The sequence below is a fragment of the Sulfobacillus harzensis genome (assembly GCF_012933365.1).
GTDB lineage: Bacteria > Bacillota > Sulfobacillia > Sulfobacillales > Sulfobacillaceae > Sulfobacillus_B > Sulfobacillus_B harzensis.
On sequence record NZ_JABBVZ010000026.1, the window covers coordinates 1 to 44,102 of the forward strand.

The following is a 44,102-nucleotide window of genomic DNA, read 5'->3' on the forward strand; positions in this document are numbered from 1 at the left end:
CCCCCCCCCCCCCCCCCCCCCCCCCCCCCCACCCCCCCCCCCCCCCCCCCCCCCCCCCCCCCCCCCCCCCCCCCCCCACCCCCCCACCACCCCCCCCCCCCCCCCCCCCGGTGAATATTCTGATAAAATGTCGGTAGTCCAGTGCTCCCTCGGGGCGGGACGACCCAGCGCGTACCCCTGAACGGCGTCCACACCCTCGTCGGCCAATCCCGAGATCCACGCGGCGTCTTCGACGCCTTCGGCAATGACCAGCGCCCCAATCTCTTGGGCACATCGGACCCAGTGCCGCAGGGGTTCGGTCGTCCGCGCCGCCCACACCTGCACAATCGAGCGGTCCAGTTTCACAATGTCCGGTTGGACGCTGTACAACCGCTCCACGGTGGAGTGCCCCGTGCCCGCATCGTCCATGGCGATCCGGTATCCTTGCCGCTTTAATCGCTGGATTCCTTGCAGATCGGCTGCCGATAACGCCGTGCTCTCGGTCACTTCCCAAACCACCTGCGTGGGATTGGCCAAGTCCGACAAACTGCGGTACTCCCGAAAGTGCGCGCTACTCACGTTCAAAAATAATGCACCACCCAATGAGCCGGCGGCGACTTCCGCCGCTCTGATGGCAACCCGATCCAACGCCACGGCCAATTGCTTCTGTTGCGCATAGACCCACACACGATCCGGCGCGCTCCCATTCGGAAACCTCGACAAGGCCTCGAAGCCCCAACGTTCTCCCGTGACCGTCCAAATGGGCTGAAACACCGCCATAATCTCGCCAGATGCCAAAGCCGCGTGTAGCGCCTGATGAACCCCAGATAACGCATCGTTCATTTCCATTCCTCCTGGGCAAACGCGGATACCTTTTCTAAATTTCGCGCCCAATCGACAGAGTCCTTCTTTCACGTCCATACAAATTTCGACACGAGCCAGTAATAAGACCTATAATACAAATGAAGAGTAGATAAGGAGTCATCTGAATGGGTACCAAGCCGCCTCATCGCCGTCGGTCGGTAGCGGCCCCCCGGACCATGCTGTGGTTTGTGCTAGCCACTGCGGGATATACCGTGGGCACAACCGGCATCGGGTGGTGGGGTGCGACCACCGCTCACACCGTTCGTACGATCATAGCCGAAAGCATTCTTTGGGTCATTTTTCTTCTGACGATGCTCCGATTTCTGATGCATAGACTCGTACGTCCCTGGCAAGCCGCGGCCATTCACGACGACCTTACCGGCGTCTTGCGCGCCGGTGCCTTTTGGGAGCGGGCCGAACGCCAGATGACCGAGGCGATGATCGCCCGTCATCCAACTGCCTTCGTCTTCTTTGATCTCGATGATTTCAAGCAAATTAACGATCAGTACGGCCATGCGGTCGGCGACGCGGTGCTCCAGGCGTTGAGTACGATCTTGCGCCAATCCGTCCGTAGCGGGGATCTTCTCGGGCGCTTGGGTGGCGAAGAGTTCGGGTGGTTTATGACAGGCGTCGCGCCGGCGGACGCGGTGCTGGCTGCCCAACGTGTCCTCGCCCGGTGTCGAACGACGGCTGTGCTGCCTTTGCGTGGGTTTAGTCTCTCGGGCGGATTGGCCGTCGCCTCACCCGATCCTGCGGAACCCCTAACCGCCTGGGATTTGGGCCGTCGGGCCGATTACGCCCTCTATCAAGCCAAAGCACAGGGCAAAGGGCAAATTGTGCAATTCATGCCCTAACGCTCGTGGTTCGGAAAAATAGGCTACTGGCAACCAGCACTCGGTAGGGAGACATGTGGTCATCCAACCCGTTCACTCCGCTAATCCGTGCCGTCGAATCGTGTCGATCGATGGACAGGGGTTGAGTATTGGACCGGACGACATCCCATGGCACACTCGCATCGAGGTAACGAGCCATGCCGTTGGACCTTGGACCCGGATAGTGAGGAAATGGGGCTGTGGGTGGACCGGTGGCTGCAATCTCTGCGGAAGGCGGGGCTCAAGCCCCGTGCGTTGCAGCGGTACGCCGAACGGTTGGCGGATGCCCTGGCGGCCCGGATTGTGATTCGGACCTCGTGGCGGCGTTTTTTGCGTTTATCCATCAGGCGCCGTGATCCGCGCAAGCGTTGGGGCGCAACAAGATCGGGGATCGGGGTGCCTGTAGTGAGTAGGGTGCTCCTTGTCTGGCCCGTCGCCATAGCCTCCAACAACTCTAACGCCTCACCGCCACGCACTTCGCCCACGATGATGCGATCCGGGCGCATTCGCAACGCATTGATCACCAGTTGGCGGACAGTCGTTTGGCGATGCGCCTCCAAGCGAACGGTATTGCGGTGGGCAATGTTGAGCTCGCGTACGTCCTCAATAGTCACGAGCCGCTCCTGCTCGGGAATCTCTTCCGCCATAAGCCGAAGCAGTGAGGTTTTACCGCTGCTGGCGCCTCCGGCAATGATGATGTTGTGACGTTGCACCACCATCTGCCGCAAGTCCTCCCACAAGGCTTCACTAAATGACCCGCGGCTTAAGTAGTCATCAAGGCCCAGGGCACGTACCGGGTGACGGCGAATCGTAATGGACGGAACCTCCGAGACCGGCGGGATCACGCAATGAATACGGGAGCCATCACTGAGCTGGGCATCGCAGAGAGGCACCTCGGTGTTCAGTTCGCGGCCGGCCCGATTGGCAATGCGCCGTGCGAGGTCTCCCACTTCGTCGACATCGACGAAATCGACTGCCACGGGCTGGATGCGCCCCTCGCGTTCTACAAATGCATCCAGCCCGTTGACCATAATTTCCGTGACCGCCTCATCCTGCAACAGCGCGTCCAACGGTCCCAATCCCGTCAGTCGATGCACCAGCGAGCGGCGATAGAAGGCGGTCAGATGGGGCGGACACTGGAGATCCTCGGACACAATCTGACTTAAGGCTTCTTCCAGTCGCTCAACGCGCGTTCGATCCCATACTAAATGCTGGGCAACATCGGGATACCGTTCCATCAGAAGCTGACTCCACCGCGTCAAGGTTGGCTCCAGATCGCCCCGATCCTCTTCCGCATGGTTAGTTAACGCTTGAGCCGCCACGCTTTCCGGTTTCCAGCTAAACGTTGACATCAAATCCCTTCCCTTTCGTCTTCGCGCGCGCATGCGCCATCCATGCCCGCACACCCAACCGGGGCCGTCCAGAATCACACTCCGGTTCCGCCGGAGAGGCTCTGAGCGTATCCGGCGACAATACCGACACGTGTAGCTGCGGCTGGTATAAGCGGCAAAATTCGCGGGTATTCTGAAGCACGCGCTCACTGGTATCCTGGCTGGCCCAAACCATCATGTGCTCCACCCGGCTCACCACGTAGAGCGCTTCCCGCCGACCAATCCGGGACCCTAAATAGAGTCCCTGCCACGCCCACGGCAAATTGAGCATCCGATCCAGATCGGCGTTTTCCGGAACGGCGCTGCCCGGCCGCCAAGGCGGCGGGGCGGGAATCACCCAGAGTCCGTCGACGGCAAGTGCCCGCCAGCGCTCAAACAAATATTCGCCGCGTTCAAACACCCGTGGCGCAACATAGAGCGATGCGCCCGCGCCCGCCTCATCCAAGTCCACCCACCCGCCCCCAGGTCCCCACTGCTTTCGGGCCAATGCCCCAAGGCACTCCACTAGCGGCTTAAGCGGCGGATAAGGAAAGACCGACACCACCGTGAAACGCTGGGGCAGAACGAGCGAGGTCAAATCGCTCGAGGCCCACCAACGGCGCAGGCGGTCAGCATCAATCTCCCCACGCCATACTTCCGCTCGCCCCTGAAGCTCTTCCCATCGCGAGTGGCTGAATTTCTCGCCCACCCAGATGACGACTTCAGGTCCTCCGGCCCGATGAGGCCGGTCTAACAGCCACTCGAGCGCCATGTCGAAATCGGGAATTCGCTCTCCCACCAGTACCGCTTCAGCTTTGTCCATCGCCTGAACCGCCTCGCTCCAGGAACGCACCTGGATCACCGTCTTAGGCGCTTCCTGGGCAAGGAACTGGTCCACACCTTCGTGACCGCTTGCAACGATTTTCATCGTTCCATCCCCACTAGTTCAATGGTGCTTTCGAACGCCTGACGCTCATAAGCGATCGCCTGCGTGAGCGGCATAGCGACTTGCACACTTGCCCCGTGGCTCAGGCCTACCACCGTCACAGGGCCGGATTGCCAGGCCAGTTGCCCGTTTTTGAGAACCGCCAATATATCGACCTGGCGGCCAATGGCGGCCACAGTCACATCGGCGGAATCGGCGGGCGCCACCGCCACCACGACCGCCCCCGAAGGAGGCCTAGCCCCGACGTCCACGGGGGAGACAATCTCACCTGCAAAAAGTGGCGTCTTGGCATAGCCCACGAGCGATGCCGGCTCAACCCCATGGATACGGGTAGATTTCACCCAACGAATATCGGACGCGGAGAGCCGCGTCCCAGCAGCCACATCGTGCCGCAGCACCGGTACCAGCAGCGCCTGTGGCTGGCGGCGCGGCACCACGCTGAGCACCATGAACACCAGGGCTGCAGCCACGAATGCAGCCAATCCGGCCCGCTCTTGCAGGCGGCCGATTGCCCCTTTCATCCCAATCCCTCCCCTGTTGGCGCCAGCCATTGCTGCTCTTGGCGCGACGCAATCACCTTAAGCGGCAGATGGTCGTCATCAAGAATGAGAAGCCCTTCTCCTGTCCCCGCCGATCCAATCCAGTCCACTTCGCCGTCGTGAAGCCGCATCAGCTCGGCTACCTCCGCCAGACTTTCCGGGTGCTGGCGCAACAACAGCACCATGGGAGCGTTGCGAAAACAAACCTCGGCCGCCCGATTACGGGTAAAGTCTCCGATATCCTGCGACAACAGGCTGAGCGCCGTACCCCACTTGCGCGCCCGGCGAAATAGCTCCTCAAGATATGGCGCCGAACTGTGATCTGTCAGCAAGCGCCAGGCTTCATCAAAAATCACTAGCCGACGCCCCTCTTGACGTCCCATGCGCCGCATGACCCATTCGGTCAAGGCCAGATACACGGCTCCTTTGATGGACTCGCTGAGGCGACTCAAGTCAAACACCTCAAAGCGATCCGATGCAGCGTTGGGTGGCCCGGCGGCCGCCCGCCATCGCTCCCCGGCCAATCGTAGCCGAGACCCCGCTCTTCGGTCCGCTTTGTCCGTGGCCTCGATGAGTCGATCCAAGGTTACGGCAGTGACACTGTCTGGGGTAAAACGCCCCGGCGGGCCACTCATGAGGTGCCACAAGGCATCGTGGATGGATATTCCCCAAGTCTCCATAAGTTCAGGGGACAACCGCCGGAGTAGCCGCAGGATAAAGTCCCCTTGGCGTTCTCGTTCCTCGATGCCGCCCGTATCAACGGTGAATGGGTCATAGGGAAAGCCGCTGGCCTGGCCCAAAGTCCACAGGGTAGCGCCACGCTCTGCCAACCATCGGTACTCGCCCTCGGGATCGACGATGGTGACGCGGATGCCCCGATAACGGGAGCGAACGGCCTCAAGTTTTGCGGCAAAGCTCTTCCCCGCTCCCGACCACCCAATAGTAATGGAGTGGGGTGCAGCCATTTGAAACCGGTCCACGATAACCAAGGTTCGGCTGGCAGGATTGATGCCCATCACTTGGCCGTGCGGATGTACCACATCGCGCGAGGAAAAGGGAAACAGCGTTGCCCAGGCGCGCGAATCCATCTCGCGCAGCTTGTCGCTCCCCTCGCCCAATGGCCACAGTCGTCGGAGCCCTATTGCCTGCTGAAACCGGAGCCGGCGCAACACCACCATCATCCCCTGTGCCAGACTCTCCAAAAGCCGTGAGTTGTGCTCCAATTCCTCCAACGACCCACCCCAAACTGTGATGGTGAGACCGACTTCCAGCATCCGGGCATCGCCACGGGCCATCTGCCGGCGCACCGTTTCAGCATCCTCAAGCGCGACGCTGTCCTCGGCGCGTCCGATGCGTCCTTGCGCCCGATCCGCCGCAACCGATCCGCGATGCCAAACCATACGCCGGCCGATGCTTTTCACCGCCTCGCCCAAATCCACGGGGGCGCAAGATATGGCCAGTGTAATGGGGTCGGGAAACCCCATCAACGGTTCAAACCAACCCGGACTGACTTCCCGGGGATACCCAACCACGGTATAGCTGCGGGCATAAGTGTCTCCCACCTCGGCATAGTCCGGAAAGAGCGCCAAATGCGACGGCCACACCGCATCCAATGGATCGCGCCTCGGCTCCCAACGCCGTCTTAATCCCATGCCCAATTCACCCCCGCCGGCAAACGCCGACCGCCACCCAAGCTGGCAAACAGGAAGCGGAACAGATCATCCCGTTCCAAGCTCTTTACCCGGATGCCTAGCGGCTTAAGCCCGGCCGCAATCAAGTCGCGGCGCCGTTCCAATTCCCGTTCCGCCTCGTCCCACAGCACTTCGCCGTGCCGCCGGGGCCGAGTGCGTGTATCGAGTCCCTGCCATGAAAGAATGATGAAAAATCGCCGCCGTACCAGATGCTGGACCGTAGCTGTCTCTTGAATAAACTCGATGTAGTCGCCTAAAGATGGCCTCAAATGGGGTTCAATGTCCTCTTCGCCACTCTTCATTTCGCCAAGATAGTCATCCATTCTCAATACATCGGAGCGCACCAAGATCTCTACGGGAAAGCTTAAGCTGTTTAAAAAAGCCGTGTAGGCGTTGACTAGCCGTTCTTGATCCTTTACCGAACGGAGGCCGAAATTGATGGGAAACGCTTCTAACACTGCCGAGTAACGATCCCGCCCCACCAGACACAAACCGGGACCCACGGCACGAATGGGAAAGACTTGATTCATCCGAACAGCCATATTCTCGTCACCTCTTTAGACATGTCATGAGAAATCCATTCTCCCTTAGGGAAGGAAGAGTCGGGGTCGAAGCCAGAAGCCGGCGGCGCGGCATGCCCATTCGGGAAGGCTGGTGCCTTCCAACCGAACCAGGGCCATAGCCAATCCCAGCGTGGTCGTTGCCGCCATGATTGCAAGAGCGGCTGTGCGGTGCTGGTGCAGCATCCGCCACCAGACCAAGTCCAAAGCTGCTGCCGCCATGACCCATATCAGGTCCGCCAATGTCATTCCGAACAATATTTCCGGCTCGCGTTTTAAGGGCAGGAAGACCGTTCGTGTTACCGCCATAGTCGTGTCACTCCCCACCCGGCGCCGGCTAAGCGGCGGAATTGCGCGGGAACCCGGGTCATATACCAAAACAGGGCGACTTCCAGAAAGATGGTGGAGTTGCCCAAAGACCGGGATCCGACCAACTGCACTGCGAGCCAAAAGCACGCAGCATGCAGCGTTTGCACAAACACCACCACCACGAGTTCTCGAAGTAGATTGCCAATGGCCCGGTCATCTCCGAACGCGGCCCAAGCCATGGCGAACCAGGGAATGGCTGCTGTCAACAGATAGAGCTCAATCATGCGAGCGGCATAGAACACCGCCAGATATAGCACGATCCCAATCAGCGCCAGCGCCGTAAGGAGTACGGCTAACGGAGACAGACTGCCTTGAGGAGCAGCTCCTGAGGCCAGGGACCCGGCGCCGCCGATTATCGCCGCCACCGCCGCGTTATTGAGGGTTAGCATCATCCGCACCGCCCAGATCCCAGCCGTTGCCATGAGGGCCGCGGTGAGCAAGCGTTCCAGCACCACCGGAAGCGGCAGCCGAAGTCCCGGCAAGGCGAGTTCAGGCCACATCGAGCGGAGCACCGCCACCAACAACACCACCCCCACTGTACCCAGAGCGGCGTCACGGCTGATGCTGTAGAGATGCATGACCGCCGAGGGCCACGGCAACGGCGCGAACAGCGTGTGTTTCAGTCCTTTGCCGGCCAGCCTTACCATTTGCTGCCACGCCCAGCGGGATAAACTGTTGACTACCCAAACTACCGGGTCAAGCGTGGGGCGACTCATCACGAAACCACATACTGAATCAGTTGGCGAATGACATCCACCATCAACACCAACCCCAACCCCATGGCCGCACGTCCCATCAATTCCTTGCTGGCCTGCACGGCCCGCGGATTGTGCGACACCATGAAGCGGATGCCGCCATAGACCATCACCAAGGTAAAGATTCCGCCGGCCAGATCAGCCAAGAGACCCGTCAACCGGCTGATTGCTTGTATGACGGCGCCGTCCGGCATCGTATCGCCTCCCCAAAGAAAATGGTGAGGGCTTAACCCTCACCGCAAATGGTAGCGACAGATTGTTCCAGATTCTCTGTCTAAATTTTCGACCCACTTCGACACACGAATTATGATCCCCCCAAACAGCCGCGCAATTGGCTGAATTCCCTTTATTTCGTCACCACTCGACAAATTTACAGGATTTTCTTAGTCTAAAGACGACTAGCCTTTTGCTTCTTTTTGAGCCGTTCCTGCCGCCTGGCTTCCGCCGCGTGAAACCGCTCTTCTTCCTCGGGAGTGCGTAAAATCAAGGGGGGAACCTCGACGGGTTGGCCGGTTTGACTCAACGCCACGAAGGTGAGAAAAGCGGTCGACGTCTTCTTGCGTTCGCCTGTGTCCATATTTTCTCCATAGACATCCACGCCGACCTCCATCGAGGTGCGGCCCACCCAGTTTACCTGAGCGATGAGATGAACGACTTCACCGATGCGAATGGGATGCAAAAATTCTACGCTGTCAATGGATGCCGTGACCGCCACACGCCCGGCGTGACGATTGGCGGCCATGGCGGCGGCCATATCCACCCAATACATGATGCGACCGCCAAAAATATTGCCCAATTGATTGGAGTCCCCCGGCAAGACCAACTCGGTCATCTCGGTGCGGGACTCCGCCACGGTCTTCCCTTGCGCCACTGTCGATTCTCCTCTCATTGCATAGGGTCGCGTCGTCCAGACGATGCTAAACCCGCTGGTCTCTTACAGGGTTACCAGAATGCGATGGGGATTGCAAACGAGGAGGAGCGTTCAATGGGAATCAAGACCCCGAACGGCACAAAATCCCGCCACCCCCGGGTTGGACACGGCCACCGAGCCTTTCAAAAAGACCTGACATCATCTACCCTCACCCTGCTTACGATTGGCGGAATTATGGGGTCGGGTCTCTTCATGGCCAGCGGGTTGGCCATCCGTCACGCCGGGCCGCTGGTGTTGGCCATGTACGCTCTGGGAGCGCTGATGATGATTTTAGAGATAAACGCCTTGGCGGAGATGTCCGTGGCTACCCCGGCGCCGGGATCCTTCCTGGTGTACACGCAGAAAGTCCTTGGACCGGGATGGACCTTTGTCGCCGGTTGGATTTTTTGGTTTTCCAGCGTTCTCACCATGTCTAGTGAAGTGACTGCGGCCTCCCTTTTCTCCCGCTTGTTTTTCCCCGGGGTGCCGCTATGGGGCTGGTCCCTCGCCTATTCGGCGCTTATCATCGCCATTAACTTCATTAGTGTCCGCGGCTTTGGCACGATTGAAGGCTTTATGGCGGGGGTGAAAACGATTGCCGTCGTGCTGTTTATTGTTTTTGGTGTACTGATGCTCTTGCATGTCATTCCTACCCACCATCCCATGACACCTCTGGCCACTCTGACCGGACATGGAGGCCTTGTCCCAACCGGATGGTATCATGCCCTTCCGGCCATGATTCTCGTGCTTTTTGCCTACGCCGGGACTGGCGTTATTGGGCTGGCCGCCGCAGAAACGCGCCGGCCACGGGACACCATTGGCCGGTCTGTGCGCAACACCACCGTTTTAGTCACCGTAATGTTTTTGGGGTCCATCGCGATTATCCTGATGGTGAGCCCCTGGAATATCCAGTCTGATGCCATCAGCCCCTTCATTGTCACCTTGCGCCAAAGCCGATTGGCCTGGACAGCGCTCGTCATGAACCTCGTGTTGCTGTTTGCCGTGCTGTCCACCATGAACGCCGCCCTTTATTCCAATGTCCGGGTGCTCTATGGTTTAGCGCAACAGGGAGAGGCGCCAAGGGCTTTGGGTCGGCTCAACAAGCGCGGTCTGCCGACGCGGGCCATTTGGACCAGTGCCGGGCTTTTGGCCCTCACCATCCTATTGGCTTACGTGCTTCCAAAGAAAGCCTACAGCTATCTCGTCACAGCCACCGGATTTCAGGCCATGTTTATCTGGCTCATGGTTCTACTCACCGAGCGGCTGTATCGCCCATATCTGGAGGCCCACCATCCCAAGAAACTGAGCTATAAGCTTTGGGGATTTCCCTTCACGACCTATCTGGTCATGGCGGTCGTGCTGCTGAGTATGGCAGTCTCACCGTTTGCGAAGGGTGAGTTGGTCGGCGCCCTGGTGGGACTCGGCGGCATCGCCGCCGCCCTCGGTGTCTGGCTGATTTTGCGCCATCGACTACGAACTGCGCGCTAGCCAGGACGCCACCTCAACATGGTCCGTGCGAGGAAACATATCCACGGGTATGGCCTGCATCAATTGAAAATGCGGCGACAGACGCCCGACATCCCGCGCCCAGGTATCGGGATTGCAGCTAATATAGATGATTCGACCGGGTTTGAGGACGTTGAGCCGTTCCACCACCCGCCCATCCAATCCCGCTCGGGGCGGATCTACAATGACGGTCCCGGGCGGATCGGCCGCTCGTTTCACCCAGGCATCGATGACATCCTCCACCCGCCCTACCTCGACTCCCACATTGGTTAGATGGTTTAAGGCAAAGTTTTCCCGCGCATCGTGCACCGCTTCGGGATTGACTTCGAGCGCTCGGACCCATCGTGCCTCTCGGGCAGCCAACGCGGCAAGTGTCCCCACGCCGGAATAAAGGTCCCAGACCTCACTGGGTCCGCCTGGCAGAAAGTTCAGGGCAGCCCGGTAGAGCACTTCCACTTGCCCCGGATTGACTTGAAAGAAGGAGGTATAGGACATGCGAAACCGTAGTCCTAAAATCGAGTCGATTAATGAGTCCTGGCCAGCCAGGCAGACCGTTCGCTCGCCCAGCACCCGGTTGGTCGGTGCAGGCTGAACGTTCATTCCCACACCCGCGACCCGCGGCACGGCCGCCATGATGGCTTCCGCGAGGGAGGCCAATTCCGGATGCGGTTCCGTCACCACCAAGAGTGCCAATAGCTTTTGCTCCATCCGTGAGGAGCGAATCAGAAGATGGCGCAAAATCCCGCTGCGCTGCGTTTCATCGTAAGGAGGAATGCGAAAGCGATTGACAAGATCCTCCGCCACCTGAAGCAACTCGTTGACCCAGGGGTCTTGAATGGCACAGTGGGCAGCGCCGATCACCTCGTGAGTGCCCCGCCGATAAAGCCCAAGGCGGACCTTGCCCCGCGTTCCGCCAAAAGGAAACTGTCCTTTATTACGATAGCCGTACGGGTCTGGACACCCTCGAATCGCCTCCACCAAGTCCCCGTTTACTTGTGCGATGCGCGTCAGGGCCTCTCGCACCCGGTTTTCCTTATACGCGAGTTCCGCCCCATAATCCCAATGCTGAAATGCGCATCCGCCACACTGGCCAAAAATGGGACAGACAGGCGCCACACGTGTCGGGACCGTGCGTTTAGCCGAAACAAGCGCACCGCGGGCAAAATTCTTTCGCGTCTCGATGACGCGGACCCTGACCAGTTCCCCGGGAAGGCCGCCGGGGATGAAAATCAACCGCCCGTCGGGCATGCGGCCCACCCCGTCGCCCGCCTGTCCCATTCGCTCAATTTCCACCGTCAGCAGATTGTTGTCAGCCATCCCAGGACACCCATCCTTCCCGGTCGACGGCGAGATCCCAGCCCAATGGCAGGCTCCACATCGGCTCCGAATGGCCTGAGGGAAACCCGCACCAGGCAGGTATTCCCAGCGTCTCCGCAGCCTCGCCAAAAATGGCCTCGGCCACCTCTTTTGACTCACCGGGAGGCAGTTGAATATCGCCCACCACCAATCCCCGAGCCTCTTTTAGGACGCCGGTCAACCGCAATTGGGTCAGCATGCGCTCGATGCGATAGGGTGCCTCATGGACCTCCTCGACATACAGCACCGTCTCGCGGCAGTCCACTTGAAAGGGCGTGCCCATCAGGGACGCGATCAAGGTGAGGTTCCCTCCCCGCCAGGGTCCCGTCAACGCTTGCGGAGCCCCCAGCGGCTTCAATCGGGTGGGCGACAGTCGTGCCGGCCTTCTGTTTAGCACGTCCAAGAATGAAGCACGAGTCACGGGATTCTCCCAATCACTCTCCGCATTGGGCCCATGAATGGTTGGCCATCCCAACTTGGCCAACCCCAGGTGCAGCGCCGTGATGTCGCTGAACCCTACGACAATCTTCCGCTCCGCGTTCCGTAGGCTCTCCCAATCAATCTGATCCATAATCCGCATGGCCCCATATCCGCCCCGAGCCGCCAACACCACCGCGACAGCGGGATCTAACAAGGCCTCCATCAAATCCTGAGCCCGGTCATGGTCTGTTCCTGCAAACCCTAAGGGATGCCATACATCAAACAGATGGCGGCCGTACGTAACCTGGAATCCCGAGGCGGCCAAAACTGCGGCCCCTTGTTCTACCCGCTCACGGTTGACGGCCGCGGCCGGTGCCACGATGCGAATCTGGGCTTCGGCGCCAATCCTAGGCATTCTGATAGTCGCGGGCGATGGTCTCCCTCAGCAGTTGGTTAACCAAATCGGGTTTAGCTTGCCCGCGGGTCGCCTTCATCACTTGCCCCACCAAAAATGCCAAGGCTTTCTCCTTCCCGGACAGAAAATCCTGAACAACCGATGGATTCTTGCTCAAAACCTCCTCAACCACCGCTTGGATAGCCCCTTGATCGGTAATCTGCGCGAGTCCGCGTTCCTTGACCAAAGTCTTGGCGTCCCGCCCCGTCTCAAACATCGCCTCCAGCACCTCTTTGGCCATGCGCCCGGACAAGGTGCCTTGTTGGATGAGGGTCAACAGTTCGACTAATCCCTGAGGACGCACCACCGCCGTCTTAAAGCTCTCGCCGCGCGCATTAATGAGCCGTGCCACGTCAGAGAGCATCCAATTGGTCACCAGACGCTCGTCGTGAAAGTCCCGCACGGCCTCTTGCCAATAGTGATAGGCGTCTTTATCCAGAACCAAAACCTCGGCATCCTTGGCCGGGATGCCCCGTTCCACCAGTGATGCGCGGATGGCGTCGGGCAAAGCTGGAAGGCTCTCCTTCAGGGCGTTAATCCACGACGGATCCAGGACCAAGGGCGGCAAATCCGGCTCAGGGAAGTAGCGGTAGTCGTTGGCCTCCTCCTTGGATCGCTGGCTGTACGTGCGTCCCGTCTGGTCGTCAAACCCACGCGTTTCCTTAACAATCCGCTCCCCTCGGGATAACAGCTCTCGTTGGCGTTCGACCTCATATTCGATGCCGCGCTGCACGTTGCGGATCGAGTTCACGTTCTTGATCTCCACCCGCGGCAAATCCTCAAGACTGCCTGTCCAGTCCCGGGGCCTTAGCGATACGTTCGCATCGCAGCGCATCGAGCCTTCCTCCATGCGTAAATCGGATACATCCAAATAACTCAACACGGCGCGAAGCTCGGTCAGATACAACCGTGCCTCCTCTGGCGAACGTAAGTCAGGTTCGGACACAATCTCAATTAATGGTACGCCCGCCCGATTGAGGTCGACCAGCGATCCACTGGCATCCCCGAGACGGATTCCCATATGGTTCAGCTTGCCCGCATCTTCTTCCACGTGAATCCGCCGGATCCCAATTTTCTTCATGCCGTCGGCGCCCCGAATCGTGACCCATCCGTACTCGGCTAAGGGTTGATCGTATTGGGAAATCTGGTACGCCTTGGGTAAGTCCGGATAAAAGTACTGCTTGCGATCAAACTTCGAAAAAGGCCTCACTTGGCAATTGAGGGCCAGGGCCGACCGCACCGCCAGCTCAATCGCCTGTTGGTTCAAAACCGGCAGCACCCCGGGAAGGCCTAGACATACTGGGCAGGTTTGTGAATTGGGTGCCGCTCCGAACGCCGCGGAACAGGAGCAGAACAGTTTGCTCTGAGTCTTTAGCTCCACGTGCACCTCAAGACCAATAATCACATCGTAGTCGCTCATTGCTGAACCTCCTCCGGCCACGGCATGGGTTGGCAAATGGACTCTACCGCGCGGACAGCCCCTAAAAGCGCCTCGTCCGCCAATGTCGGCGCCAGCCACTGTACCCCCACCGGGAGCCCCTCGCCCAATCCCAACGGAATAGAAATTCCCGGAATTCCGGCCAAATTGGCGGTCACGGTATAAATGTCGCCCAAATACATGCGAATAAGATCGTCGCTTTTTTCGCCGAGGCGAAAGGCTCGGTCGGGTGTGGTGGGCGTGACGATGTAGTCTACGATGGAAAACGCTCGTTCAAAGTCCTCCCGAATTCGGGTGCGGACCTTCTGCGCGGTGAGATAATACTGGTCATAGTACCCGGCGGACAAGGCGTGAGTTCCCAGCAAAACGCGCCGCTTCACCTCATCGCCAAATCCTTCGTCGCGGGTGGTTTCATACATGCTAAGCAAGTCATGGCCTGAGGCGCGCATCCCATAGCGCACGCCGTCATACCGCGACAGGTTGGACGAAGCCTCGGCCGGGGCAATGAGATAATAGGCGGCGATGGCATAGACGCTGTGGGGAAGCGAGATCTCCACCAACTGGTGCCCTTGTTGCGCCAATCCCTCAAGATGGGCTTCCACAAGTTGGCGCACAACCGGATCGAGGCCCTCTCCAAAATATTCCTTCGGGATGCCAATTCGCCAAGGCCCGGACGTGCCCTCGGGAGCCCAAGCACCGCTTTGGAGTGAGGTGGAATCTTGCCGATCGTATCCCTGGATGGCCTCGAATACCCGACGGGCATCACCAACTGAGCGCGTCATGGGTCCAATCTGATCGAGACTCGACGCAAACGCAATCAACCCGTATCGTGACACCCGCCCATAGGTCGGCTTAAACCCGACGACGCCCGTATAGCTGGCGGGCTGTCGAATCGACCCACCCGTGTCGCTTCCTAGCGCAACCGGCACCATACGCGCCGCGACGGCAGCAGCCGACCCACCACTCGACCCCCCCGGAACGCGCGTAAGGTCCCAAGGGTTAAACGTGGACCCAAAGGCGGAATGCTCGGTGGACGATCCCATGGCAAACTCGTCCAAATTGGTCTTCCCGATCACAATGGCGCCTGCGGCGTGCAGCTTGTCCACCACGGTGGCATCGTAGGGTGATATAAAACGGCCCAAAATCTTTGAACCCGCCGTGGTCGGCATGGTGCGAGTGACAATGTTGTCCTTCAATGCCACCGGAACGCCCGATAACGGGTGTTCTTGACGTTCTTTCGGCGTCCATCGATCTTGAGCGCGGGCTGTTTCCCGGGCCCCGTCCGCGTCCACGTAAAGAAACGCCCGCACCGAACCGTCGACCGCTTGAATACGTTCAAGATGCGCTTCGACAATCGCCTCTGCCGTCACCTCGCCTGCAGCAAACAAATCATGCAGTTGCGCTGCCGAGAGGGTCCACAATTCAGCCATTGTCGCTGCCTCCTTCCATGATGCGTGGCACCTGAAACATGTTGTCGGCCGTCTCGGGCGCATTCTTCAACGCCTCCGAAACAGGAAGTGAAGGCGCCGGCTGGTCCTCTCTCAATGGGGTCTTGTCCTTGAGCACATGCATGGTGGGCTCCACTTGGGACAAATCTAACTGCGCCAACTGCTGCACATAATCCAACACCCGGTTCAAGTCACGCCGAACAGCTGGCAGTTCCTCTTTTGTCAAACGCAAGCGCGCCAATCGCGCGACATGCAAAATTTCCGTGTCTGTTAGTTCCACAGAGGTTCCCTCCCCTGAATATCCTTCCAATTATAGCATTGCGAGGACCTCGGCCCAAGAGCTAGTCCTTCGGCTCTTCCCCCAGAACCAGGATGTCGATGTTGCTGGACAGACGCAGCACCTCGTTGATGACGGACCCGCGCGCGAGCTCCTCCCAGCGTGAGCGGCGCGACTCACCCATGATAATCTCTGTCACGTGATGTTCCTTGGCATAGTTGACCAACGCCCGAGGCACATTGGAGTCCTCCAACTCCACCACATGGGCGCCTAATTTGCGGGCCAGCGACAAATGCCCTTCAAGCCGTTCCGCATCCGCCTTCGGAAGCCCCTGAATCCCATGAGGCAACACGGTTACCACGGTGAGAATGGCCTTCAACCGCCGGGCACGCCGATACCCGCGGCGTATGAGGCGGGAGCCGTTAGGCGACGGGGTCAATGCCACCAGAATCCTGTCATGGGTTGGCCAAGGTCCGACAATATCATGATTGTCCATGTAGTCTTCGAGCCGCTCGTCGGTATCGTCAGCCACCGCCCGAAGCGCCATTTCCCGAAGCGCCGTAATATTGCCCTTGCGAAAGAAGTTCTGCAGGGCGTTGGCCACGGTGGCGGGAGGATAAATTTTTCCGGCTTTCAGCCGATCAATGAGGGAATCGGGGGTCAAATCGATGAGGCGGATTTCCTCCGCATCGCGCAACACTTGGTCGGGAATCGTCTCCCGTACGCGCACCCCGGTGATTTGCCGCACCGTATCATTAAGCGACTCCACATGCTGGATATTAAGGGTGGACCAGACATTGATTCCGGCCTCTAAAATCTCTTGGACGTCCTCGTAACGCTTGGCGTGCTTGGCATCATCGGCATTCGTATGGGCTAGTTCGTCCACCAGTACCAAATCGGGTTCACGCGCGATAATCGCGTCGACGTCCAGTTCGCCCACCTCTTTGCCCTTGAGGGTGCCGAGGCGAAGGGGAATGACTTCCAAATCCCCAACCATTTTCTCCGTGTCCGGACGGCCGTGGGTGTCCAAGACGCCCACCACCACGTCAATGCCTTCTGCCCGAGCGCCATGCGCGTCGCTCAACATGGTGTAGGTTTTTCCGACCCCCGGCGCTGCGCCGATATAAATTCGGTGCTTTCCCCGGCTCATGCGCTTAATGTCTTCGAGAATCTCCTCCGGGGTTCTGCGCTTGAAGCTGTGCGCCACCGCCACCGTTCCTTTCCGTCCGATATCTCCTATGTTTTAGACTACTTGAAACGAAAAGTCCACGCCAGCTTCTGAGTTGGTATCATCCCGCACGATGCGGCCCATGCATGGGGGTGGGCAGCACCCGTTCAACGTGAGAACGAACCACCATCACGGATGCCCCGGTTCTGCGAAGGACACCCGCAGCTACACCGCCCCCAACCCATCGACGAAATCCCCGCGGCGGTTGTCCCCCGAGCACAATGGTGTGGCAGTGAAGAATGTCCGCTACCATCACAATGACGTCGCTCACAGACGTCCCGGATTCGTGGAGAAAACGGACCCGATCCATCACTCCACGAAAGACATCCTGTTCCAAATACGCTCTCAACGTCTCTTGTATGTCGCGCTCATAGTCTGAAGTCCACCGAGGCCCGGCAAATCGCGCCGATCCCGCCAGTTCCGTGACATATAAAACGGTCACCTCGATGGCATCGTCAGCCAATAGCCAACGCCGGACCCACCGACAGGCCGCCTCCGCATGGCCGCGGCCATCCAGCGCCAACAGTATGCGTTGCACTGGCATCACCTCCCCAAAAACAAGGCGCCGGACCCGTAAGCCCGACGCCTCGCTTGTTCGCGCGGAACCAGAATTAGCCGTGTCGCGCCTTGTACACCTCAATATTCAGTTCGGTCACGTTGACCACCCGTTTTCCAAAGAGCCCCCACTCGGGACCGAGGGTCGCTTGATTCACCAGGGTATGCAAGTACTGGGTCGAAAGTCCCGTCGCTCGAGCAACCCGGGGAATTTGGATCAAGGCGGCTTGCGGGCTGATATAGGGATCCAAGCCCGAAGCGGATCCCTCAACAAGATCCGGGGGTATCTGGCTGACCTTCAAGCCCGGATCCGCCTTCTCCAACGTGGCAATGCGCGCCTTGATGTTCTGTATGAGAACTTTGTTGGTCGGGCCCAAGTTACTGCCCGTCGAGTTCTCCGCATTGTACGGCTGGGGTTTTCCCGTCGTCGCATTCACGGTGTCAGAGGGACGGCCCCAGAAGTAACCCTTTTGGGTAAAGTACTGGCCGACGATGGCCGAGGCTACCACCCGGTTGCCAATCTTCACCACGCTGCCGTTGGCCTGGTAAGGGAAGAGTAGCTGGCTTAGCCCGGTCATGGCCAAAGGATAGGCCAACCCCAACAGCACCCACAACGACACGGTCACACCAATCAATGGCTTTAAGTACTTCATGTGCGTCACCTCCTCCTATGCGAGTCCGAATAATCCCAGCACGTGGTCAATCGCCCAGATGCCGACGAACGGGATAATCACGCCCAAGACACCCCAGTTGAAAATGTTGCGAGCCAGCATTTTGTCGGCCGATTCCGCTCGATACTTGACGCCCCGGATGGCGAAGGGAATCAGCGCCGGGATAATGAGGGCGTTAAAGATTAGCGCCGACAAAATCGCGCCGTGCGGTGTCTTCAGCCCCATGATGTTCAGCTTGCTGAGCACCGACAACTCCGGAACCGCAGCAAACATGGCCGGGATGATGGCGAAGTACTTCGCCACGTCGTTGGCGATTGAGAAGGTGGTGAGTGCGCCGCGGGTGATGAGGAGCTGCTTTCCCACCATGACTACGTCTAACAACTTCGTCGGGTTGGACTCCAGGTCAATCATGTTGCCCGCTTCCTTGGCTGCCATGGTTCCAGAATTCATCGCCAACCCCACATCCGCTTGAGCTAGTGCTGGCGCGTCGTTGGTGCCGTCACCGGTCATGGCGACCAGCTTTCCTTGCGCCTGCTCCTTTTTAATAACCTCAATCTTGTCCTCAGGTTTGAGCTCGGCGATGAAGTCATCGACGCCTGCCTCCTGAGCGATAACGGCGGCGGTGATGTGGTTGTCACCCGTCGCCATCACCGTTCGAATGCCCATCTTGCGGAAGTCGTCAAAGCGCTCTTTTAGACCGGTTTTAACAATGTCCTTCAATCGAATGACGCCGAGTGCCTTGCCGTCCACTTCCACGGCCAGCGGCGTACCGCCCTCGCCGGCTACAGCCTCCGCGAGCTTATTCAGCTCCTCCTTGGTCTCCGGCGCCGTAATCTCCACGATGGCGCTAACCGCGCCCTTTCGAATCTGCCGGCCATCATTGAGGTCGACGCCACTCATCCGCGTATGCGCGGAAAAAGGTACCGGCTCGCCATCGGCCTCGGGCAGCTGCTCGACTTTCAGCACATCTTGCGCCAATTCCACCACCGACCGACCTTCCGGCGTGGTGTCAGCCAACGAGGCCAAGAGCGACGCCTCCGCCACCTCTTCCACGCTCACCCCTTGGATGGGCATGAACTCGGTCGCCATGCGGTTTCCAATGGTAATCGTGCCGGTCTTGTCGAGGATGATGGTGTCAATGTCGCCGGCCGCCTCGACGGCGCGTCCGCTCTTCGCCACGACATCCACCTGCGCCACGCGGTTCATGCCTGCGATGCCGATGGCCGACAGCAGCGCCCCAATCGTGGTCGGAATCAGACACACCAAAAGTGCGACCATCGTGGTGATGTCAGTGGCATGCTTCCCAAAGTAGCTGGCCTGAGGAACCAGCGTCACAACCACTAGAACGAAGATAAGGGTGAGCACGCCCAACAGCGCCGACAAGGCGATCTCATTGGGGGTCTTTTGCCGACTGGCTCCCTCAACCAAGGCGATCATACGGTCAAGAAAGGTTTCCCCAGGACTGGTGGTGATTTCAACCACCAAGTGGTCGGACAACAGCCGCGTCCCGCCCGTGACACTGTCGCCCTTTGCCTTAATGACGGGTGCCGATTCACCGGTGATAGCGGACTCATCCACCGAGCCCACCCCTTCCAGCACCTCGCCGTCGCTGGGAATCACATCGTTTTCTTCAACCAACACGCGTGACCCCTTCTCCAGTCGCTCGGCAGGAACCCAGTCCCAAGAACCATCATCTTTAAGCTTCTTCGCCCGGGTGCTGGACCGGGTACGCCGGAGAAAGTCGGCCTGCGCCCTGCCGCGCGCCTCGGCGTACGATTCCGCGAAGGTCGCAAAGAGAATGGTGAAAAAGAGGATAATGGTCACTAACAGCTCATACCCGAAAATAGGTTTGCCGACCGATCCAATGGTAAAGATGAGCGTGACCAGCGTGCCGATTTCCACCACAAACATGACCGGATTGCGAATCATCTGCACGGGATTGAGCTTGGCAAAGGTGTCTTTCAGTACTTCGCCGAAATATTGCCCGCCCATTTTGCTCGGTGTTTCCGATGCCGTTGCCATATGCGAATAATCCTCCCTTACGCCGACCTAAAACAGGTGATGGGCCATTAATAAGTAGTGCTCGGCCAAGGGCCCCAGCGCCACCACCGGAAAGAACGTCAAGGCGTTCAGCACCACCACCGCGCCTGTCAAGATGCCGCCAAACAGCATTCCTTCGGTGCGCATCGTCCCCGACGTTTCAGGCACCGCCTTCTTCTTGAGAAGCGACTCGGCGAGATAAAACATGGCAATCACCGAGGCAAAGCGCGCCACGATCATTACAATGCCGATCGTCACCTCGTAATAAGGCAGAGCCGCGCCAAGGCCCGCAAATGCCGAACCGTTGTTAGCTGCACCCGACAAGATCCCGTAGAGAATCTCCGAAAATCCATGTGGTCCGGGGTTGTACACGCCCTTTAAGCCGACCGGCAACGCCACCGAAAGTGCCGTACCCACCAAGATGATGAACGGATGCAGAAGAAAGGCAATGGAGGCCAATGACACTTCGCGGGCCTCGATTTTCTTGCCGAGGAACTCGGGCGTACGACCAACCATCAGCCCCATCAGGAACACGGCGATGATGACCAGCATCAGCATGTTGAGCAATCCCACGCCAAATCCGCCGAACACCAGATTCAAGAACATGCCAATCATGAAGGACAATCCGGTAATAGGCAGCGCGCTGTCATGCGCCGTGACGACAGAACCGGTGGTAAAGCCCATGGTCGACATCCCAAATATCGTGTCGCCCCCAGTTCCCATGCGGAGCTCGGTGCCTACACGATAGACATGCCCATGCAGCCCCAACGCATTCACAATCGGGCTTCCGGCGTGCATCGGGAAGTAAATCATGGCGCCCATAGCAAACCAGAAGATTCCGGCCACACCAATCAGTGTCCAGGCCATCTTCTTCTTACCGGTCATCACACCGAGGGCGTAGAAGAACGCGATCTCAACAAGGCCCATCATTATCGACTCAAAGATGTTAGTGAGCGGCGTCGGGTTCTCCAGCGGATTCCCGCTATTGGCGTTGGTAAAGCCACCGCCGTTGGTGCCCAAGTGTTCAATCGAATCCCAACTGGCAATCGGTCCCCGCGCCACCACCTGTGTCTGTCCCGTAATGGTATGCACGTGCAAATACGGAGCTAAAGTCTCCGGCACGCCCTGCCACACCAAAAGCACCGTGAAGACAATGGCCAAAGGCAGCAGGATTCGGGTGCACATCAACACCAGGTCCACAAAGAAGTTGCCCATCTTCTTGCCTGACAACGCGCGAATAAAGGCAATCAGCATGGTTCCGCCGATGGCCGGCGTCACAAACTGCAAAAACGATAGATTGCCAAACTGCGAGAAGTACGAGAGCGTGCTTTCTCCGCCGTACGCCTGCCAGTTGGTATTGGTCCCAAAACTGGCGGCCGTGTTGAACGCCAGCTGCGGATTCACCGCGGTCATGTGCTCGGGATTCCACGGCAAATGGCCCTGAAGCCGGAGCAACACGTACGAAATGATGATCCAAGCAAAGTTAGTCAATACCAATGCCACGCCGTACTGCTTCGCCGTCATCGACTTTGACGGGTCAATGCCAAAAAGCCGGTAAATACCGTTCTCGATCGGCCGCATTGGTCGGTCCAAAAAGGTCGGCTCATACGAAAAGACCTTGGCGATATACGTGCCGAGGGGCTTCACGGTCACCACAAAAATCCCGATGACCACCACCCACACGGCTACCGTTTGCAGCGACACTCAATCATCTCCTCACGGTTAGAATTTCTCAGGGTGAATGATGACGTACACCAAATAGATGCTGACGGCCACCGCGAGGCCCAACAAAATGCCACCTGTCACAACGGAGCCCTCCTTGCTCTAAAGACGTTCTAAATAGTGAAGCAAAGCCAACATGACCCCCAACAGCGCGAGAACGAGCACCATCATCTCCACATCCAGCATTGTCCTCACCTTCCTCCCTTTTACACCCGGTTAGTATCAGCCTTTTCCCGTAAAAAAGTCCGTAAAAGAACACCTTGGATGCATAAAAACGCCGTAAAAAAACGGGGGCCACGAGAGCAACTGGGCTGTCGTGGCCTCCAGGGTGTTTGAAATTCGCCAAGGTTAGAGTCAACCGGGAGGGGAGTCTGATGACTTGTGGGGCAGGCGGTACGGCACAATCATCACAGCGATGGACCGGCGAAACACCATGATCGCCTCCAGGGCAAATCCCATGTGGTTATGGAGAATGTTTTGCCACCGTTTTTCAACCAGCAGTTCCGGGATCACCACGATGACTCTCCCCGGCGCAAACAGGCGCGACAGGTGGTCTATGTAACGCACCATCGGCCGCAACACGGCTCGATACTGGGACTGAACCACCACCAGTTTGATACGCGAGTCGGGATTCCATTGCTTCCAGCGCTCGGTCATCTGCTGCTCTCTTTCGGGACTGGTCGCGATGTGCAACGCCAAAAGCTCGTCCGGATTCATGGAAAGGGCTGTCGAGAGAACCCCCATGGTCATCTGATTGATGCTGGCTACGGGGACAATCACCACCAACTGCTTTGGTGTTGGCTTGCCTGACAAGTCTTCCATGCGCAAGATGTCCGCCACCATTCGGTAATGGCGGCGGACCGACCGGAATCCCCACAGCATCAAGGGAATCGCGACCACCACAATCCAGGCTCCCTCCGTGAACTTGGTGATGACGGAGATGAACACCACAGCCGTTGTCAGCACCGCGCCCAGTCCCGCCGTAATGATGGTGGTGACGCGGCGGCCATCCGCATTTTGAGCCCATCGTTTCTTCACCAGGCTCACCATAGCAATGGTAAAGCTCATATATACCCCAACTGCGTACAGAGGTATCAGGGCAGCCGTATTGCCTTTGAAGAGGATAATAAGGAGAATCGCAAATCCGCCTAGGACCAAAATCCCGTTTTGATACACAAGCCGGTCTCCGCGACTTAAAAACATACGCGGCATCCATTGGTCCCGGGCCATGGTGCTGGCCAGTTGCGGGAATCCCGCAAAGCCGGTGTTGGCCGCAATCGCTAAAATCGCCATGGTCACAAATGATAACAAATAAAAATAGACTCCACGGCCAAATAGACGGCCGGCCATCAGTTGCAGAACCGTGACCGGGAAGGCATGAGCCGCGTTGGGATGCAGCCCCAATCGGTTCGCGACCAGTGAGGTCCCGAAAAACATCGCGCCCAACAAAATCCCGAGAAACATCAGCGTGGTTCGCGCTTGGCCCGGTGCGGGATTTCGGAAGATGGGGACCCCGTTGGAAATTGCTTCAATGCCTGTGAGCGCTGAGGATCCTGAGCTAAAGGCGCGCAATAGCAATAGCGGCCCGACCGCCAGCGCTGATGTGGTTGGGGAGAGCACCGAGGCGGGCCTTGCTATGGCAAATTCGGGATGGATGAGGCCATACCCCACCATGATGAGAACCATGGCGATGAAAAGATAGGTGGGAAAAGCGAACAACTGCGCCGATTCTTTGGTACCGCGCAGATTTACCACCATGATAAACAAGGTAAACAACACGGAGACCCAAACCGTCCAATGTCCTAGCCTGGGGAACGCCGAGACCAGGGCCGCGACGCCTGCTGTGACGCTTACGGCAACGGTCAACGTATAGTCGATTAACAGCGCGGCCCCAGCAATGAGACCAATCCCCGGCCCTAACGTATCGCGCCCAATGACATACGCGCCCCCGCCGTTCGGGTACTCGGCTATGATTTGGCGATAGTTGTACACCAAAAAGGCCAGCAACAGCACCAAGGTGGCGGATATGGGCAGAGAAAACCATAGCGCCGCCATCCCGGCATAACTTAGCATGATGAGAATTTCCTGGGTCCCGTAAGCCACGCTCGACAAGGCATCCGGAGCTAGAACAGCCAGGCCCTGAAAAACGTTAACCTTCCGCTCGGTCCCTTCGCGGTCTTTGAGTGGTCTTCCGATTAAGACCCGCCGCCAGTCCATCGCCGTCCTCCCATGCAACCAGTCCTAAACATTTTGTTTGTACCATAGGAGAGGAAGTTTCCCAAACTGGGGCACAACTTCCAGGGACTGGCCTGCCTCCAACCCTCTAATCACCCTGGCCATGCGGCTTAGGATAGAGCGCGTAGCCAACACCCGCGTGCGACACTAAGTAGACAGGACGGTGCGGATCCGGTTCAATGTATCCCCGAATCCGCCGGATGTACACGCGCAGATACTCATGCTCGGTCTGATACCCCGGTCCCCAGACCCGCCCTAGCAAATGTTCATGGGTGAGCACCTTGCCGCAATGCTGGGTAAGTTCCTGACAGAGCCTCCATTCAATGGGGGTCAGTCGTACGCGGCCGTTTGGCCCTTCCACTTCGCGGGTGTCCTTAATGAGGCGGATGTCTCCGCAGCCCGCATCCCGCGACTCCGAAAAGTCACGGCTTCGCCGCAAAAGGGCCCGTATCCGCGCCAACATCTCCCCCGGCGAGAAGGGCTTGGCCAGGTAATCGTCCGCTCCTAGATCGAGCGCCTGAATAGTATCAGCTTCCGAATTCAATGCGGTCAGCACCATCACCGGTACGGTGGAGAGTTTGCGAATCCGCTCGCACAGATGAAACCCATCCATATCGGGAAGCCGCAAGTCTAAGAGCACCACGTCCGGCTCGCGGTCGTAAATCAACGTCAACGCCTCATGGCCATTGGCCGCTTCTGCCACCGCGTAGCCAGCCATTTTGAGATTGGTGGTAATGAGCCGTCGATATTTAGCTTCATCATCAATGACCAATACTAAGCCGCTCTCGTCCATGCTCGCCCTCCTTTACACCCGTAAGGGCCCAAGGCAGCAAGATGGCCACCCGAAATCCCTTGGGATCCGGCATGTTCTCCGCATGAACGGTTCCGCCATGCGCCTCGGCGATGCGCTTGACAATGGATAGCCCCAACCCTGACCCGCGAATTTCCGACTGGGCATGAACGGGGGAACGATAGAAGCGCTCAAAAATCTTATCCATATCGGCCGTCGGCACCCCCGGTCCAAAATCGCGCACAGACACTCGCCATCCCGTCTCGGACGCGCCGTACGCCACCTCAACGGCGCCCTCTGAATACTTGAGAGCATTTTGCACCAAGTCGCTCACCGCTGTTATTAAGGCCTTGGCATCACCATAGCCGCGAAGATTCTCCTGCTCAAAGCCAACGGCCCTGATGCGCGACCGCTCCCATACGGGAAAGCGATCCAAGAGCTGATTAAGCCAGCTCTCCAAGGAAAACCATTGCGGCTGAAAGGGAATCCCGGTGCTATCCAAGGTGGACATGGTTAAGAGCTGCTCGATGAGCGCCTCCAATTCCCGCGTCTCTTGAACCGCCACCTGCAGGAATTCGCTGCGCTCCTCCGCCAGCAACCGATCGCCCGCCCGCTCCAGCGTTTCCAGGTAGCCCTTCACCAGCCCCAAGGGCGTCCGTAGTTCGTGCGACACATTGGCCAAAATCTCCGACTGCATCCGGGCCCGCTCCTCCATCAAGTGATGGCGGCGAGCGGCGTCGGCGGCTTCTGCGGACGCGGCAGCAATGGCAATCTCCTGTGCCAATACCTCGAGCAGGTCGCGATAGGTGGCAAACCACCCCGACTGGTCAGACTGCCACAACAGAATTCCCCATGGCCGTTCTTGATACCGCAGGGGAAACACCGCCACCCGCGCCTGACGAACACCGGGAATGAGATAGCCTCCGGAACCGTCGTCCCCGCTGTATCTTGGCACGTTGAGCCAAAGTGCTTCGCCCACCAACCCGCGATCCGCCTCTAAAAACATGGCGGGCACTGGGCGCTCTGACAAGGTCAGCTGTCCATGCACAGCATATAAGCGAAGACTGTCTCGCCGGTCGCGGGTCAGGCGATAGATGGCCGCGTGTTTCATCGCCGTGTGCTGCGCCACCTCGGCTAAAATCGCTTCCATCGCGTCCGTAGGATTGGCGTGTTCCCCCAAAGACGCCCAGCCGCGGCCAATGGCCAGCAACTGGTCTTTCAACAGCCGATGTTCATTTTCCAGAGCAGCCACGCGCCCCTCTTTCATCCAGTACACGCCCACCGAAATGACCGCAAAGCCAATTGCCCACAGCGCTGGAGAGACAAACCACTGATTGGCGGCCAGTTGGTGCAACCGGGCAAGCGCCACCCCCGTGAGATACGACGCTTCGGTGCTCGGTGCGACGCTTTTGGGCGTCACCTGTAGTAACCCGGCCGCCATGCCCAGCAAGTGGGCGCGGAGCGTTCCCGACGCCACACTCCCCGACTCTTGAACGGTTGCTAAGGCCAAAAGGGTCTGGCGATACTGCTGGTGCCAGGCATAGGAAAGCCGCGCGAGCAGCGCAATGCCTGCTGCGCCACCAACCACTGCTAACCACCACCCGTTCCCTAGCCGCACCTTCACGTCAATCCCCCGCATTTCTGAAGGTATGGTAGACTAAGGCGCCGTTATTGTCTAACTTTGAAGCCCCGGTTTTTCCTTTTGACCCGTAGATTTCCTATCGGAGTCCGGGAAGTGCATCGGGACCGTGCCTATCACCACGTCCGTGCGCCGGCGAAGAGCTTGCCGGATGACGCTTCCCAACCGATTATGGAGCAGGCTGGCGCCCAGTCCTTCCGGTACTGCTTCCGGAATCAAGACCAACACCCGCTCGTCTGCTTGCCGTTCCAGCGTGCTGATAAAGCGCAAGAGCGGCTTGACGACCGAATGATACTGCGATTTCAAAATGGATAGACGTACCGGCGGATTCCAGACCTCCCAGGCTTGCAGAAACTGCTTGGCAGTCTTGGTGCTGGCATTGTCATCTCCCGGCTCCTCAAACAGCACCACCACGGCAATCACCTGATCGCTCAACGACAGCGCATGATCCAGCGCACGCCGGGTCAATTCTGTCAGGGTTGGGGTAATGGGAACCACCACGATGGGGTGCGGCCGTGGCTCAACCGGATCCGGTACGCGGCCGATGCCGAGTTCTTGGCCGACGCGCTGATAGTAGCGGTACACCCGTCGAAACATCCAGATGAGAAGCGGGATCGCCACAACCACCAGCCAGGCTCCCTCGGGGAACTTGGTGATAACGAAGAGTAGCGTGGCAATGCCGGTGGCCACAGTTCCCATGCCATTCAACAGGGCCCGCATCTGCCATCCACGCGGTCGCGTCTTAACCCAATGAACCACCATGCCCAGCTGCGAGAGCGTAAATCCCGTAAAGACGCCGATGGCGAACATGGGAATGAGTGCCTGCGTATTACCCCGCACCGCGACCAACAGAATCGCCGAGGCAATCGCCAGCACCCAAATGCCGCGCTCGAACACCAGGCGATCGCCGCGAATGGCAAACGACTGCGGCAGAAAGCGATCCCGAGCCAATAGGCTCGCCAAGAGGGGGAGCCCGCCAAAGGAGGTGTTGGCGGCCAATCCCAAGACGGCTGTAATCGCTAGAGACACCACGAAGAACGCCCAGCTGCGTCCCACAGCCGCCGCCATCACCTTACTCAGCAAACTTTGATTGCCGCCTGGGATTACGCCAAAACGAATTGTCAAGGCGGCAATGCCGATGAGCATGGTTGCAAGCAGGATGCCCAAGACCCATTCAGTGCGCTTCGCCCGCAGCTGACGGGGCTTTCGGAACAGCGGCACGCCGTTGGCGATGGCTTCCACCCCGGTAAGGGCTGTACACCCGGCGGCGAAGGCCTTCATCAAGAAGAAGGCGCTTGCGTGCGGCGGCCGAACGGGAACCGGATGCACGGGATGGGTCAGGTGCGGGTGAACAAACCCCCAGCCCAGCACGGCCAACAGCCCAACAATAAACAGCAGCGTCGGCAGAAGAAATGCCCGCGCGCTTTCTCCCACTCCCCGCAAATTTAAAAAGGTCACCACGGCAAGGAGAGCGAGACACATGGGAACCGTCCATGGCAGCAATTCCGGCCAAGCGGAGGTCAGCGCGCCAATGCCCGCGGCGATGGAAATGGACACCGTCAGGATGTAGTCGATTAACAAGGCGGCGGCAGCCAAGTGACTCGCCCCGGTTCCCAAATTTTCTCGGGAAACAGCATAGGCGCCACCCCCCTTGGGATAGGCGTCAATCACCTGGCTGTAAGACAGCACCAATAAGGCCAACAGTCCCGTAATGGCCAGCGACTCCGGCAGAAGATAGCGAATGCCGGCCACGCCTAATCCCACCAAGACAATGGCAATCGCTTCGGGCCCGTAAGCCACCGACGTAAGCGCATCCAGGGACAGGGCTGCCAGCCCTTCGGATGTGCCGATTTCCTCGGATTGTGCCTCCGCCGTCTTTAGCGGGCGCCCGATGAGCAAATGCCAAATGTCCATAACGCGAGTGTACCACGATTGGATGATTCCGTTCGGGCCAGTTACTGGGCAGAGACTTGCCCGCCCAATTCCTTCCGGGACTAGAGCCTCCGGGTGATTGCCGCCGTATAATAGAAAAAAAGAAGCGACGAGGAGGAGCCATGGCTATCAAACTAGGCGAAACGGTCACTGACCCGCGCAATCCCGCCCGGCAGGGAACGGTCGTTCGTGTGCACACCAACCCTGCCTGCCTCATGCGGAGTCTCGAGATACAGTGGCACGACCCCATACCCCTCATTGAAGAATTGGAGGAACTGGAGTTTGGTCCCCTAGAAGACTAGGGGCGCGCTGGCCGATCGAGTTGAATGAGTTGCAGGCCCCGCTCAGCCGTCAACTGCTCCGTTTCTGGACTCTCATAGGGCCGTAGATAAAAAATGCGTTCCACTCCCGCCTGCACGAGTGCCCTGGCACAATATCGGCACGGCATGTCCGTGCAGTACAAATCCACCCCTTGGGTCGCGATGCCGTAACGGGCGCACTGCAAGAGTGCGTTCAGTTCGGCGTGAATGGTCCGAACGCAATGACCGTTTTCCATGAGGCAGCCGACCTCGGTGCAGTGCGGTTGGCCATGCGGCGCCCCATTATAGCCTGTCGCAATCACCCGCTGGTCCCGGACCAACACGGCCCCCACCTGGCGCCTCGGACAGGTCGAGCGAGTAGCGACCAAGAGGCTCATTTCCAAGAAGTAATCGCTCCACGAAGCCCGCATTTGAGGCCCTCCTCAGAAAAAAGGGCCCCGAAGGGCCCCTTTTGAAGAAATTATCGAAAGTGGCAAGCCACCCAATGTCCCGGGGCTGATTCCTTAAGCGGCGGCCGCTCCACCTTGCACTGCTCTTGGGCAATGGGGCACCGGGTGTGAAACCGGCAACCGCTGGGCGGATTGACGGGACTCGGCACATCGCCCTGTAGAATAATGCGCTCGTGCCGGGCAGCCGGATTGGGCATGGGAATGGCCGAAAACAGCGCCTCCGTATAGGGATGCAGCGGGTGCTTGTAGATCTCGTCAGCATCTGCCACCTCCATCATCACGCCCAAGTACATCACACCCACCCGGTCGGAAATGTGACGGATAACATTGAGGCCGTGGGCGATGAAGAGATAGGTCAGTCCGAACTCGCGCTGCAAATCCTCCATCAAGTTCAGAATCTGCGACTGAATCGAGACGTCCAAAGCCGAAACCGGCTCGTCCGCAACGACCAACTTGGGATTCAGCGCTAATGCGCGAGCAATGCCGATACGTTGGCGCTGACCGCCAGAAAACTCGTGGGGATACCGACGGATGTGATAGGCGGACAAGCCCACCACTTCCAACAACTCGCGCACCCGCTTTTGGCGCTCCTGGTTGTTGCCGATGCGGTGAATGACGAGCGGCTCCTCAATAATCTCGCCAACCGACATCCGCGGGTTCAACGACCCAAACGGGTCTTGAAAGACAATCTGCATTTCACGGCGCAGATTGCGCATTTCCTGCTTGGAGACTTTGGTAATATCCTTGCCCTCGAAGTAAATGTGCCCGGAAGTCGGCTCGATTAACCGTAGGACTGTCCGCCCGGTCGTGGTCTTGCCACAGCCGGACTCGCCTACCAATCCCAGGGTCTCGCCCCGCTTAATATCAAAGCTCACCCCGTCAACGGCCTTGACCTCCCCGACGACACGAGAAAAGAGGCCGCCGGTAATTGGAAAATGCTTAGTTAAATCCTGAACAGATAAAAGCACATTGGGGTCAATTTCTTTTTGTTCTGTATTATCGAGTACGGCGCTCACGAGACCGCCTCCTTTCCATCAGCGTGCAGCCAGCAGCTCACTTTGCGTCCGTCGCCGACGTCGCTTAGAGTCGGCTCCTCGCGACGGCATATGTCCATCGCCTTTGGACACCGTGGAGCAAAGGCACAACCGCGAGGCAGGTGCAGGAGGTTGGGAACCGTCCCTTCAATAACATGGAGCTTTTCCTGGCGTGTTTCGTCGATACGGGGGATGGACGCAAGCAAGCCCTCCGTATAGGGGTGCAGGGGTTCGCGGAAAATGTCCACGGTGCTGGCCTCTTCAACGACCTTGCCCGCATACATGACCGCAACCCGATCGCACATTTCGGCCACTACCCCGAGGTCGTGGGTGATGAGCATAATCGCGGCGTGAAACTCGCTCTTCAACTTTTTCATCAAATCCAAAATCTGCGCCTGAATGGTTACGTCCAAGGCAGTCGTCGGCTCGTCGGCAATCAAAAGCTTGGGATTGCAGGCCAAGGCCATGGCAATCATGATGCGCTGCCGCATCCCACCCGACATTTGGTGGGGATACTCTTTTGCCCGCCGCTCGGGCGAGGGAATACCCACCAGCCGCAACATTTCAACGGCCCGGTTAAATGCCTCCCGTTTGGACACGTTCTCGTGCAAGAGGACGGCTTCCGCGATTTGTGCGCCCACCGTATACACGGGGTTTAAGGAACTCATCGGCTCCTGAAAAATCATCGCGATGTCGTTGCCGCGAATTTTTCGCATCTCATCCGTCGATTTCTTTAAAAGATTGTCGCCTTGAAATAAGATTTGTCCCCCGACAATGCGTCCTGGAGGATTGGGCACCAGTTGCATAATGGAGAGCGAGGTCACGCTCTTTCCTGAGCCCGATTCGCCCACGATACCCAATGTCTCTTCCTGATCGATGTGAAAGCTCACACCATTCACGGAAGGGACAACACCCTCGTCCGTAAAAAAGTGTGTTTGAAGATTGTTGACCTCCAGAACACGGTTGGCCACAGCCGTCTCTCCTTCCCGTCTCGGATCGCGCCGATGCAAGGTGTCTAAAAAATAAAAGAATTCCTTGGATAAAAGTGCCAAACGATTCGACACCTTCACCCATCTTCATCATTATAAAAGTCCAAGGTTCAGGCGACAATGGATAAGTCTGGCTGACTCCTTAGGTCCCCCTGTCAGTTCTCGCCTTGATTCGCTAACCACGCAAAAAATTCCTGCTCGTCCATCGTCGAAATTCCAAGTTCCCGGGCCCGGGCCAGCTTGAAACCAGGTTTTTCGCCATAAATGACCGCGTTGGTGCTTTGGGATACCGAGGAGGCCACCTTGGCGCCCAACGCCTCAAGCCGGGCCGCCGCCTCTTTTCGCGTCAACCGGCTCAAAGTCCCCGTCAACACGAAGGTTTGCCCCGCCAACGGCAACGCCTCGGCCGATGTCTCTCGAGGCTGGGCCATGTTAACCCCAAGGCTCTCCAAATCCGCGATCACGGCCCGGTTAACGGGCGCGTCAAAAAATTGCCGCACACTCTCAGCAGTTCGTGGGCCAACGTCGGGCACTGCCGTCAAATCCTCGAGCGACGCATCCATCAAGGCATGCATGTGGCCGAAATGCCGGGCCAGCGTCACACCGCCGCGTTCGCCCACGAACCGAATACCAAGACCGTAAATAAGCCGGGCAAGCGGCTGCGACTTGGACCGCTCAATGTTTTGCAACAATTTTTCCGCCGACACTTCGGCAAATCGCGGTAATGTTAACAGGGACTCCAATGTGAGCCGATAAATGTCGGAAACGGATCCAATTAGTCGGGATTCCAGCAGCAAATCAACCGTTTTTTCGCCCAAGCCCTCAATATCCATGGCATCGCGAGAAGCAAAGTGAATCAAAGATTCGCGCAGCTGCGCGGGACACGAGAGACCGGCCGTGCAACGATGTGCGGATTCACCCGGAACGCGGACCACGGGACCCCCGCAGGCAGGACAGCGCTTAGGAAACTCAAATGGCACCGCATCGTCGGGGCGAAGGCGGGTTTCCACGCGTACCACCTCGGGGATAATTTCACCGGCCTTTCGTACAAACACCGAGTCCCCAATACGCACGTCCAAGGTGCGCAAAATGTCTTCATTGTGTAGAGAGGCCCGGCTGACGCGGGTTCCTGCCAGGATAACCGGTTCAAGCTCGGCGGTCGGCGTCAGCGTGCCGGTTCGGCCTACCGAAATCACAATGTCTTGGACCCGGGTTAAGGCTTCTTCCGGGGGAAACTTATACGCCATGGCCCAGCGCGGCGACTTTTGGGTCGCGCCTAATTCTCGCTGCCAATCCAACCGGTCCAACTTCACGACCAAGCCATCGATATCAAAATCGAGCGGCGGCCGTTCTCCTAGAAAGGTATCAATGAACGCCTGAACGTCCTCGTCAGTCTGACAAAGCCTCCAATGCGGCTCGACCGAGAATCCCCACTCCGCTAACGCTTGAAGAGCATGACTCTGGCGCTCAATGTCCGGGCCTTGGGTTAACTCGCGGATTTCATAGACAAAGGCGGCAAGTCCGCGCTCCCGCGTGATGGCGGGGTCCAGTTGCCGTAATGATCCGGCGGCCGCATTGCGAGGATTGGCGAAAAGCGGAAGCCCACGTTCGGCCCGATCGCCGTTGATGGCGGCAAACCGACTGCGGGGCAAGTACACTTCGCCGCGAAATTGTCCGGAAATGGGTGCGTTCAAACGGGTGGGCACGGCCTGAATCTCGCGCACATTGGCCGTCACATCCTCGCCAACCAGTCCGTCCCCCCGGGTCGCGGCCCGCAGCAGGCGCCCTTCTTGATAATCCAGAACAACCGAAAGCCCGTCAATCTTGAGTTCCATTGTCCACGGCAGGGGCCCCGGCTTATTAAGCCAACCTTCTACACGGCGCGCATATTCGAAGAACTCCTCCTTGGAGTGCAGGTTGCCGAGACTGAGCACGGGCTTTAGGAATCTGACCGTTTTAAACTCCGGCGACAGCCCGCCGCCCACCGTCTCGGTCGGAGAACTGATCGAACGAAACTCCGGAAACTCCTTTTCCAGGCCTTCAAGCTCATGGACAAGTTGATCATATTCGGCGTCAGTAACCTCGGATTGATTGTCGAGATAGTATTGACGGCGGTACGTGTCCAATACCTGTCGGAGCGCTTCGATGCGCTCCTTGGCAGCCTCCCGCTCCACTACGCGCCGGTCTCCTCTCGGGTCAATTGGGCGAACTTGGCTAAAAAGGAACGAACGCCTCCTCCAGGGAAAGCAATGGTCACCTCAGTATCGTCCCCATCACCACGCACCGCCACAATGGTACCCCAGCCGAAACGCGGGTGACGGACCTTCTCGCCTAGAGCCAGCCCTTCCACGGTTCGATTGGCTCCCGAGAGCGCCCGGTCGGGAGGCGCAATGCGCTGGCTCTTCGCCACCAGCTCTTCCGGAATCTCCTTAATAAACCGCGAAACCGGATTGGCGGTGGTCCGTCCCAAAATGGTTCGGGTCTCCGCGTAGGTGACGTAAAGCTCCTCTTGAGCACGTGTGAGTGCCACATACATGAGTCGGCGTTCTTCCTCCACAGTGCCCTCGTCCATGGATCGCATATGGGGAAAAACGCCCTCTTCCAACCCCGCCACAATGACCACTGGGAACTCCAAGCCTTTGGCGCTGTGGACTGTCATAAGCCAAACGCCGCCGGCATCTTCATCGGTCTCGTCCCAGTCGGAGACCAACGCCACCCAGCCCAAGAATTCTCCCAAATCGGGCGTGCCTTGCTCATCCTCGAAACGCTTGGCCTCCGAAATGAGCTCGCCAATATTTTCGAGCCGGTCGTCTGCTTCGCGGGTGCGCTCCTGACGCAGCTGGGTCATGATATGGCTGGCTTCGGCAATATGCCGTACCCGATCAGCCAAACTTTGCCCATCTTGCGCCTGAAAGGACCGCAATAGTTCGGAGAGTTCCAGCGACGCACGCCGCGCTTGCGCGGAAAGTCCCTCGATGTTGCCGGCCGCCGCCAGCGCGCCGGCCAGGGACACGCCTTGATCCAGCGCGTACTCGCGGAGACGACGCTGTGCCACATCGCCGATGCCGCGGCGCGGATAATTGATAATGCGCAAGAGCGACATGTCGTCAGCGGGGTTAAAGACCACCCGGAGATAAGCGAGCACGTCCTTAACTTCCTTACGCTCGTAAAAACGCTTGCCCCCCACCAATCGGTAGGTGATTCCAGCACGGCTCATGGCCATTTCAAAAGCGCGCGACTGGGCGTTGGTCCGGTATAAAATGGCGCAATCGGATAGCTTGTGACCGTGCCGAACCGCCTCGTGAATCACCTCAGCGGCGTACCAGGCTTCGCTTTCTTCATCAGGAGCGCGATAGACGCGGATCTTCTCCCCGTTCTTTTTCTCGGTCCACAGTTCCTTGCCGAGCCGCTCACGATTGTTGCGCACCACCGCATTGGCGGCGTCTAAAATGACTTGCGTCGATCGGTAATTTTCCTCCAAACGCACAATCGTCGCCCCGGGGAAATCGCGTTGGAACTCTAAAATATTGCGCATGTCGGCGCCTCGCCAGCCGTAGATGGACTGGTCGTCGTCACCCACCGCACAGAGATTCCCTTCCGGTCCCACCAAGTGCCGCACCATCTGATACTGCGCTAAGTTGGTATCCTGATACTCGTCCACCAACACGTGACGGAATCGGCGCTGATATTGAGCCTTGACTTCGGGATGGGTATCCAATAACGCTACCGTCTGAAAGATGAGGTCGTCAAAATCCAGCGCGTTTAAGTCCTTCAGCCGCTTTTGATATCGCTCATAAACCTGCCGCACCCGCTCACCGAAGAAGCTGGTGTCAGTCCATTGCTTAGGGCCTTGAAATTTGTTCTTGGCCCGGCTGATGGCGGTTTGAAAGAGCGATGGCGGCCATTCCTTCTCGTCCCAGTTGAACTCGCGTACGATGTCCTTCAAAAGCGAACGCGTATCATCCGTGTCGTATACGACAAACCGGTCATCGTAGCCTAAATGGCGGATGTTCTCGCGCAAAATGCGCACGGCCACCGAATGAAACGTGCCGATCCACATAAAGCGGCTATCGGGTCCGACTAACACACTAATGCGGTTTTTCATCTCCCGTGCCGCTTTATTGGTAAAGGTAAACGCTAAAATTTGCCCGGGATGGACGCCCTGGTTCTGAATCAAGTGGGCGATGCGGTAGGTCAGGGTTCGGGTCTTCCCGCTGCCAGCTCCCGCCAACACTAAAACAGGCCCGTCCGTCGCCAGACAGGCTTGACGCTGCGGTTCATTCAATTCGTCGAATAAATTCATCGGGCGTATCCTCCCAGCACTGATATGTCCATTATATCAGCGCCCGACGCCTAGTGCCATGATTGCACCATGGCCCCCGACCCAGGATGGCGCGGCAGTTGCCCGCGATACCCGAGACCGTTCTCATGCACGGCGACGACGAGTCCGCTTAAGGTATTTTCCCCAGGAGACGATACCAATTGAGCAGGATACCCCCGCCCCTCCCATCGGCGCCGCTCCTTTTCTCCCAGCGCCGGATTTTGAGCCACAATCCAGACTGCCGGCTGCGACGGCCATGACACCTCCGCTTGAACGCGATGGCCGTCTGACGCCAAGCTCCACTCATTCCCGATAGCAGGCCCCAATGTCGCAGTTGCGTCTCGAACTCCGGCTTCCGCACCGGGGCCCTCAGCCCAGATGGTGAGTCGGTTGGGTTCCAGACGAAATCCCTTTGGCTTGCCATGAGCTAAAAAACCCATTTCCAGCAACACACCGATCGCATCCATCTTTATCACCCTGTCGCTTTACCTTATTAATGCATCTTGGAGATATTATGCCCGAGATGCGACCGGGAGTCCACGCTGAAAAATAGGATGTTAGGAACTTGTGTTCCCAAGAGAACTCGACCCGGTCAGTTGCCGATGCCATGGGATCCAACGACTGACAAAGATCCGCGCGGGTCGCAAAAACGCGTATCCGGATAATGCTTACATGGCGCCTTCGCCCTAACGCCTCTCCCGAGTCGGCACGTACGCCAGTCAATACCTTGACGAAACCAAAAATCCCTGAGTTGTCCAATAGAAGGCCCACCGAAATGCTGGCAAAGCTGACGATTCGTTGCAACCACAGAAGATCCGGCATCGATAAAAAGAGGCCTTCTCAAGAGGCATGGCCGCACTGATGTCGCGCGTCTGTCTACCCGTTACCTTCATCCGGAGAAACTTTTCAGGGTGTTGTCACAGGTCAAACGAGAGACATCTGTAGAACAACAGCCTTTTGAGAAAGCCCCGCTTTCATTTCTTGGTGCGATCCAAGACGATGCGATAACCATCGGCTCCGAAGGAAAGACATCGCTTGACGCGCGAAATGGTGGCGGACGACGCCCCGGTCACCTTTTCAATGTCGTCGTAAGTCTGGCCCTCATCGAGCATGCGCGCCACGGCCAGCCGTTGGGCGATCGACTGCAGCTCGCTAATGGTGAGAATATCCTCCAAGAAAGCGTAGCACTCGTCGACCGTTTGGAGGCTCAAAATCGCTTCACACAAGAGATCGGTGTCGTGTGTTTTCAATTTGGGATTCATCGTCCGACCCGCCTGCCCCTTTCGTTGGGCGTCTGCACCAGCACGCCCCTAGGTTCAGCATACGCGGGTTATTTTACCTCAGCAAACAATTACGCTCAATCAGCTCATGGAGCCGCCCGACTTGGACGTGCCGGGACCTGAGGCTCCGCCGGACCCGCCGCCGCTGGAACCACCCGAACTTCCTCCACTGGAGGAACTACCGCCCGAACTGGAGCCGCCCGAGGAACTTCCGCCTGACGACGATCCGCTCGATGACCCGCTAGAGGATTGGCTGCTGGATCCCGAAGAGGTGGCCATTTTCATCAGCGCTGACTTGACCGCCATATCAATGGTGCTAGTCATTTGCGGCGTGGACATGGTTTTGCTGACGTCCATTTCAATTTCTTTTTTGAACGTAGGACTAGAGAGCACCATCGTGACCGCTTTTTCCAAAACCGTTTGCCCAGTGGGCGTCATCAGTGCCTGTTGCAGTTGCGTGGTGGAGATGGTTTCAGCGATTAGCTTTTGCATGCGAGGGGTCTCCATCTCATCGCGCACAGCTTTTTGAATCTCAATGGGCGGCGCACTAGAACTGCTGCTCGACCCACCGGATGAGCTTCCACTCGATCCGCCTGAACTGCTCCCACCGGAACTGCTGCCCCCTGAACTGCTACCGCCAGAGCTTCCGCTTGAGCCCCCTGAATCGCTTGATCCGCTCGAGCCGCCGCTATGGTGGCTGGATGTGGTGCTGCCGTGTTCCGGGGACGGCGACCCCATACTCACGCTGCAACCAGACAACAACAGCATGCCAGCGATGGCCAGCGCCGTCCTAATACGCCATGTTTGTTGCATGCATCCGCACCCCCGCACAATATCTACGGGAAGGATGCCCTCATTGACGAGTGTTCACCGTGCCAATTAATTCCTCTGAACTGGGCTCTAAATCCGCGGCTTCCACACCCAAAGCCGCACCACTGCCCCTATTCCTAAGGCTGCTGCAGCCAATTCCACCAACGAGCCGACACCCGGAATTGTCTCTGCGATGGTAAGCGCCACTCCTCCGCTCACCACGCTGGCATAGAAAAGTCCCGTTTGGTCGGGTCGAAATGCCTGTTGCAGCCGGCGCCCTATGAACCAGACAACGCCCGCGTTGGAAAATACCAGAGCCACGGCCCCCAAAAATGCCAAGAGGAGCGTTAGAGGGATGCCAATAATAATGACGGCCAGCCCCACCATGACGATCACCCAGCCTATTAAAGACAGGCATCCCGTTGTCCCTGCCCGTACTGGCTCATCCTCCATTTCCACTGCCATGCGGTTGAGAGGACGGGGGAACACGGCGATTAAAATGACACTCAATACCACGTTGATCAAAAGGCGCCCAGCCAGCCGCGACCAAAAACCGGGCACGCGACTACCCAAATGTCCTACGGTTGAGAGAACGGACCCCGCACCGGACACCGCTAGGGAGCTTCCTGCCGCCGAACCCAGGCCGACCGAACGCGTTCCTTCAATTCGGCCATCGCCCGGAGTCGAAATATGGCCTGTGCCCACATCCACGTTCCCGGTAACCGTTCCGGAAACCACCACATTGCCCACGTTGACGTCGACATTCCCATCGACCCGCCCCGCCACCGTCACGTTTCCCACGTTGACATGGATATTGCCGTGAAACACTTGCCCGGCCGGCACGGTGTAATTGCCCACCGACTGGTTGACATTCTGGGCATAAACGCCCTCTGAAAAGCCGAAAATGAGACTCGCCAGGAGACCAAGAAGCCCCAATAAGAAGGCCAGCCGCTTCATGAGTTTCGCTCCTTTAACGGTCCACGACCGCGATGCCAAAGAAACCCGAGTCCGAAAATGAGGAGAACGGCCGTCTCAACCACTAACGGCAGGTGGAAGGCGAGCCACTCGAGTCCTGCAACCCACACCGCACTTAGCATCCACTGCCAGAAGCTAAGCACCATGGCCGATTGCCACACCATGCCCGCCACCAGAAGCCCATAGAATGACGCCATGGCAACCCATAAGCGCCGTGCCGAACGCCGCGGCAACGGCAATTGGCGAATTTCTGCCATCACCTGGTGCATCACCCGGTCATGCGAAGACTGGTCAATCATCGAGACTCTCTCCTTCCCAGAGCGCCGCTTTCAGCCGTCGCCGTGCTCGCCACCACTTGGTTTTAGCCGCCCCGGAACTCATGCCGGTTAAACGTCCAACATCCGCCCACGACCGTCCCTCGGCAACGGCCAGTCGGAAAAGCTCCCGTTCTTCCGAATTGAGGACATCGCCGAGTGTTGTTTCGAGAGCCACCACCCCCTCAAACCCGGGCTCGGCGGCTTCGCGGCGGTCCAAGAATTGCACCCCCCGGTCTCGATCCCGTCCGATTCGGCAGCATTCCCGAATGACAATCCGGGTCGCCCAGGTTGAAAACTTGGCGCGGCGGTGGAATTGCCCCAAATGCTGATAGCATTGCACCAGCGCATTTTGCACGGCGTCCTCGCCATCTTGGACACTGCCAAGCCACGCGGCTGCCATCCGGATCCAGAAGTTCAGATGTGGTTCGATGAGAACGGCAAACGCCTCTCGGTCGCCATTCAGCACCGCCTCGATTGCCGCCCGCTCATCCACCTGCCACCATCGCCCCTTTTCCTCTATTAGAGCCAGCGTTGCGAGGAAAAGTCACACAGGAAGATAAATTTTGTTCCAGAAATGACAAAGAGCGGCGGAAGGCCGCTCCTCTTTCGTCTCTATAACTCGCCGATATCAGGTCGTATGTAACTGTCCGGAAAGTCTATCTGGCTTACCCGCTGATATGCCTTGGCGCGAGCTTCGGGCAGAGTTTTGGCCCAGCCGCTCACGGTCAGGACACGGCCGCCCTGGCTGACAAATCCGTCGCCATCACGCCCTGTTCCGGCGTGGAATACCTGGGTATCCTCCGCCTCGGGACCCAACACGATCCTCATGCCACGTTGAGGATGCACCGGATAGCCGCGAGCGGCCATCACCACCGCCACTGCCGCCTGCCGAGGCTCGGGCAACGCAGGGACGTCTCCTTGGCTTACCCGGTACCAGAAATCCCACCAATCCACATCGACAAGCGGCACCACGACCTGAGTCTCGGGGTCCCCGAGTCGTACATTGAATTCCAGCACCTTAGGCCCCTCTGCCGTTATCATGAGCCCCGCATAGAGAACTCCGCGATAGAGCAAGTCGCCCTCGGAGAGATAGGTCATGATGGGATCCAAAATCATACGGTTAATCTCTCCCGTCAGGGCCGCGTCCAAGGGAATGGGCGCGACCGCACCCATTCCGCCGGTGTTGGGGCTTTGTGCCTCCGGAGTAAGCCGTTTGTAGTCGCGAGCCGTCGGCAGCCAGACGTATTGGCGGCCATTGGTGACCACCTGAACAGAGAGTTCCCATCCGGAAAGAAACTCTTCAAACAGCACGCCATCGCGCCAGATATCCTGGGAGGACCAGACGTTAAGTACTTCTCGGGCGTGCTCAGGATCGGGGGCCACCACCACTCCTTTACCCTGTGCCAGACCGCTTTGTTTCAGCACCATAGGCCAGTGTCGGCTCTCGGCAATCATGGTCCAAAGTTCTTCCGGATGATGCGCCGCACGCGCACCGGCGGTGGGAATGTCATATTGGCGCATCACCTCTTTGGCCAGCCGCTTGCTGCTCTCTAGCCGGGCCGCCTTGGCCGACGGTCCGACCACGGGGAAGCCCGCCGCCCTCAGAGCATCCGACCAGCCCGCTGCCAACGGAGCCTCCGGTCCAATCACAGTCAAGGGCCGACGGGTACCGAAATAGGCGATGACGTCGTCGGGCCCCTGAGATGGAAAGCAGGTGGCGTCCTGGCAAATGCCTGCGTTCCCGGGGGTGGAGTAGACATCACACCCGCTTTTTTTTAATCCCCAGACCAGTGCGTGCTCACGGGCTCCTCCGCCTACAACCAGCGCTTCTCTCTCCATAGCCCCTCCTAATGCCGGAAATGACGCTCATCGGTCATGATTAGCGTAATGCCCGCCTCATTGGCCTCATCAATGGATTCCTGATCGCGTAGCGACCCACCCGGTTCCACCACGACCGCCACCCCGCGTTCGCCGCAGAGCTTCAAGACGTCTCCAAACGGGAAAAAGCCATCCGAGGCCACGATGGCGCCCCGGGCTTTGTCCCCGGCTCGGTCAAGCGCCTGGCGGGCGGCATCGATGCGGTTGGTTTGCCCGCCGCCAATCCCTAAGGTCACGCCGTCTTTGACCACTACAATCGCATTGGACTTTACCCGGGCGACCGTTTTCCAAGCCAGGTCCAAGTCCCGGCTCAACGCCTCCAAGTCCGCCGCAGGGCCCGCCACGTGCCGCCAAGCCCCCAGAGGCTTTTGGATGGCATCCGCCGGCTGAACCAGCACCCCGCCCAAAATTCCTTTAAAGTCTAGCGAGGGATGCGGTTCAAACGACATCACCAGCACGCGCAAATTCTTTTTCTTGGCCAAGATGGCCGCCGCGTCCGGCTCCACTGCCGGGGCGACCACCACCTCAAGAAAGATCTCGGTCAGTTTTGCCGCTAACGCCCGGTCGACGGGCCGATTGACTGCCACAACCCCACCAAAAATGGAGACGGGATCGGCATCGTGTGCGCGTTGATAGGCGTCTAATATTGTTTCGCCAAACGCCGTCGAGGAGGGCGTTTGATGCTTGACCACGACGGCTGCGGGACCAGACAAATCACGCGCCAGCTTGACCGCCGTGTCGGCATCCGCGTAGTTATTGAATGAGAGCGCCTTACCCTGCAGAAGTTGGGCGTCCGCGAACCCGACCCGTGGGGCGAAGGCGTAAAACGCTCCCGTCTGATGAGGATTTTCCCCATAGCGGAGAGTCCCTTGGCGGCGACCCGCGAGGGCTAAAAGATCCGGCTGTTCTCCCGGTTCCGACAACGCCTCAGCGATGATGGCGTCATAGTAGGCGACATGACGAAATGCTTCCACGGCCAATCGGCGACGGGCGGCCTCATCGTGGAGCCCATCCATATAGGGCTCATATTGTCCCGGGTCCACCAGCACTGCCACCCGTTCATTATTCTTGGCCGCGGCGCGAATGAGCGAGACTCCGCCAATATCAATCTCCTCAATCAATTCCGCGCCGGTGAGCCCTTCCTGCCAGCGCCGCTCAAAGGGATAGAGGTTGACCACCACGACACGGATATCGGGCGCCCCCATGGTTTCCCGCTGCGCTTGATGATCCAGCTTGGATGAAGCCAAAAGCCCCCCGTAGATGAGAGGATGCAACGTCTTTACGCGCCCGTCCAAAATCTCCCCAAACCCGGTCAAGGATTCGACCGTGGCAACCTCAAAACCGTTGTCCATTAGATGGCGCGCCGTGCTGGCGGTAGCCAAGAGCTTCAACCCCTGCTCATCCCTCAAATGCCGAGCCAATTCCACCAACCCGGTTTTATCGCTGACACTTAAAAGTGCCCATGAATCCATGGTGGCTGTTCCTCCTTGTAGTGAACTCCATCGTCTTGAAGCCACGCGCTGCCCTCGTCCACCGCGTGCAAGACCCGCGGATAGAGGCGGTGTTCTGTGGCGTGAATACGGGCTTCCAGGTCGGCCAATGAGTCCCCGGGCAAGCGGGGCACCGGTGCTTGGGCCACCAATGGGCCGGTGTCGTGTCCTTCATCCACGAAGTGGACACTCACCCCCGTCCACAGCACACCATCCGAAAAAGCGCGTTCAATCGCATGCAGACCCGGGTAAGCCGGGAGAAGGGAAGGATGGAGATTCAGAATCCGGCCGCGATAGGCTTGAATAGTCTGAGGTTGAAGCCATCGCAAAAATCCTGCCATGGCCACCGCGTCAATCCGATGGGCCCCCAGCGTCCGCGCTAATTCCTGGTCGTACCTGGCACGGTCAGGAAAGGCTTTGGCGGTTATCACCACCGCCTCCAGCCCATACTCCCGGGCGATGTCGAGCGCTCCCACGCCCATCCGGTTCGAGATGACCAAATGCACAGGAAGGCCACTGGCTAAAATGGCGCGCAGATTGCTGCCCGTCCCTCCCACCAAAACGGCCCATCTCATCGGATCTCGACCCCCGGCTGCTGGCGCACCACGCCGATGGGGTAGGAGTCAATCTGGTGGCGGGACAAAATGCTCTGGCAACGCTCGACCTCCGAAGGACTAAGCGTCACCGTAAAGCCGATGCCCAGATTGAAAGCATGCGCCATCTCGGAATCCTCAATCTCCCCCCAGCTCTGAATGAGATCCATTTCCGGCGGTTTCGGCCATTGACTTGCCTCTAGTAGAGCCCCGAGCCCGTTCAAGGTCCGGGGAAGATTGTCTGGAAGGCCGCCCCCGGTAATGTGCGCCATCGCCTTGACGCCCACCTGGCTCCACAAATCTTTGATCGCCGCCACGTAGATGCGGGTCGGCGTAAGCAGCACCTCGCCCAACGTCCGACCCCCGAGCACCGACGGGCGGTCGTCAAGGCGATGCCCGCTCATTTTGACGACGCGACGCGCCAATTGAAACCCATTAGCGTGAAAGCCGGAGGATGCAAGGCCCAGCACCACGTCACCGGCCTGCGGCGGCTGCATGGGGCGAAATCGGCGCACTCCCACCGCGAACCCCGAGAGATCGAAGTCCCCTTCAGGATACAAATCAGGCATCTCGGCGGTCTCACCGCCTAAGAGCGCCGCCCCGGCCTCCCGGCATCCTGCCGCCACACCCGCCACCAAATCTCGTACGCGCGCAGGATCAAGATAGCCTAAGGCCACATAATCGAGGAAAAAGAGCGGCTCCCCGCCTGCAGCGAGGACATCATTGACATTCATGGCCACCAGGTCAATGCCGATGGTGTCGAAGCGGCCCAGTTCTTTGGCCAGCAGCAATTTTGAGCCCACTCCATCGGCACCTGCCAAGAGATCCTCGCCACCCAGTCGAAAGGCTCCTGCAAACCCCCCTACATCCGCCACGACTTCGGGCCGCCGCGTGCTTTGGGCCAAAGGCTTAATCCAATCCACGGCCTGATTGCCTCGCTCAATGCTGACGCCGCTGGCTTCATAGGTCATTTTTGATGGGTTATCGTTCTTGGACATTGAGCTCCTCCTACCTTAGTTTTTTGTGTGAAACCTGTTGTTCTCATTGATTTTTGTGAAATCCCGGGACCTCTGCGACCGT

Annotated in this window: 43 protein-coding genes; 4 read left to right on the forward strand and 39 right to left on the reverse strand. The window is 58.4% G+C overall.

The window, feature by feature from the left end:
• A partial coding sequence (locus HIJ39_RS09410; protein WP_169099005.1) for an EAL domain-containing protein occupies window positions 1-822 on the reverse strand: 822 nt, incomplete at its 3' end.
• Between the two features lie 146 nt (window positions 823-968).
• Between HIJ39_RS09410 and HIJ39_RS09415 the strand changes: the two genes are divergently transcribed.
• A complete protein-coding gene (locus HIJ39_RS09415) occupies window positions 969-1,697 on the forward strand; it encodes a GGDEF domain-containing protein (RefSeq protein WP_169099007.1) in 729 nt (242 codons plus the stop codon).
• A gap of 80 nt (window positions 1,698-1,777) precedes the next feature.
• On the opposite strand, the gene HIJ39_RS09420 is transcribed toward HIJ39_RS09415, so the two are convergent.
• The 9 genes from HIJ39_RS09420 to HIJ39_RS09460 all read right to left on the reverse strand — a co-directional run bounded on the left by HIJ39_RS09420 (window position 1,778) and on the right by HIJ39_RS09460 (window position 8,816).
• Window positions 1,778-3,067: a TadA family conjugal transfer-associated ATPase gene (locus tag HIJ39_RS09420; protein ID WP_169099009.1), complete on the reverse strand. Its 1,290-nt coding sequence runs from the start codon at window positions 3,065-3,067 to the stop codon at window positions 1,778-1,780.
• Window positions 3,054-4,013 carry a hypothetical protein gene (locus HIJ39_RS09425; RefSeq protein ID WP_169099010.1) on the reverse strand — a complete coding sequence of 320 codons (960 nt, stop codon included), beginning with the start codon at window positions 4,011-4,013 and terminating at the stop codon, window positions 3,054-3,056. The genes HIJ39_RS09420 and HIJ39_RS09425 overlap by 14 nt, the downstream gene beginning before the upstream one ends.
• On the reverse strand, window positions 4,010-4,552 hold the full coding sequence (locus HIJ39_RS09430; protein WP_169099012.1) for an SAF domain-containing protein: 543 nt from the start codon (window positions 4,550-4,552) through the stop codon (window positions 4,010-4,012). The genes HIJ39_RS09425 and HIJ39_RS09430 overlap by 4 nt, the downstream gene beginning before the upstream one ends.
• A complete protein-coding gene (locus HIJ39_RS09435) occupies window positions 4,549-6,222 on the reverse strand; it encodes a VirB4 family type IV secretion system protein (RefSeq protein ID WP_169099014.1) in 1,674 nt (557 codons plus the stop codon). The genes HIJ39_RS09430 and HIJ39_RS09435 overlap by 4 nt, the downstream gene beginning before the upstream one ends.
• Complete coding sequence (locus tag HIJ39_RS09440; RefSeq protein WP_169099016.1) at window positions 6,213-6,803, reverse strand: type VI secretion protein; 591 nt, start codon at window positions 6,801-6,803, stop codon at window positions 6,213-6,215. Before HIJ39_RS09440 ends, HIJ39_RS09435 begins: the two co-directional genes overlap by 10 nt.
• Before the next feature lie 45 nt (window positions 6,804-6,848).
• Window positions 6,849-7,130, reverse strand: a complete 282-nt coding sequence (locus HIJ39_RS09445; protein WP_169099018.1) for a hypothetical protein — start codon at window positions 7,128-7,130, stop codon at window positions 6,849-6,851.
• The gene (locus HIJ39_RS09450) at window positions 7,121-7,906 is read right to left on the reverse strand and encodes a hypothetical protein (protein ID WP_169099020.1); all 786 of its coding nucleotides are present in this window, start codon (window positions 7,904-7,906) and stop codon (window positions 7,121-7,123) included. The genes HIJ39_RS09445 and HIJ39_RS09450 overlap by 10 nt, the downstream gene beginning before the upstream one ends.
• Complete coding sequence (locus HIJ39_RS09455) at window positions 7,906-8,139, reverse strand: pilin (RefSeq protein WP_169099022.1); 234 nt, start codon at window positions 8,137-8,139, stop codon at window positions 7,906-7,908. Before HIJ39_RS09455 ends, HIJ39_RS09450 begins: the two co-directional genes overlap by 1 nt.
• A gap of 194 nt (window positions 8,140-8,333) precedes the next feature.
• Window positions 8,334-8,816 (reverse strand): acyl-CoA thioesterase, encoded by a 483-nt coding sequence (locus tag HIJ39_RS09460; protein ID WP_420824569.1) that lies wholly within the window; start codon window positions 8,814-8,816, stop codon window positions 8,334-8,336.
• 114 nt (window positions 8,817-8,930) lie between these two features.
• On the opposite strand from HIJ39_RS09460, the gene HIJ39_RS09465 reads away from it, so the two are divergent.
• Window positions 8,931-10,343, forward strand: coding sequence for an amino acid permease (locus HIJ39_RS09465; protein WP_169099026.1), 1,413 nt, complete (start codon window positions 8,931-8,933; stop codon window positions 10,341-10,343).
• On the opposite strand, the gene rlmD is transcribed toward HIJ39_RS09465, so the two are convergent.
• The 15 genes from rlmD to HIJ39_RS09540 all read right to left on the reverse strand — a co-directional run bounded on the left by rlmD (window position 10,326) and on the right by HIJ39_RS09540 (window position 28,548).
• Window positions 10,326-11,678 carry a 23S rRNA (uracil(1939)-C(5))-methyltransferase RlmD gene (rlmD, locus tag HIJ39_RS09470; RefSeq protein ID WP_169099028.1) on the reverse strand — a complete coding sequence of 451 codons (1,353 nt, stop codon included), beginning with the start codon at window positions 11,676-11,678 and terminating at the stop codon, window positions 10,326-10,328. The genes HIJ39_RS09465 and rlmD overlap by 18 nt on opposite strands.
• Window positions 11,671-12,552, reverse strand: coding sequence for a S66 peptidase family protein (locus tag HIJ39_RS09475; RefSeq protein WP_169099030.1), 882 nt, complete (start codon window positions 12,550-12,552; stop codon window positions 11,671-11,673). The genes rlmD and HIJ39_RS09475 overlap by 8 nt, the downstream gene beginning before the upstream one ends.
• On the reverse strand, window positions 12,545-14,011 hold the full coding sequence (gene gatB, locus HIJ39_RS09480; RefSeq protein ID WP_169099032.1) for an Asp-tRNA(Asn)/Glu-tRNA(Gln) amidotransferase subunit GatB: 1,467 nt from the start codon (window positions 14,009-14,011) through the stop codon (window positions 12,545-12,547). The genes HIJ39_RS09475 and gatB overlap by 8 nt, the downstream gene beginning before the upstream one ends.
• Window positions 14,008-15,459 (reverse strand): Asp-tRNA(Asn)/Glu-tRNA(Gln) amidotransferase subunit GatA, encoded by a 1,452-nt coding sequence (gene gatA, locus HIJ39_RS09485; protein ID WP_169099034.1) that lies wholly within the window; start codon window positions 15,457-15,459, stop codon window positions 14,008-14,010. Before gatA ends, gatB begins: the two co-directional genes overlap by 4 nt.
• Window positions 15,452-15,757, reverse strand: coding sequence for an Asp-tRNA(Asn)/Glu-tRNA(Gln) amidotransferase subunit GatC (gene gatC, locus HIJ39_RS09490; protein ID WP_169099036.1), 306 nt, complete (start codon window positions 15,755-15,757; stop codon window positions 15,452-15,454). Before gatC ends, gatA begins: the two co-directional genes overlap by 8 nt.
• A gap of 61 nt (window positions 15,758-15,818) precedes the next feature.
• Entirely contained in the window at window positions 15,819-16,967 is a 1,149-nt protein-coding gene (locus HIJ39_RS09495) for a universal stress protein (RefSeq protein ID WP_338055134.1), read from the reverse strand.
• Window positions 16,968-17,043: 76 nt separating this feature from the next.
• Window positions 17,044-17,520 (reverse strand): universal stress protein, encoded by a 477-nt coding sequence (locus HIJ39_RS09500; protein ID WP_169099040.1) that lies wholly within the window; start codon window positions 17,518-17,520, stop codon window positions 17,044-17,046.
• A 73-nt stretch (window positions 17,521-17,593) separates the two neighbouring features.
• Window positions 17,594-18,190: a potassium-transporting ATPase subunit KdpC gene (kdpC, locus tag HIJ39_RS09505; RefSeq protein ID WP_169099041.1), complete on the reverse strand. Its 597-nt coding sequence runs from the start codon at window positions 18,188-18,190 to the stop codon at window positions 17,594-17,596.
• Window positions 18,191-18,205: 15 nt separating this feature from the next.
• Complete coding sequence (kdpB, locus tag HIJ39_RS09510) at window positions 18,206-20,200, reverse strand: potassium-transporting ATPase subunit KdpB (protein WP_169099081.1); 1,995 nt, start codon at window positions 20,198-20,200, stop codon at window positions 18,206-18,208.
• Between the two features lie 57 nt (window positions 20,201-20,257).
• Entirely contained in the window at window positions 20,258-21,952 is a 1,695-nt protein-coding gene (gene kdpA, locus HIJ39_RS09515) for a potassium-transporting ATPase subunit KdpA (RefSeq protein WP_169099043.1), read from the reverse strand.
• 18 nt (window positions 21,953-21,970) lie between these two features.
• Complete coding sequence (locus tag HIJ39_RS25140; protein ID WP_169099083.1) at window positions 21,971-22,054, reverse strand: potassium-transporting ATPase subunit F; 84 nt, start codon at window positions 22,052-22,054, stop codon at window positions 21,971-21,973.
• 270 nt (window positions 22,055-22,324) lie between these two features.
• Window positions 22,325-24,187, reverse strand: coding sequence for an APC family permease (locus HIJ39_RS09525; RefSeq protein ID WP_169099045.1), 1,863 nt, complete (start codon window positions 24,185-24,187; stop codon window positions 22,325-22,327).
• A 106-nt stretch (window positions 24,188-24,293) separates the two neighbouring features.
• The gene (locus HIJ39_RS09530; RefSeq protein WP_169099047.1) at window positions 24,294-24,998 is read right to left on the reverse strand and encodes a response regulator transcription factor; all 705 of its coding nucleotides are present in this window, start codon (window positions 24,996-24,998) and stop codon (window positions 24,294-24,296) included.
• Window positions 24,967-26,619, reverse strand: a complete 1,653-nt coding sequence (locus HIJ39_RS09535; RefSeq protein ID WP_169099049.1) for an ATP-binding protein — start codon at window positions 26,617-26,619, stop codon at window positions 24,967-24,969. Before HIJ39_RS09535 ends, HIJ39_RS09530 begins: the two co-directional genes overlap by 32 nt.
• Window positions 26,620-26,670: 51 nt before the next feature.
• Complete coding sequence (locus HIJ39_RS09540; RefSeq protein WP_169099051.1) at window positions 26,671-28,548, reverse strand: APC family permease; 1,878 nt, start codon at window positions 28,546-28,548, stop codon at window positions 26,671-26,673.
• A 140-nt stretch (window positions 28,549-28,688) separates the two neighbouring features.
• On the opposite strand from HIJ39_RS09540, the gene HIJ39_RS09545 reads away from it, so the two are divergent.
• On the forward strand, window positions 28,689-28,868 hold the full coding sequence (locus HIJ39_RS09545) for a hypothetical protein (RefSeq protein ID WP_169099053.1): 180 nt from the start codon (window positions 28,689-28,691) through the stop codon (window positions 28,866-28,868).
• Here HIJ39_RS09545 and HIJ39_RS09550 read toward each other — a convergent pair.
• From HIJ39_RS09550 to HIJ39_RS09580, 7 genes are all read right to left on the reverse strand, one after another.
• On the reverse strand, window positions 28,865-29,296 hold the full coding sequence (locus HIJ39_RS09550; RefSeq protein ID WP_169099055.1) for a deoxycytidylate deaminase: 432 nt from the start codon (window positions 29,294-29,296) through the stop codon (window positions 28,865-28,867). The two genes, HIJ39_RS09545 and HIJ39_RS09550, sit on opposite strands and share 4 nt — an antisense overlap.
• Window positions 29,297-29,346: 50 nt before the next feature.
• Window positions 29,347-30,351, reverse strand: coding sequence for a dipeptide ABC transporter ATP-binding protein (locus tag HIJ39_RS09555; RefSeq protein ID WP_169099056.1), 1,005 nt, complete (start codon window positions 30,349-30,351; stop codon window positions 29,347-29,349).
• Entirely contained in the window at window positions 30,348-31,340 is a 993-nt protein-coding gene (locus HIJ39_RS09560; RefSeq protein ID WP_169099085.1) for an oligopeptide/dipeptide ABC transporter ATP-binding protein, read from the reverse strand. Before HIJ39_RS09560 ends, HIJ39_RS09555 begins: the two co-directional genes overlap by 4 nt.
• 173 nt (window positions 31,341-31,513) lie before the next feature.
• On the reverse strand, window positions 31,514-33,532 hold the full coding sequence (ligA, locus tag HIJ39_RS09565) for an NAD-dependent DNA ligase LigA (protein ID WP_169099058.1): 2,019 nt from the start codon (window positions 33,530-33,532) through the stop codon (window positions 31,514-31,516).
• Complete coding sequence (locus HIJ39_RS09570) at window positions 33,532-35,661, reverse strand: ATP-dependent helicase (RefSeq protein ID WP_169099060.1); 2,130 nt, start codon at window positions 35,659-35,661, stop codon at window positions 33,532-33,534. Before HIJ39_RS09570 ends, ligA begins: the two co-directional genes overlap by 1 nt.
• 50 nt (window positions 35,662-35,711) lie before the next feature.
• Window positions 35,712-36,146 (reverse strand): hypothetical protein, encoded by a 435-nt coding sequence (locus HIJ39_RS09575; protein ID WP_169099062.1) that lies wholly within the window; start codon window positions 36,144-36,146, stop codon window positions 35,712-35,714.
• Window positions 36,147-36,653: 507 nt separating this feature from the next.
• Window positions 36,654-36,941, reverse strand: coding sequence for a YerC/YecD family TrpR-related protein (locus HIJ39_RS09580; protein ID WP_169099064.1), 288 nt, complete (start codon window positions 36,939-36,941; stop codon window positions 36,654-36,656).
• Window positions 36,942-37,062: 121 nt separating this feature from the next.
• On the opposite strand from HIJ39_RS09580, the gene HIJ39_RS23670 reads away from it, so the two are divergent.
• Window positions 37,063-37,488 carry a hypothetical protein gene (locus tag HIJ39_RS23670; protein WP_207711583.1) on the forward strand — a complete coding sequence of 142 codons (426 nt, stop codon included), beginning with the start codon at window positions 37,063-37,065 and terminating at the stop codon, window positions 37,486-37,488.
• 371 nt (window positions 37,489-37,859) lie between these two features.
• Here the strand turns inward: HIJ39_RS23670 and HIJ39_RS09590 are convergent, their stop codons facing one another.
• The 7 genes from HIJ39_RS09590 to purM form a co-directional block, all read right to left on the reverse strand.
• Window positions 37,860-38,726, reverse strand: a complete 867-nt coding sequence (locus tag HIJ39_RS09590) for a DUF8173 domain-containing protein (RefSeq protein WP_169099068.1) — start codon at window positions 38,724-38,726, stop codon at window positions 37,860-37,862.
• The gene (locus tag HIJ39_RS09595) at window positions 38,723-39,043 is read right to left on the reverse strand and encodes a hypothetical protein (RefSeq protein WP_169099069.1); all 321 of its coding nucleotides are present in this window, start codon (window positions 39,041-39,043) and stop codon (window positions 38,723-38,725) included. Before HIJ39_RS09595 ends, HIJ39_RS09590 begins: the two co-directional genes overlap by 4 nt.
• Window positions 39,036-39,554 (reverse strand): sigma-70 family RNA polymerase sigma factor, encoded by a 519-nt coding sequence (locus tag HIJ39_RS09600; RefSeq protein ID WP_169099072.1) that lies wholly within the window; start codon window positions 39,552-39,554, stop codon window positions 39,036-39,038. The genes HIJ39_RS09595 and HIJ39_RS09600 overlap by 8 nt, the downstream gene beginning before the upstream one ends.
• Before the next feature lie 119 nt (window positions 39,555-39,673).
• On the reverse strand, window positions 39,674-40,900 hold the full coding sequence (gene purD / locus HIJ39_RS09605) for a phosphoribosylamine--glycine ligase (protein WP_169099074.1): 1,227 nt from the start codon (window positions 40,898-40,900) through the stop codon (window positions 39,674-39,676).
• An 8-nt stretch (window positions 40,901-40,908) separates the two neighbouring features.
• On the reverse strand, window positions 40,909-42,411 hold the full coding sequence (gene purH / locus HIJ39_RS09610) for a bifunctional phosphoribosylaminoimidazolecarboxamide formyltransferase/IMP cyclohydrolase (protein WP_169099076.1): 1,503 nt from the start codon (window positions 42,409-42,411) through the stop codon (window positions 40,909-40,911).
• The gene (gene purN, locus HIJ39_RS09615) at window positions 42,390-43,004 is read right to left on the reverse strand and encodes a phosphoribosylglycinamide formyltransferase (protein ID WP_169099078.1); all 615 of its coding nucleotides are present in this window, start codon (window positions 43,002-43,004) and stop codon (window positions 42,390-42,392) included. The genes purH and purN overlap by 22 nt, the downstream gene beginning before the upstream one ends.
• A complete protein-coding gene (gene purM, locus HIJ39_RS09620) occupies window positions 43,001-44,020 on the reverse strand; it encodes a phosphoribosylformylglycinamidine cyclo-ligase (RefSeq protein WP_169099079.1) in 1,020 nt (339 codons plus the stop codon). Before purM ends, purN begins: the two co-directional genes overlap by 4 nt.
• Between the last annotated feature and the right edge of the window lie 82 nt (window positions 44,021-44,102).

Coding starts and splice junctions, on each gene's coding strand:
- HIJ39_RS09415 (WP_169099007.1), top strand. CDS start 969: ATGGGTACCAAGCCGCCTCATCGCCGTCGGTCGGTAGCGGCCCCCCGG.
- HIJ39_RS09420 (WP_169099009.1), bottom strand. CDS start 3,067: ATGTCAACGTTTAGCTGGAAACCGGAAAGCGTGGCGGCTCAAGCGTTA.
- HIJ39_RS09425 (WP_169099010.1), bottom strand. CDS start 4,013: ATGAAAATCGTTGCAAGCGGTCACGAAGGTGTGGACCAGTTCCTTGCC.
- HIJ39_RS09430 (WP_169099012.1), bottom strand. CDS start 4,552: ATGAAAGGGGCAATCGGCCGCCTGCAAGAGCGGGCCGGATTGGCTGCA.
- HIJ39_RS09435 (WP_169099014.1), bottom strand. CDS start 6,222: ATGGGATTAAGACGGCGTTGGGAGCCGAGGCGCGATCCATTGGATGCG.
- HIJ39_RS09440 (WP_169099016.1), bottom strand. CDS start 6,803: ATGGCTGTTCGGATGAATCAAGTCTTTCCCATTCGTGCCGTGGGTCCC.
- HIJ39_RS09445 (WP_169099018.1), bottom strand. CDS start 7,130: ATGGCGGTAACACGAACGGTCTTCCTGCCCTTAAAACGCGAGCCGGAA.
- HIJ39_RS09450 (WP_169099020.1), bottom strand. CDS start 7,906: ATGAGTCGCCCCACGCTTGACCCGGTAGTTTGGGTAGTCAACAGTTTA.
- HIJ39_RS09455 (WP_169099022.1), bottom strand. CDS start 8,139: ATGCCGGACGGCGCCGTCATACAAGCAATCAGCCGGTTGACGGGTCTC.
- HIJ39_RS09465 (WP_169099026.1), top strand. CDS start 8,931: ATGGGAATCAAGACCCCGAACGGCACAAAATCCCGCCACCCCCGGGTT.
- rlmD (WP_169099028.1), bottom strand. CDS start 11,678: ATGGCTGACAACAATCTGCTGACGGTGGAAATTGAGCGAATGGGACAG.
- HIJ39_RS09475 (WP_169099030.1), bottom strand. CDS start 12,552: ATGCCTAGGATTGGCGCCGAAGCCCAGATTCGCATCGTGGCACCGGCC.
- gatB (WP_169099032.1), bottom strand. CDS start 14,011: ATGAGCGACTACGATGTGATTATTGGTCTTGAGGTGCACGTGGAGCTA.
- gatA (WP_169099034.1), bottom strand. CDS start 15,459: ATGGCTGAATTGTGGACCCTCTCGGCAGCGCAACTGCATGATTTGTTT.
- kdpC (WP_169099041.1), bottom strand. CDS start 18,190: ATGAAGTACTTAAAGCCATTGATTGGTGTGACCGTGTCGTTGTGGGTG.
- kdpB (WP_169099081.1), bottom strand. CDS start 20,200: ATGGGCGGGCAATATTTCGGCGAAGTACTGAAAGACACCTTTGCCAAG.
- HIJ39_RS09525 (WP_169099045.1), bottom strand. CDS start 24,187: ATGGACTGGCGGCGGGTCTTAATCGGAAGACCACTCAAAGACCGCGAA.
- HIJ39_RS09530 (WP_169099047.1), bottom strand. CDS start 24,998: ATGGACGAGAGCGGCTTAGTATTGGTCATTGATGATGAAGCTAAATAT.
- HIJ39_RS09540 (WP_169099051.1), bottom strand. CDS start 28,548: ATGGACATTTGGCATTTGCTCATCGGGCGCCCGCTAAAGACGGCGGAG.
- HIJ39_RS09545 (WP_169099053.1), top strand. CDS start 28,689: ATGGCTATCAAACTAGGCGAAACGGTCACTGACCCGCGCAATCCCGCC.
- HIJ39_RS09550 (WP_169099055.1), bottom strand. CDS start 29,296: ATGCGGGCTTCGTGGAGCGATTACTTCTTGGAAATGAGCCTCTTGGTC.
- HIJ39_RS09570 (WP_169099060.1), bottom strand. CDS start 35,661: ATGAATTTATTCGACGAATTGAATGAACCGCAGCGTCAAGCCTGTCTG.
- HIJ39_RS09575 (WP_169099062.1), bottom strand. CDS start 36,146: ATGGATGCGATCGGTGTGTTGCTGGAAATGGGTTTTTTAGCTCATGGC.
- HIJ39_RS09580 (WP_169099064.1), bottom strand. CDS start 36,941: ATGAATCCCAAATTGAAAACACACGACACCGATCTCTTGTGTGAAGCG.
- HIJ39_RS09590 (WP_169099068.1), bottom strand. CDS start 38,726: ATGAAGCGGCTGGCCTTCTTATTGGGGCTTCTTGGTCTCCTGGCGAGT.
- HIJ39_RS09595 (WP_169099069.1), bottom strand. CDS start 39,043: ATGATTGACCAGTCTTCGCATGACCGGGTGATGCACCAGGTGATGGCA.
- purD (WP_169099074.1), bottom strand. CDS start 40,900: ATGGAGAGAGAAGCGCTGGTTGTAGGCGGAGGAGCCCGTGAGCACGCA.
- purH (WP_169099076.1), bottom strand. CDS start 42,411: ATGGATTCATGGGCACTTTTAAGTGTCAGCGATAAAACCGGGTTGGTG.
- purN (WP_169099078.1), bottom strand. CDS start 43,004: ATGAGATGGGCCGTTTTGGTGGGAGGGACGGGCAGCAATCTGCGCGCC.
- purM (WP_169099079.1), bottom strand. CDS start 44,020: ATGTCCAAGAACGATAACCCATCAAAAATGACCTATGAAGCCAGCGGC.